Source organism: Shewanella sp. MF08487 (assembly GCF_050848685.1).
In the GTDB taxonomy this organism is placed as follows: Bacteria; Pseudomonadota; Gammaproteobacteria; order Enterobacterales; family Shewanellaceae; genus Shewanella; species Shewanella glacialipiscicola.
In genome coordinates, this window is record NZ_JBOZPB010000001.1 from 173,015 (window position 1) to 230,685 (window position 57,671).

The 57,671-nt window shown below is 44.3% G+C and carries 50 protein-coding genes and 1 tRNA gene (2 of these 51 running past the window's edge); 18 read left to right on the top strand and 33 right to left on the bottom strand.

Going from position 1 to position 57,671, the window contains the following annotated elements; genetic code table 11:
- A protein-coding gene (locus ACRN9H_RS00705) for a hypothetical protein (protein ID WP_432312030.1) crosses the window boundary here: on the bottom strand, window positions 1-1,963 show its 5' portion. 590 nt of this gene lie to the left of the window's left edge; the window shows 1,963 of its 2,553 coding nt (coding positions 1-1,963); it begins with the start codon at window positions 1,961-1,963; its stop codon lies off the left edge, out of view.
- 222 nt (window positions 1,964-2,185) lie between these two features.
- Between ACRN9H_RS00705 and ACRN9H_RS00710 the strand changes: the two genes are divergently transcribed.
- The 4 genes from ACRN9H_RS00710 to ACRN9H_RS00725 all read left to right on the top strand — a co-directional run bounded on the left by ACRN9H_RS00710 (window position 2,186) and on the right by ACRN9H_RS00725 (window position 6,220).
- A complete protein-coding gene (locus tag ACRN9H_RS00710) occupies window positions 2,186-3,484 on the top strand; it encodes a dicarboxylate/amino acid:cation symporter (protein ID WP_220774501.1) in 1,299 nt (432 codons plus the stop codon).
- Window positions 3,485-3,663: 179 nt separating this feature from the next.
- Complete coding sequence (locus ACRN9H_RS00715) at window positions 3,664-4,023, top strand: hypothetical protein (protein WP_432312031.1); 360 nt, start codon at window positions 3,664-3,666, stop codon at window positions 4,021-4,023.
- Between the two features lie 182 nt (window positions 4,024-4,205).
- The gene (locus tag ACRN9H_RS00720; protein ID WP_220775078.1) at window positions 4,206-4,880 is read left to right on the top strand and encodes a response regulator; all 675 of its coding nucleotides are present in this window, start codon (window positions 4,206-4,208) and stop codon (window positions 4,878-4,880) included.
- The gene (locus tag ACRN9H_RS00725) at window positions 4,871-6,220 is read left to right on the top strand and encodes an ATP-binding protein (protein WP_432312032.1); all 1,350 of its coding nucleotides are present in this window, start codon (window positions 4,871-4,873) and stop codon (window positions 6,218-6,220) included. Before ACRN9H_RS00720 ends, ACRN9H_RS00725 begins: the two co-directional genes overlap by 10 nt.
- 15 nt (window positions 6,221-6,235) lie before the next feature.
- Here the strand turns inward: ACRN9H_RS00725 and ACRN9H_RS00730 are convergent, their stop codons facing one another.
- The 5 genes from ACRN9H_RS00730 to cobB form a co-directional block, all read right to left on the bottom strand.
- Window positions 6,236-6,931 carry a 2OG-Fe(II) oxygenase family protein gene (locus ACRN9H_RS00730; RefSeq protein ID WP_432312033.1) on the bottom strand — a complete coding sequence of 232 codons (696 nt, stop codon included), beginning with the start codon at window positions 6,929-6,931 and terminating at the stop codon, window positions 6,236-6,238.
- Window positions 6,932-7,256: 325 nt separating this feature from the next.
- Window positions 7,257-8,204: a magnesium/cobalt transporter CorA gene (gene corA / locus ACRN9H_RS00735; protein ID WP_432312034.1), complete on the bottom strand. Its 948-nt coding sequence runs from the start codon at window positions 8,202-8,204 to the stop codon at window positions 7,257-7,259.
- A 126-nt stretch (window positions 8,205-8,330) separates the two neighbouring features.
- The gene (locus ACRN9H_RS00740) at window positions 8,331-8,702 is read right to left on the bottom strand and encodes a hypothetical protein (protein ID WP_432312035.1); all 372 of its coding nucleotides are present in this window, start codon (window positions 8,700-8,702) and stop codon (window positions 8,331-8,333) included.
- Between the two features lie 286 nt (window positions 8,703-8,988).
- Complete coding sequence (locus tag ACRN9H_RS00745; RefSeq protein WP_432312036.1) at window positions 8,989-9,438, bottom strand: ATP-binding protein; 450 nt, start codon at window positions 9,436-9,438, stop codon at window positions 8,989-8,991.
- Window positions 9,435-10,166, bottom strand: a complete 732-nt coding sequence (gene cobB, locus ACRN9H_RS00750) for a Sir2 family NAD+-dependent deacetylase (RefSeq protein WP_432312037.1) — start codon at window positions 10,164-10,166, stop codon at window positions 9,435-9,437. The genes ACRN9H_RS00745 and cobB overlap by 4 nt, the downstream gene beginning before the upstream one ends.
- A gap of 253 nt (window positions 10,167-10,419) precedes the next feature.
- Here cobB and fur point away from each other — a divergent pair, with 253 nt between their 5' ends.
- The gene (gene fur, locus ACRN9H_RS00755; RefSeq protein ID WP_263189048.1) at window positions 10,420-10,851 is read left to right on the top strand and encodes a ferric iron uptake transcriptional regulator; all 432 of its coding nucleotides are present in this window, start codon (window positions 10,420-10,422) and stop codon (window positions 10,849-10,851) included.
- 112 nt (window positions 10,852-10,963) lie between these two features.
- Here the strand turns inward: fur and ACRN9H_RS00760 are convergent, their stop codons facing one another.
- The 10 genes from ACRN9H_RS00760 to sdhC form a co-directional block, all read right to left on the bottom strand.
- Entirely contained in the window at window positions 10,964-11,476 is a 513-nt protein-coding gene (locus tag ACRN9H_RS00760; RefSeq protein WP_432312038.1) for a GNAT family N-acetyltransferase, read from the bottom strand.
- Between the two features lie 93 nt (window positions 11,477-11,569).
- Window positions 11,570-11,977, bottom strand: coding sequence for a nucleoside diphosphate kinase regulator (gene rnk, locus ACRN9H_RS00765; protein WP_432312039.1), 408 nt, complete (start codon window positions 11,975-11,977; stop codon window positions 11,570-11,572).
- Window positions 11,978-12,378: 401 nt separating this feature from the next.
- Window positions 12,379-13,251: a succinate--CoA ligase subunit alpha gene (sucD, locus tag ACRN9H_RS00770; RefSeq protein WP_432312040.1), complete on the bottom strand. Its 873-nt coding sequence runs from the start codon at window positions 13,249-13,251 to the stop codon at window positions 12,379-12,381.
- Window positions 13,251-14,417 (bottom strand): ADP-forming succinate--CoA ligase subunit beta, encoded by a 1,167-nt coding sequence (gene sucC, locus ACRN9H_RS00775; protein WP_220774199.1) that lies wholly within the window; start codon window positions 14,415-14,417, stop codon window positions 13,251-13,253. The genes sucD and sucC overlap by 1 nt, the downstream gene beginning before the upstream one ends.
- Window positions 14,418-14,522: 105 nt before the next feature.
- Window positions 14,523-15,713 (bottom strand): 2-oxoglutarate dehydrogenase complex dihydrolipoyllysine-residue succinyltransferase, encoded by a 1,191-nt coding sequence (gene odhB / locus ACRN9H_RS00780; RefSeq protein ID WP_432312041.1) that lies wholly within the window; start codon window positions 15,711-15,713, stop codon window positions 14,523-14,525.
- Between the two features lie 31 nt (window positions 15,714-15,744).
- Window positions 15,745-18,576 carry a 2-oxoglutarate dehydrogenase E1 component gene (gene sucA / locus ACRN9H_RS00785; RefSeq protein ID WP_432312042.1) on the bottom strand — a complete coding sequence of 944 codons (2,832 nt, stop codon included), beginning with the start codon at window positions 18,574-18,576 and terminating at the stop codon, window positions 15,745-15,747.
- A gap of 213 nt (window positions 18,577-18,789) precedes the next feature.
- Window positions 18,790-19,497: a succinate dehydrogenase iron-sulfur subunit gene (locus ACRN9H_RS00790; protein WP_220774202.1), complete on the bottom strand. Its 708-nt coding sequence runs from the start codon at window positions 19,495-19,497 to the stop codon at window positions 18,790-18,792.
- Between the two features lie 11 nt (window positions 19,498-19,508).
- Window positions 19,509-21,275 (bottom strand): succinate dehydrogenase flavoprotein subunit, encoded by a 1,767-nt coding sequence (gene sdhA, locus ACRN9H_RS00795; protein ID WP_220774203.1) that lies wholly within the window; start codon window positions 21,273-21,275, stop codon window positions 19,509-19,511.
- Window positions 21,276-21,623: a succinate dehydrogenase, hydrophobic membrane anchor protein gene (sdhD, locus tag ACRN9H_RS00800; RefSeq protein ID WP_432312043.1), complete on the bottom strand. Its 348-nt coding sequence runs from the start codon at window positions 21,621-21,623 to the stop codon at window positions 21,276-21,278.
- Entirely contained in the window at window positions 21,617-22,012 is a 396-nt protein-coding gene (gene sdhC, locus ACRN9H_RS00805; RefSeq protein ID WP_076499620.1) for a succinate dehydrogenase, cytochrome b556 subunit, read from the bottom strand. Before sdhC ends, sdhD begins: the two co-directional genes overlap by 7 nt.
- A gap of 416 nt (window positions 22,013-22,428) precedes the next feature.
- Between sdhC and ACRN9H_RS00810 the strand changes: the two genes are divergently transcribed.
- The 4 genes from ACRN9H_RS00810 to ACRN9H_RS00825 all read left to right on the top strand — a co-directional run bounded on the left by ACRN9H_RS00810 (window position 22,429) and on the right by ACRN9H_RS00825 (window position 31,393).
- Window positions 22,429-23,715, top strand: a complete 1,287-nt coding sequence (locus ACRN9H_RS00810; protein WP_432312044.1) for a citrate synthase — start codon at window positions 22,429-22,431, stop codon at window positions 23,713-23,715.
- A gap of 287 nt (window positions 23,716-24,002) precedes the next feature.
- Entirely contained in the window at window positions 24,003-25,067 is a 1,065-nt protein-coding gene (locus ACRN9H_RS00815) for an efflux RND transporter periplasmic adaptor subunit (RefSeq protein WP_432312045.1), read from the top strand.
- A gap of 12 nt (window positions 25,068-25,079) precedes the next feature.
- Window positions 25,080-28,337 (top strand): efflux RND transporter permease subunit, encoded by a 3,258-nt coding sequence (locus ACRN9H_RS00820; RefSeq protein WP_432312046.1) that lies wholly within the window; start codon window positions 25,080-25,082, stop codon window positions 28,335-28,337.
- The gene (locus tag ACRN9H_RS00825) at window positions 28,334-31,393 is read left to right on the top strand and encodes an efflux RND transporter permease subunit (protein ID WP_432312047.1); all 3,060 of its coding nucleotides are present in this window, start codon (window positions 28,334-28,336) and stop codon (window positions 31,391-31,393) included. The genes ACRN9H_RS00820 and ACRN9H_RS00825 overlap by 4 nt, the downstream gene beginning before the upstream one ends.
- Window positions 31,394-31,476: 83 nt before the next feature.
- On the opposite strand, the gene yqfB is transcribed toward ACRN9H_RS00825, so the two are convergent.
- Window positions 31,477-31,779: a N(4)-acetylcytidine aminohydrolase gene (gene yqfB / locus ACRN9H_RS00830; protein WP_432312124.1), complete on the bottom strand. Its 303-nt coding sequence runs from the start codon at window positions 31,777-31,779 to the stop codon at window positions 31,477-31,479.
- Between the two features lie 374 nt (window positions 31,780-32,153).
- On the opposite strand from yqfB, the gene ACRN9H_RS00835 reads away from it, so the two are divergent.
- The gene (locus tag ACRN9H_RS00835) at window positions 32,154-32,351 is read left to right on the top strand and encodes a DUF2986 domain-containing protein (RefSeq protein ID WP_432312048.1); all 198 of its coding nucleotides are present in this window, start codon (window positions 32,154-32,156) and stop codon (window positions 32,349-32,351) included.
- A gap of 133 nt (window positions 32,352-32,484) precedes the next feature.
- On the opposite strand, the gene ACRN9H_RS00840 is transcribed toward ACRN9H_RS00835, so the two are convergent.
- Together ACRN9H_RS00840 and ACRN9H_RS00845 are read right to left on the bottom strand one after the other, a co-directional pair.
- Window positions 32,485-34,044 (bottom strand): MATE family efflux transporter, encoded by a 1,560-nt coding sequence (locus ACRN9H_RS00840; RefSeq protein ID WP_432312049.1) that lies wholly within the window; start codon window positions 34,042-34,044, stop codon window positions 32,485-32,487.
- Between the two features lie 41 nt (window positions 34,045-34,085).
- Window positions 34,086-34,943 carry an ion transporter gene (locus ACRN9H_RS00845; RefSeq protein ID WP_220774118.1) on the bottom strand — a complete coding sequence of 286 codons (858 nt, stop codon included), beginning with the start codon at window positions 34,941-34,943 and terminating at the stop codon, window positions 34,086-34,088.
- A 187-nt stretch (window positions 34,944-35,130) separates the two neighbouring features.
- Here ACRN9H_RS00845 and ACRN9H_RS00850 point away from each other — a divergent pair, with 187 nt between their 5' ends.
- From ACRN9H_RS00850 to ACRN9H_RS00860, 3 genes are all read left to right on the top strand, one after another.
- Entirely contained in the window at window positions 35,131-35,652 is a 522-nt protein-coding gene (locus ACRN9H_RS00850) for a L,D-transpeptidase family protein (RefSeq protein WP_220774119.1), read from the top strand.
- Between the two features lie 173 nt (window positions 35,653-35,825).
- Window positions 35,826-36,458 (top strand): VOC family protein, encoded by a 633-nt coding sequence (locus tag ACRN9H_RS00855; RefSeq protein WP_432312050.1) that lies wholly within the window; start codon window positions 35,826-35,828, stop codon window positions 36,456-36,458.
- 125 nt (window positions 36,459-36,583) lie between these two features.
- On the top strand, window positions 36,584-36,844 hold the full coding sequence (locus ACRN9H_RS00860; RefSeq protein WP_220774121.1) for a DUF5062 family protein: 261 nt from the start codon (window positions 36,584-36,586) through the stop codon (window positions 36,842-36,844).
- A gap of 111 nt (window positions 36,845-36,955) precedes the next feature.
- Here ACRN9H_RS00860 and ACRN9H_RS00865 read toward each other — a convergent pair whose 3' ends face one another.
- Entirely contained in the window at window positions 36,956-37,762 is an 807-nt protein-coding gene (locus tag ACRN9H_RS00865) for a M23 family metallopeptidase (protein WP_432312125.1), read from the bottom strand.
- 233 nt (window positions 37,763-37,995) lie between these two features.
- Entirely contained in the window at window positions 37,996-38,868 is an 873-nt protein-coding gene (locus tag ACRN9H_RS00870) for a 6-carboxytetrahydropterin synthase (RefSeq protein WP_432312051.1), read from the bottom strand.
- A 468-nt stretch (window positions 38,869-39,336) separates the two neighbouring features.
- Between ACRN9H_RS00870 and ACRN9H_RS00875 the strand changes: the two genes are divergently transcribed.
- Complete coding sequence (locus ACRN9H_RS00875) at window positions 39,337-40,338, top strand: cytochrome-c peroxidase (protein ID WP_432312052.1); 1,002 nt, start codon at window positions 39,337-39,339, stop codon at window positions 40,336-40,338.
- Window positions 40,339-40,428: 90 nt separating this feature from the next.
- Here ACRN9H_RS00875 and yejK read toward each other — a convergent pair whose 3' ends face one another.
- Window positions 40,429-41,457 (bottom strand): nucleoid-associated protein YejK, encoded by a 1,029-nt coding sequence (yejK, locus tag ACRN9H_RS00880; RefSeq protein ID WP_220774890.1) that lies wholly within the window; start codon window positions 41,455-41,457, stop codon window positions 40,429-40,431.
- A 77-nt stretch (window positions 41,458-41,534) separates the two neighbouring features.
- Here yejK and ACRN9H_RS00885 point away from each other — a divergent pair, with 77 nt between their 5' ends.
- Both ACRN9H_RS00885 and ACRN9H_RS00890 read left to right on the top strand, forming a co-directional pair.
- The gene (locus ACRN9H_RS00885; RefSeq protein ID WP_220774889.1) at window positions 41,535-41,753 is read left to right on the top strand and encodes a YejL family protein; all 219 of its coding nucleotides are present in this window, start codon (window positions 41,535-41,537) and stop codon (window positions 41,751-41,753) included.
- A gap of 66 nt (window positions 41,754-41,819) precedes the next feature.
- Window positions 41,820-43,604: a DUF3413 domain-containing protein gene (locus ACRN9H_RS00890; RefSeq protein ID WP_432312053.1), complete on the top strand. Its 1,785-nt coding sequence runs from the start codon at window positions 41,820-41,822 to the stop codon at window positions 43,602-43,604.
- 167 nt (window positions 43,605-43,771) lie between these two features.
- On the opposite strand, the gene ACRN9H_RS00895 is transcribed toward ACRN9H_RS00890, so the two are convergent.
- Window positions 43,772-44,878 carry an NADH:flavin oxidoreductase/NADH oxidase gene (locus tag ACRN9H_RS00895; protein WP_432312054.1) on the bottom strand — a complete coding sequence of 369 codons (1,107 nt, stop codon included), beginning with the start codon at window positions 44,876-44,878 and terminating at the stop codon, window positions 43,772-43,774.
- A gap of 105 nt (window positions 44,879-44,983) precedes the next feature.
- On the opposite strand from ACRN9H_RS00895, the gene ACRN9H_RS00900 reads away from it, so the two are divergent.
- Window positions 44,984-45,850, top strand: a complete 867-nt coding sequence (locus ACRN9H_RS00900; protein ID WP_432312055.1) for a LysR family transcriptional regulator — start codon at window positions 44,984-44,986, stop codon at window positions 45,848-45,850.
- 205 nt (window positions 45,851-46,055) lie between these two features.
- On the opposite strand, the gene trmY is transcribed toward ACRN9H_RS00900, so the two are convergent.
- From trmY to ACRN9H_RS00915, 3 genes are all read right to left on the bottom strand, one after another.
- The gene (gene trmY / locus ACRN9H_RS00905; RefSeq protein ID WP_220775071.1) at window positions 46,056-46,652 is read right to left on the bottom strand and encodes a tRNA (pseudouridine(54)-N(1))-methyltransferase TrmY; all 597 of its coding nucleotides are present in this window, start codon (window positions 46,650-46,652) and stop codon (window positions 46,056-46,058) included.
- A gap of 187 nt (window positions 46,653-46,839) precedes the next feature.
- Window positions 46,840-46,916 (bottom strand) — tRNA-Pro (locus ACRN9H_RS00910).
- A 243-nt stretch (window positions 46,917-47,159) separates the two neighbouring features.
- Window positions 47,160-48,638: an alpha/beta hydrolase gene (locus ACRN9H_RS00915; protein WP_432312056.1), complete on the bottom strand. Its 1,479-nt coding sequence runs from the start codon at window positions 48,636-48,638 to the stop codon at window positions 47,160-47,162.
- Between the two features lie 171 nt (window positions 48,639-48,809).
- Here ACRN9H_RS00915 and ACRN9H_RS00920 point away from each other — a divergent pair, with 171 nt between their 5' ends.
- Complete coding sequence (locus ACRN9H_RS00920; protein ID WP_432312057.1) at window positions 48,810-49,298, top strand: DUF6942 family protein; 489 nt, start codon at window positions 48,810-48,812, stop codon at window positions 49,296-49,298.
- 95 nt (window positions 49,299-49,393) lie between these two features.
- Here ACRN9H_RS00920 and nadE read toward each other — a convergent pair whose 3' ends face one another.
- The 7 genes from nadE to ACRN9H_RS00955 all read right to left on the bottom strand — a co-directional run.
- Window positions 49,394-50,224 carry an ammonia-dependent NAD(+) synthetase gene (gene nadE, locus ACRN9H_RS00925; RefSeq protein ID WP_432312058.1) on the bottom strand — a complete coding sequence of 277 codons (831 nt, stop codon included), beginning with the start codon at window positions 50,222-50,224 and terminating at the stop codon, window positions 49,394-49,396.
- A gap of 187 nt (window positions 50,225-50,411) precedes the next feature.
- Window positions 50,412-51,716, bottom strand: a complete 1,305-nt coding sequence (locus ACRN9H_RS00930; RefSeq protein WP_220773984.1) for an inosine/guanosine kinase — start codon at window positions 51,714-51,716, stop codon at window positions 50,412-50,414.
- Window positions 51,717-51,878: 162 nt separating this feature from the next.
- Window positions 51,879-52,883, bottom strand: coding sequence for a ferrochelatase (gene hemH, locus ACRN9H_RS00935; RefSeq protein ID WP_432312059.1), 1,005 nt, complete (start codon window positions 52,881-52,883; stop codon window positions 51,879-51,881).
- A gap of 110 nt (window positions 52,884-52,993) precedes the next feature.
- Entirely contained in the window at window positions 52,994-53,638 is a 645-nt protein-coding gene (adk, locus tag ACRN9H_RS00940; protein WP_220773982.1) for an adenylate kinase, read from the bottom strand.
- Window positions 53,639-53,778: 140 nt separating this feature from the next.
- Window positions 53,779-54,642, bottom strand: a complete 864-nt coding sequence (locus tag ACRN9H_RS00945; RefSeq protein ID WP_432312060.1) for a co-chaperone YbbN — start codon at window positions 54,640-54,642, stop codon at window positions 53,779-53,781.
- Window positions 54,643-54,771: 129 nt separating this feature from the next.
- The gene (htpG, locus tag ACRN9H_RS00950) at window positions 54,772-56,685 is read right to left on the bottom strand and encodes a molecular chaperone HtpG (protein WP_432312061.1); all 1,914 of its coding nucleotides are present in this window, start codon (window positions 56,683-56,685) and stop codon (window positions 54,772-54,774) included.
- A gap of 186 nt (window positions 56,686-56,871) precedes the next feature.
- Window positions 56,872-57,671 carry the 3' portion of an efflux RND transporter permease subunit gene (locus tag ACRN9H_RS00955; RefSeq protein ID WP_263189011.1) on the bottom strand. It continues 2,296 nt past the right edge of the window, so 800 of the gene's 3,096 nt are visible here — the last part of the coding sequence; its start codon lies off the right edge, out of view — the gene reads right to left on this strand; its stop codon occupies window positions 56,872-56,874.

A 57,671-nucleotide genomic window follows, 5' to 3' on the forward strand; every position in this document is an offset into this window, starting at 1 on the left:
TGCCATTGGCGTTAAAATCAATTAACTCCTCTAACTCTCCACCAAGTTGCCCATCTTTTTGCTCTGGATTATCTGGATTAAATACGCCGTCCTCATTATGATCAACAAAGGCATCAGCAAGATCAAATGATTGACCACTCACGTCCTTATTAGTTTTGAACGCTTTAGCTTCTGATTCATCAAATCTGCCGTTACCGTTCAAATCAGGAAAAGACTCTTCACCGATAGCAGTGGCAATTATAGTCGCTCTACCACCATATTTTTGGCCATGAAAATTACCTAAGTTTGTTGCAAGTCTCGCCTCAGGATTGCGAGATTGAAGACCAGCATCATCAATTAACTTTTGTCCCTCAGGACGTGGGAACTGGCTAGTCCAGATAACAGTACAGGCCCCTTTTAACGTTTGACAGGCATCTTCAATCGCACCACCCTCGGTGGTAAAAGACACCGTAGTACCGTCAGGTGCAGGGTTATTAAAAGCATCCGCCAACCTTGCAGTGATTTTGACTTGAGTACCGTCGATATCCCAGCCCTCCGCATTTAATTCTTCAGCTGAGAGCGAAAAACTATCTTGGTCAGGAATACCCGTTGATACTATTAGCTGACTTGATTGACTCGAAATGGTTGCACCTACAACCTCCGCTTTTGCGGTTACACGTATAGATGTGGCAACGGTCCCCGTCTTTACTACGGTTTGCACTATCCCCTCATTATTAGTCGTGGCCGTTAAAGGATTACGCTCAATACTGCCGACGTTAGTATTTAGACTGAAACTAACGAGCTGATTACTTACTGGATTACCATTTGTGTCTAACACTTTAAATTTTATTTCTGAAGATTCAGCTCCTCCTGTACCTAAAATAGCAATATTTTGTGGAATAGCTGAGAGAAAAACGATACTGCCAACATTCGCAGGAAGAACCTTAATAGTACCAGTCGCAGATAAATTTAATCCGCCTGCATTAGCAGTTACATTTATAGGGTCATCACCAACACAGCCTTTAGCAAGGTAAGTCGTTGTTGCTACCCCATTGACGGAAGGAACAGGAGAACTAATCACAGCTTCAGGAGACGCTTTACGCGAACAAGCAGATGAGAAGTTAACATCGACTGGCTGGGTAAAGGGCTTACCTTGATCATCTTGTATCATGATAGAAATTGTCGCAGTACCACCCGCAGTCAACTCGTCTAAGCTCACATTTGCTTTACCTGCAACAAAAGGATCGCCACTGCCCATGATCACATTCGTTGCTCCGACAACTACAACCGCATTGCCTTTTTCACCGCTTGCTAAAGAAGCTACGATAGTTCCTGCACCTAATATATTACCAGCATAAATATCAACACTCGCCTTGCCTTGACTATTTGTTACTGCTGTTTTGATTGGAAGATCACCAATATCGTTATCGAAAGTCACTATCGAGGGTTTATTAATACCTGTAACGGTAGCAGTTAACTTACCTGGGTTTAGAGTTGTAATAGTCTGAATAGGTAATCCTGCAGAATCCGTTAATGCTAAGTTAACTTGTGCTCCACCGCCAGCTTCTCCACCGTCGCCTTTCATCACAAAACCAATTTTGCCAGACTCTCCAGTGTCAATAGTGCCTGTAACAGTTCCTGCGCCCGCAATCGTAGCCGTGTTTAAAGTGATCGTAGCAACTCCTTCACTATTGGTTAACGCCGTAGCTGTACTAGGGTCAAAAGACCCTATATTAGAATTACTCAGAGTAAATGTAATTAATTCACCGACCAGAACACCAGATTTAGAATTAACAACTTTAGCGGATACTAATGCTGGTGCCAAAGCAGATATATCCGTATTAGAAATACTAAGAGTAACTGTCACAACACTTGGTTTAGGCTCATTACCAGTGCCATCATCCGAGATGCTGCCTCCACCGCCACATGCGAATAAGAAAAGTGAACACATTCCTGCGAGAAAAACTTTATACGCTGACTTCATTGTCAGGCTCCCTGTTACTCTGATGATAATATCTAAGCAAAACGCTTATAACTTATAGGCTAACATTACACTTTTTTCACACAAAATAGCTATTTTAATATCATCCAAACTCAAAATTATGCCAATATTTTAACGTAAAATGGCATTTCATATTCAAGTATTTCTTGCTAGTCTTGTGAGCGCCAAAAAATAGAAAGTATAAAAAAACACACAGGACTTCCAATGGCAATTTCGATAAAAAATAAACTCGGCCTTACAAGTAAAATTCTGATCGGTATGGGAGCGGGTATTGCTTTAGGTCTCATACTTCGCAATGCCTTCCCAGAAAGCGATATTGTGAATGATTATATTACTGAAGGTTTTTTGCACGTTATTGGTACTATTTTCATCTCTAGCTTAAAAATGCTCGTTGTTCCTTTAGTCTTTATTTCATTAGTCTGCGGAACTTGTTCACTGAGTGAACCTTCAAAGCTGGGCCGCTTAGGTGGTAAAACCCTCGCCTTTTATTTATTCACCACCGCAATAGCGCTAGTTGTTGCTATTGTCAGCGCAGTTCTTATACATCCCGGAAACGCTTCTCTGGCTTCAGAGAAAATGGAGTATGTCGCCAAAGAGGCGCCAAGTCTTTCAAGTGTAATAATCAATATCGTCCCCACCAATCCGATGCATGCATTGAGCGAAGGTAATATGCTGCAAATTATTATTTTTGCGGTTATTTTTGGTTTTGCGATTGCCCATATTGGTGAAAGGGGTAAGCGCGTGGCGGCTTTGTTTGAAGATTTAAACGAAGTGATTATGCGCGTCGTGACATTGATCATGCAGCTTGCACCTTATGGTGTATTTGCACTGATGGCAAAGCTCGCATTAACACTCGGTTTAGAAACCTTTGGGAGTGTGGTTAAATATTTCTTCGTGGTACTAGGCGTATTACTGGTCCATGCATTTATTGTTTACCCTACACTTCTAAAACTATTCTCAGGCCTCAACCCCTTAATATTTATTCGGAAAATGCGTGATGTACAGCTGTTTGCCTTCTCAACAGCAAGTTCAAATGCCACTTTGCCGATTACCATAGAAGCCTCTGAACATAGGTTAGGTGTCGATAATAAGATTGCCGCATTTACGCTCCCCTTAGGTGCAACCATTAACATGGATGGCACAGCCATCATGCAAGGCGTTGCCACAGTGTTTATTGCACAGGTTTTTGGTATTGAACTCTCACTAACTGATTATGCTGCTGTAGTCGTTACCGCAACGTTAGCCTCTATTGGAACCGCAGGCGTACCTGGTGTGGGACTGATTATGTTGGCGATGGTGCTAAACCAAGTCGGTTTGCCTGTCGAAGGTATTGCTTTAATTATCGGTGTAGATCGCCTGTTAGATATGGTGCGCACGGCAGTCAACGTAACGGGTGATTGTGTGGCAACGGTGATTATTGCTAAGTCAGAAGGCGAGTTTAACGAAGAGGTATTTAATAATACTCAAGCGGGCAAGATTTCGAGTCATTTCGACGGTTCATAACCGCAATAAAATATCTTAATCTTGATATGTTTATCACGCCCACATTGTGTTGGGCGTTTTATTTTATAATCAATTCAATCAGTATTTTCAAATTAATAAAACGTGGACATGCCAATAGAATAGAATGCTATCTTTCGATACATTATCTTTCTGGTTTATACGTATAACGGAGTTAAAATATGTGGTGGAGAATGCTTTGGATCTTGATAGCATGTTGGTTATTGAGTGCACATTTCCTACGTTACGAACAAATTACTTTTGCTATTCCTTTTGCATTAGCGCCTCTAGCCTTACTCTTCAGATCATTATATTTACTCAGATTATTACAAATTGTACTCTTTATTAGTGTGTTTACTGTCTGGGGCGTTACTGCCTTCGAAACCGTTCAAATTCGCCTCGAACAAGCAACGCCTTGGCTAAGATTATCTTTTATTATGATAGCGGTAATGTTATTTACCTTAGGAGCAATTATGTGTGTAAATGGTATTTTACGTATTCGAAAACAGAAGTTCTCCTGGGGCCGATCTTCCCTACATTAACCTTCTTAATATAACACTCGTTATCGAGAAGTAGTTATTTTAATCATTGCTTCAGCTCGGTCAGCAGAGGTTAAGTTCTGCTGACATATGCTGACACTCTAATTTGGGTATTAATGTAATTTTACGTAGACTTATTGGCAAACTTGCAAAGATTTAACTCATCCACTTTAAGGCACGCATATATGAGAATTTTAGTTGTTGAAGATGATCTGATTTTATCCCATCACTTAAAGGTACAGTTAAGCGATCTTGGCAATCAGGTTCAAGTGGCGCTAACGGCTAAAGAAGGGTTTTATCAGGCAACTAATTATCCCATTGATGTTGCTATCGTCGATTTAGGCCTCCCCGATCAAGATGGTATTAGTTTAATTCAACAATTACGTGAAGCCGAACTTAAAGCGCCAATATTAATCCTTACAGCACGGGTGAACTGGCAAGATAAAGTCGAAGGTCTGAATGCGGGTGCTGATGACTACTTAGTAAAACCCTTTCAGAAAGAGGAACTTGTGGCGAGGCTTGATGCGCTTGTGCGCCGTAGTGCAGGTTTTGTCAAATCGGTTATTTGTAGTGGTGAATTAAAGCTCGACCTTGCAGCTAAGCAAGTCACACTTGGTGATGAGATGATGGAAATCACCGCCTTTGAATATTTAATCCTTGAATACCTAATGCGGCATTGCCATGAAGTGGTAGCGAAGCAACGTCTGCTCGATGTGATTTATGGCGACAAAGAAGGTGACCCAAATACGATTGAAGTGATGGTCAGCCGCCTACGTAAAAAACTCACCCACGACAGTATCGACAACCCGATATTAACCATTCGAGGCCAAGGATATAAATTTAATCTGCCATGCCATTAAGAGTAAAGTTTAAAAAACGTCTACTGACGCGCATGTTTATCACCTCACTCTCGATTATTGCCTTAGTCGGTTTTGGTCTAGCTTGGATGGTAAATATTTTGCACGCGCAAAATAGTTATAACGAAGAAACCGCGCAACTTATTGCCGAAATCCCCCAAGTGGCTGCAGAATTACGTGAACATGATCTGATCCCCGATACTAGCGCTTGGCTAGAAGAGAATAATAAACAAGAGCGGTATGTGATTGCCAGTTGTGATGAAAAGTTCAAACAAGTCTGGACCTCGTCATTAGCTGTCGATCGCGGCTTATTTGATACCTGCGAGCGTTTCAACGAAATTCGCAATGATTCCCCACCCTACTATCTCACTATGGCTGACGACAGAGGTTACTTTGTTTATCTACTCGCAGTAGATATTGCAGGCGAGCATTACAACCTTCTGGTGATGAAAGATGCGGCTAAACTAGAGCAAGAATACAGTAAATTTAGTAAACGTACCTATATCCGTTTAGCCATGGTTTTAGCCTTAGCACTCATTCTATTAATCAGTGCAGCCTATTGGGGAATGCGGCCGCTGGTGCGAATGAAAAATGAGTTGCAATCGATTAACCAAGGTAAAAGTAAATCACTTTCCGAAGGTTACCCTGTCGAGCTTGAGGGCGTAACCCAAGCACTTAACCAAATGTTACAACAATCCAGCGCCCAGCAAGAGCGTTATCAGAATGCGATGAACGACTTAGCACATAGCTTAAAGACTCGCTTAGCCGCGGTGCATGCCATTACTGACGACGCCAGTTTAAATAAGCAATCTGCGAGCGAAAAGATCATGGAACAAGTGAGCCAAATGGATCAGTTGGTAAAATATCAACTTAAACGGGCCATGCTCGGGCGCCAAGGTCTAAAACAAGAACAAACAGCCATTGCGCCATTAGTCGAACAGCTGGCACAAATGTTATTTAAAATTTACCGCGAAAAACAAGTACAGTTTAGTGCCAATATCAGCCCAAATTTAATGTTTCCGGGCAACAAAGGCGATTTAATGGAATTATGTGGCAACCTAATGGAAAACGCATTTCGGCTATGCATTAGCCAAGTTCATGTGAGTGCGCACATTAATCCACAAGGTGAATTTGAGCTGATTGTCGAAGATGACGGGCCAGGTGTTGAAGAAAAACTGAAACAAAAAATTATTCAGCGCGGTGTCCGCGCAGATACTCAATCGCCTGGGCAAGGTATCGGCCTAGCCGTATGTGACGAAATAGTCCACAGTTACGGGGGTAGCTTAAAAATAGAGGAAAGCCGTTTAGAAGGCGCACTCTTTAGGATCCGTATCCCGACCTAATAAATTGAAATATATTTAAGCAAGGATGGCATATAACTTTTCAGCACGGTTAAACATAAGCCAAGAGGTGGCAATATATTTATCACCGCTGACGGGCCTATTACCACGATGTGAGTGGGTAAATCCTGCGGGCGCGATAACCATAGTGCCTTTTTTAGGGGAAATTTTACGTTGTTGATAATAGAATTCAGTTTCGCCGCCCTCTTCAACATCATTTAAATAAAACATATATAATACAACACGGTGTAAAGCTTCGTTATGACCATTCTGTGGAAACTGCTCCGAATGCCAATGGGGATAGCCGCCCTTATTTTGCTGATACTTCTGAATATTAATACTACCACTACGGTATAAATATCTTACTAGCCCATCAATCCTAGGTACACCAAGCGTGGCAAAATTAGCTGGAGTCAATGTTATTGGCTGTCCTTGCTCATCATTTACCGACACGGCAACCGCGCCCATTAACGCCATCGAATACTGAGTAAAATAGTCCACCGCCCCTACTAAGGTATAACCTAAAAGCTCATTTTTTAATGACTGTAAGTCTGTAAAATTGTCTAAGGTTAAATCACGACTGATTTTCTTTTCCGGATCAATACCATTACCCGTTTGACCATCAACAACACCGCTATGTTGCTCAAAAGCCAATATAAGGCGATCGCACAATTCATCTGGCAGTGCATTTGGGTATACTTCAATAAAGTCCATACATACTCAACGGATTGATTAATTATAGGTTTATGCTGGCATGTTCGTTAACTCATTGTAAAGTAATACTCATGAGATAATGTTCATCTTAGATTGCTCGATATATAACACATATAAAGTATTAAAAGCCGCTATGCATTAATTACAATGGATAAATCGATTTATTTTTAACCAATTACATTATTGGCTGGAGCCAAATCTCTAGTGTAACTCTACCATCCAGCCATGCCAATTATTGAATAAAAAGGGGCGAATTATTAATTCGCCCCTTTTTATCTACATTCTAATGTTACTCAATAACAGCTAACTCATTTAACAATTTGATTTATAACCAATGCTTACGTTTAAAGAAAAAATACGTGCCTGCTGCACTGGCCACCATCATCACAATCGCCATAGGATAACCATATTGCCACGCAAGCTCAGGCATACTGGCAAAGTTCATCCCATAGCTACTGGCGATTAATGTCGGGGGCAAAAATACCACTGCGGCAACCGAGAATATTTTGATGATTTTATTCTGTTGTAGACCACTAAACCCCATAGCCGCATCAAGCAGAAAGTTTAATTTATCGAAAATAAACTGACTGTGGGGCATCAAAGATTCGATATCCGACAACATTTCCCGTAAATCTTTCAAGTGCTCATCAGATAACTGGCCACGATAATAACGTTGCATGTAACGCAGTGATCGCTGGGTATCGAGCAAACTTAAACGGATTTTGCCATTAGAATCTTCTTGTAACGTAATTAACTTAAATACATCGTCAAGCTTATCATTATCAAACACTTGCTCTCCGACGTTTTCAAGCACTGTGTAGACGTCTTCGATTAAGTCAGACAGATGCTCTACTTTCAGATTAAAAAGTTCGAGAAATAATTCCTGCGGCGTCGACACCTCTAACCGCCCCAGACGCAAATAGTTACGCAATAATCGGATCAGACCGACATCTTCTTCACGGATAGTCAGTAGAAAATTAGCCCTGAGATTAAAAGAGATGTTTACGCCGCGTACATCTTGGCCAACGCGTTGAGGGAATAATGAGTTAATATGCAAACCATCACTGTTTTGATAAAAACGTGCAGAGGCCTCAATTTCATTGATATCTTCTTCGTCTGGTACTTCTTCAACAGAAAAATGACTTAACCATGCACGCTCTGCATCATCAGGTTTATACAGATCTAACCAAATGGTCGATGAGGGAATAGTGTCCAGCACCCCAAGCTCAGTCACACTAAGATGACGATTTTCATAGACATAAGCAGTGATCATTTGTCCTCCTGAAAACAACTTAAGTTAAAGATTCGACTTAAGTGCAGGCTAAAAAATTGTCGCTAGTTTACCGTATAAGCTGGCAATGAAAAGGTGAGGAAGATTATTTAGTAAAATAAATGTGCTCTAATCCGTTTCAATAATGGCCAAGCGTTCTTGGGTCGAAAAGCGAATATGGATACCATCCAGCGTTACCATTTTAGAATCTGAAATATCTCCCTTGCGCACACGATACTCACCATTATTGTCCGCATTCGGTGACACTATTCTGACGGTAACAACCTGATGTTGATCGCGCCAATACCAGACACTGTAGCTCAATAAGCCCAGCCCGAGCACTACAAATATTCCAGTCAGAATATATCGGTGCAACAACGAGTTGTGCAAGGGCTTGTCAGTGATGTTAATTGCCTGAGGTTGCACGATACGAGTGCGCTTCACTAGCAAAAACCAAGCTCCCGTAATCACTAAGACTGTTAATAAAATTTTGGTTAGCACGACCCTTTCCTCTTACCTAATTGAGTTTACGCGCTATCGTGTATATAAATGCTTGTAGTTATTAAGCATTATTCACATAAGCTTGTATATTATACGCTGACTTAAGTGAATAAACTGCCTTTAGGATCAAGCTTAAGCTCCATCGGCAAAGAGATAAAACAAATATCACACTGATAGGTGTGCTTGGGATTATGCATAGGGTTAAGTATTGAAACGCGCTAACACGTAATACATGGGCGTAACATAGGGTAAAACATCGCAGCTTTGAACATAATAGCCGTTACGGTTAAAAGTCTTCAAACACCTTTGCCATACGCTGAATTTGCGCCAAGGGAACGTTATGCCGGTTTCGTTCAGCACACTCCACTTGATGCGCCACATTACTCGGTTCACCGACAAGCACAATTCTTACTTGATAACCTAAAGCCTTGGCTGCGGCTTCATAGGCCATGTATTCCCAGCGGCATAGATTAGTATTATCACAAATCACGATAGGTTCACTTGAAGAAAGTGCTTGAATAAAGCCGGTTAAGTTACATTGGTGATATTCGGGGAGCTTTTTCGCATCAAAACGATAAGTATCTTGGTGATAGAAAAAGCTATCGGTTGAAAATACGCCGCGCTGCCGCACACCTATGGCTCTATCTAAAGGCAGAGACAATATATAGCGCTCCACCCAATGTGACTTACCGCTGCCCGGTAAGCCGCGCATGATCATCACTAATTTCTCACTCATAAGCTCGACTCACTACCAATCACTTGTCCTGCCAAAATAGTATCAACCAGCTTAGGCACTAACTCCCCCGCTTTACCAGTAAGATGATATTGAAACTGACAATGTCTATCGGGCGTCATCATATTCACTTCCACCGTTTGCGCGCCGTGATGATTAGCCGCATCAACAAAACCTGCTGCTGGATAGACAGTACCCGAAGTGCCAATGGCGATAAATAAGTCACAGTTATCTAGCGCATCATGGATCCTATCCATCCCTAAGGGCATTTCACCAAACCATACCACATGGGGCCGTAAACGCTGGGCAGGAATACAGCAGGTACAACAATTACTTGCACCAAAAGGGTCACGTAAAATAAATGTCTGGCGCGAACGTGGACAGCGCCCTTTGGATAGTTCGCCATGCATGTGCAGTAAACGTCGTGACCCCGCACGCTCATGCAGATCATCAATATTCTGGGTAATAATGAGTAATTGGCCTGTAAACTCCGCCTCAAGCTTTGCCAAGGCCAAGTGCGCCGCATTAGGCACAACCGTTCCACTGTGTAATTGTTGCCAACGACTATTATAAAATCGCTCAACCAGTTCAGCATCACGCTCATAACCTTCAGGCGTGGCCACATCTTCAATATGATGTTCTTCCCATAGGCCATCTTGATCACGAAAGGTGCGTAATCCTGACTCAGCAGAGATCCCCGCACCAGTTAACACGACTATTTGCTGGTACATGCTGACTCCTTATTATTTTATTAGGATGATTCTCACTGATGTTAACCATAGTGAATATTATGCCTTGGTATAAACATACAAAAACTATGCTTGAATTACCGTAAAATATTGTGATTTAACGCCTGTTGACACAATTTATCTGCATATAAGACCATAAAGCCAGAACAAAGGTTTAAGTTTTCAACCCAAGCCCCTATAATGACAAACACTATACACGGATGAACCTATTGGTTCTGCAATCAAGAGATTAGCAATGACAGATGGAAATCAAGCGCTAAAAAAAGCGGGTTTGAAAATTACCCTGCCACGAGTTAAGATCCTAGAACTGATGCAAGGACCTGAAAACCAACATATCAGTGCAGAAGATTTGTACAAAAAACTATTGGATTTAGGTGAGGAGATTGGTTTAGCTACCGTTTATCGCGTATTAAATCAATTTGACGATGCAGGTATTGTCAGCCGTCACCATTTTGAAAGTGGTAAAGCCGTATTTGAACTCTCAACTCAACACCACCACGATCACTTAGTTTGCCTGACTTGCGGCAAAGTCATTGAGTTTTCAGATGATGTGATTGAACGTCGTCAAGACGATATTGCCAAGAGACATAACATTAAGTTATCCAATCACAGCTTGTATCTCTATGGTCACTGCACCAATGATACTTGTGAACACAACGACGAGTAGTCGGCCACAGTTTAATGTGAAAGTTGAATAACTGTTAAAAAAACCAGCTTCTGCTGGTTTTTTTGTACGCTTAGTTTTTTATGTATTCAATATAACACTGCAACCGCTATGATTATTTTTTAGCGTAACATAATGTTTTAGCGTAAATATTGACCTTATGTCCCATAAACTTATTTTGTTCACGCCAGTGCATACCCACACGCTTAGCCACGCCTTCGGAGCCGAAATTCCCTTCTAAGATAAGTGCAATCGTCTGCTCAATACCAAAGCGTTTAAACTCCGTTAAGACAGCAAACGCCGCCTCGGTACCAATTCCAACCCCCCAATACTCGGGGAAATAACGATAACCAAGCTCGACCTCATTAAATTCTGGCAAAAATTTAGGCCCGCAAAAGCCAATCACCTTGTTATCAGCCTTATGTTCTACCGCCCAACGGCCAAAACCATGTTGTTGGTAATCAGCTTGGATCACCTGATGAAATAACTCAACCGCCTGCTCGCGAGATGTAAAAGCGGCGGTAGGGATATATTTCAGCATCGCCGGATTGCTGTTCATCAAATACAGCGCATCACAATCTTGCTCAGTAAATGGTCGAATAATTAAGCGGTTAGTTTGAGTAATCATTGCTACACCTCTAAAATGATGTTTTAAAAATCTGCCAATGATTATCATGCACAAAAAATGGCGTAAGGTCAGGGACGCTACGCCAAGGCAAGCTTAGCGGTGAAAATCACCACTACGCTCAGGCTGATACAATATCTCTTCAATACGAACTTTAACAACAGACACCCCCGGTCCTGGCCATTCAATCTCATCTCCCTGAGATAGCCCTAATAATGCGCCGCCTACTGGGGCTAAGATTGAAATCGTCCCCGCACCATTAACATCTTTGGGATACACTAAACGCAAACAAAAAGTTTCATTACTGGATGAAACACTAAACTTAACTTCCGAATTCATAGTAACCACATTTGCAGGCACTTGGGCTGCGGGTACAATATCAGCTCGGTCTAATTCCGCTTCTAATGCCGTTTTACCCGGAAACGCATTTGCCGGGAGTGACTCTAATAATCGCTCTAGCCTTTCTAAATCGATTTCAGAAATAATAATTTTAGGTGTGTTCACAGTCTTTCCCTCATAAAAAGCGTGATGTTTAAGCCGGTTATTGGGCCAACATCAACTTCGTGGCTTACCTGCTTTAATGCAGTAAGCATCCATAAAACAAATACGCCCGCAGCCAATGGCTGCAAACGTGTGACATAATTGAATAAAAGATTTATTGATGAGACAGCACTGAAGCCATAATCATATAGATTACGGTTAAGGGTTCAACTGGAGATGGCCCTCGCTACAGATAAAAGCAATTGCCTCCCCGAGAAACATCAATCTAACCTTTATAAAGAAAAATATCTAGTCTTCAAAATGTTAGCTTGATCCTATTTCATTAAGCCTAAGTCACATAAATCAAATTCAGCCCAATAAAAAAGGCGCCTTAAGCGCCTTTTAGTATCGAACGGTTTAATAACTTACCAACCAGTGCGAATACGCAGCGCTTTACCGATATCAGCAAGCGAGCGGACAGTTGTCACACCCGCTGCTTCTAGTGCAGCAAATTTGTCTTCTGCAGTGCCTTTACCACCAGCGATAATCGCGCCAGCATGGCCCATACGCTTACCAGCAGGTGCAGTTACACCCGCAATGTAAGACACAACAGGCTTAGTCACGTGTGCTTTGATATAAGCAGCCGCTTCTTCTTCAGCATTACCACCGATTTCACCGATCATCACGATCGCTTCAGTCTGTGGATCGTTTTGGAACATTTCCAATACGTCGATGAAGTTAGTACCTGGAATTGGGTCACCACCGATACCTACGCAAGTAGATTGGCCGAAACCTTCATCAGTCGTTTGCTTAACCGCTTCATAGGTCAGAGTACCTGAACGAGAAACGATACCCACTTTGCCTTTTAAGTGGATGTGACCAGGCATGATGCCAATCTTACATTCACCTGGGGTGATAACACCTGGGCAGTTAGGGCCGATCATGCGAACGCCAGTTTCTTCAAGCTTCACTTTAACTTGCAGCATGTCCAGTGTAGGAATGCCTTCAGTGATACACACGATTAGCTCAATACCACCGTCGATAGCTTCAAGAATGGCATCTTTACAAAATGGTGCCGGTACATAGATCACAGAAGCAGTCGCGCCAGTCGCAGCCACAGCGTCTTTCACAGTGTTAAACACTGGCAGACCTAAATGCGTTTGCCCGCCTTTACCAGGAGACACACCGCCGACCATTTGCGTACCGTAATCGATAGCTTGTTGTGAGTGGAATGTACCTTGACCGCCAGTGAAACCTTGGCAAATTACCTTAGTATCTTTATTGATTAAGACAGACATTATTTGCCCTCCGCAGCTTTAACAACTTGCTCAGCCGCGTCAGTTAGACTGGTCGCTGCAATGATATCAAGACCTGATTTAGCTAATACTTCACGGCCAAGTTCAGCGTTAGTACCTTCTAAACGAACCACAACGGGTACTTTAACGCCTACTTCTTTAACGGCGCCAATGATACCTTCTGCGATCATGTCACAACGGACGATACCGCCGAAAATGTTAACCAGAACCGCTTTCACATTGCTATCAGACAGAATGATTTTGAAAGCTTCTGCTACACGTTCTTTCGTCGCGCCGCCGCCTACGTCTAGGAAGTTAGCTGGCTTGCCACCGTGTAAGTTAACGATATCCATAGTGCCCATTGCTAAGCCTGCACCATTAACCATACAGCCAACGTTACCGTCTAATGCGACATAGTTCAGTTCGAACTTAGCCGCATGAGCTTCACGAGCATCATCCTGTGATGGATCGTGCATGCCTTTGATTTTTGGTTGACGGTACAGAGCGTTACCATCAATACCAATTTTACCATCTAAGCAATGCAGATTGCCTTCGGTAGTAATAACCAGTGGGTTGATTTCTAAGAGTGCAAAATCATGATCAACGAACATGTTCGCCAGACCCATGAAAATCTTAGTGAACTGCTTCATTTGCGTTGGGTTTAAACCTAACTTGAAGCCAAGATCGCGAGCTTGGAAGCCTTGTGGGCCAGTCAGCGGATCGATGATTGCTGTGTGGATGAGTTCTGGCGTTTCTTCTGCCACTTTCTCAATTTCCACGCCGCCTTCAGTCGATGCCATGAACACAACGCGACGAGTCGCGCGGTCAACAACCGCACCTAAATACAGTTCATTGGCGATGTCAGTGCAGCTTTCTACTAAAATTTTAGCAACTGGCTGACCTTTCTCGTCAGTTTGGTAAGTAACCAGATTTTTGCCTAACCAGTGTTCGGCAAAGGCTCTAATTTCTTCTTTATCGCCAGTGACTTTAACGCCACCTGCTTTACCGCGGCCGCCTGCGTGTACTTGGCACTTAACAACCCATAAATTTCCGCCAATATGGCCTGCCGCTTCTACAGCTTCTTGGGCTGTATCACATGCAAAACCTTCTGACACTGGTAAACCATATTCGGCAAATAGGGATTTTGCCTGATACTCATGCAAATTCATGATGATCTATCCGTATACTTCTAATCAAATCCAACTGGCCCAATTGGGCCAGTCACGAGGGTATGTCTGGCTATTTCGTTAAGCGCAATCTCTTATCGAGTTGTCTTACAGATCAAGCAGCAGACGAGTTGGGTCTTCTAGGAAGTCTTTAATCGCCACCAAGAAACCAACAGACTCACGGCCATCAACAATGCGATGGTCATATGAGAGTGCTAGGTACATCATGGGCAGGATTTCAACCTGACCATTGACTGCCATTGGGCGATCTTTAATGGCATGCATGCCTAAAATCGCGCTTTGTGGCAGGTTAAGAATCGGCGTAGACATCAGTGAACCGAAAACACCACCGTTAGTCACAGTGAAGTTACCGCCAGTCATGTCTGCCACTGTCAGCTTACCGTCACGGCCTTTTAAGGCTAAGTCACGGACGGCTTTTTCGATTTCAGCTAAGTTCATGGTATCTGTGTCACGTAATACTGGTGTTACCAGACCGCGTGGCGTTGATACGGCAATGCTGATATCAAAATAGTTGTGGTAAATGATGTCATCGCCATCGATAGACGCGTTAACTTCTGGGAAGCGTTTTAGCGCTTCAGTCACGGCTTTGATGTAGAAAGACATAAAGCCTAAACGGATACCGTGGCGCTTTTCAAAGATATCTTGGTATTGCTTACGGATATCCATGATGGGCTTCATGTTCACTTCGTTAAACGTGGTGAGCATAGCGGTTGAGTTTTTCGCTTCTAATAAACGGTTAGCGATGGTTTTGCGTAAACGTGTCATAGGCACACGCTTCTCGCTACGACCAGCCGCTAATGGCGCAACCGCTGGCGCAGCTGATGGAGTAGCTTTGGGTGCTGTCTTAACAAACGCTTCAACGTCTTCTTTAGTAATACGACCACCCACACCGGTGCCTTTTACTTTGCTGGCATCAACATTGTGTTCAGCCAATAAACGGCGTACCGATGGGCTTAATGCATCACTGCTTTCATCGCTTGTTGCAGCAATAGGGGTTGCCGCTTCAGCCTGCGCTTTAGTGACTTCTTTACCCGATACGGCGCCAGCGATGAATTTAGCAATCACTTGTTCACCAAGAACAGTGGCGCCTTCTTCAAACAAAAACTCACCGATATAACCATCTTCTGGCGCAACCACTTCAAGAACTACTTTATCGGTTTCAATATCAACCAGGTTTTGATCACGAGAAACTTGCTCACCCACTTTGACATGCCAAGTGGCAATTGTGGCATCGGCAACAGATTCTGGTAGTACAGGTACCTTGATTTCGATACTCATGAAAAACTATCCTTTTATAAAATGTCTATTTCTACAGTGCAATGGTCAATTTTAGGGCACTGTTCACTAAAGATTCTTGCTGATGTGCGTGCAGCTCAGGGTAACCACATGCGGGTGCAGCTGACGCTTCACGACCGGCATAAGTTAACTGTGCACCAACAGGAACCGCGGCCCAGAAATGGTGTTGACTAGAGTACCAAGCGCCTTGGTTCTGTGGCTCTTCCTGACACCAAACAAAATCTTTCACATGTTGGTAATCCGCTAAAGCAGCCAGCATTTCATCATGTGGGAACGGATATAACTGTTCAACACGAATGAGCGCGACGTTAGTGATATTTTCTTTACGGCGTTTTTCCAGTAGTTCAAAGTAAACTTTACCACTACAGAATACGACGCGATCAACCTTGCTTGCTTCCAACGTATCGATTTCACCAATCACGTTTTGGAAACTACCGTTTGCCAATTCTTCTAAGCTAGAAACCGCTAATGGGTGACGTAGCAAAGACTTAGGAGACATAACGACTAAAGGTCGACGCATAGGACGCACAACTTGGCGGCGCAACATATGGTAAACCTGAGCAGGCGTTGAAGGCACACACACTTGCATATTGTGGTTAGCACACATCTGCAAGAAACGCTCTAAACGGGCGCTTGAATGCTCAGGGCCTTGACCTTCATATCCATGGGGTAACAGCATAGTCAGACCACATAAACGGCCCCACTTCTGTTCACCCGAGGATAAAAATTGGTCGATAACCACTTGGGCACAGTTAGCAAAGTCACCAAACTGTGCTTCCCAAATGGTTAAACCGCCAGGTTCAGTCGTGGCATAACCATATTCAAATGCTAATACAGACGCTTCAGATAATACTGAGTCAGTAATATCAATCGGGCCTTGTGTCTCGTTAACATTGCGCAATGGCATGTAAGTCGTGCCATCATTTTGATTGTGCACTACCGCATGACGATGGAAGAAAGTACCACGGCCAGAATCTTGACCTGTAATGCGCACGCGTTTGTTGTCTTCCACTATCGAGGCATAGGCCAATGTTTCTGCAAAGCCCCAATCGAGTAGCTTCTCGCCTTTGGCCATCGCCACTCGGTCACTATAAATCTTAGCAACGCGTGACTGTATTGGGTGATTCTCTGGTACATAACTTATTTTGTCAGCTAGATTTTGTAAACGCTCAGCCGACATAGAAGCTTGATACGTTTCATCCCACTCACGGCCGATAAACGGTGCCCAGTCAACAGAATGTTTCGTCATTGGACGCCATTCTTTAACCACACAGTCACCTTGGTCTAATGCATCACGGTAATTGTTGATTAAGCCAGTGACATCGTCGGCAGCAATCACATTTTCAGCGATTAACTTGTCGGCATAAATTTTACGTGGCGTCGCGTGCTTCTTGATTTTTGCATACATTAATGGCTGAGTTGCACTTGGCTCATCGGCTTCGTTATGGCCATGACGGCGATAACACACTAATTCAATCACCACATCACGTTTAAACTCGTTACGATAATCAACGGCTAACTGCGACACAAAAGCAACGGCTTCTGGATCATCAGAGTTAACGTGGAAAATCGGTGCCTGAACCATCTTAGCGATGTCAGTACAGTATTCAGTCGAACGAGTGTCCGCATGGTTAGAGGTCGTGAAGCCCACTTGGTTGTTCACTACGATGCGAATGCTACCGCCGACGGTAAAACCGCGAGTTTGAGACATGTTGAATGTCTCTTGTACTATCCCTTGACCCGCAATTGCAGAGTCTCCGTGAATAGTAATAGGCATGACTTGTAAGCCATCCTTACAACCGCGGCGGTCTTGACGGGCACGTACAGAACCAATGACCACAGGATTAACGATTTCAAGGTGCGATGGGTTAAAGGCCAATGCTAAATGCACATTGCCGCCCGGCGTTTCGAAATCAGAGGAGAAACCTTGATGATACTTAACGTCACCAGAACCGTGGGTATCAGCATGCTTACCGGCAAACTCGTCAAACAGTTCAGCAGGACGCTTACCTAGCACGTTCACTAATACGTTTAGACGACCACGATGCGCCATACCAATGACGATTTCTTTCGTGCCCGCTTCACCTGCACGATAAATAATTTCGCGCATCATAGGTACTAATGCATCGCCGCCCTCTAACGAGAAACGTTTCGCACCAGGGAATTTAGCGCCTAAGTATTTTTCAATACCTTCTGCAGCGTTTAAACCTTCAAGAATGCGAGTCTTAACACTTTTATCGTAATTGGCTTTACCTAGGGAAGGCTCGAGACGTTGCTGGATCCAGCGCTTCTCATCGGTATCGGTAATATGCATATATTCAGCACCGATAGAACCACAATAAGTAGCTTTGAGCGCTGTTACCAAATCCGCGAGCTTCATGGTTTCACCACCATGAGCAAAAGAACCTGTATTAAACTCGCTGGCCATATCTTCTTTAGTCAGGCCATGGAAGGCAGGATCTAAATCAGCAACAGGCTCGCGTTTCCACAGTTCAAGCGGGTCAAGATTAGCACCTTGGTGGCCACGAAAACGATGGGCGTTAATTAATTGCAGGACTTTAACTTGCTTAGCATCCATATCAGGATCGGTCACGCGAGCAGAGCTCTTATGGCGTCCTTCTAACGCTAAACTGCGAAAATAATCACGTACTTTTGAGTGAGCAGTTTCAGGCGCATCAACAGCAGCACCGTTCACAGGAGGGAGATTATCAAATACCGCACGCCAGTCGTCAGCAACTGACTGTGGGTCTTCTTGATAGGCTTCATACATCTCTTCTACGTAGGTCGAATTAGCGCCACTTAAGTGAGATGATTCGAGCCAGGCTTTCATGATGCCTTGGTGCATTTCTATTCCTTTCAAACTTTATACACGTGCTTAGCCATAGTATTAAATATGCAGTCAGTAGAGATTACCTTCGACGCATAATTCTGCCGCCCCTAGATATCCAGATATACGGCGCGTTGTCATCCATTACATACGCAAAAGAGTCACCTTCTGCTTCCAGAAAGTGACTCTTTGAGAGCTATATTATTATTGGTTTCAGCTCGGGTTCTCGCATTACACTGCTCGCTTCAACAGCATGGACTTAATATGACCAATTGCTTTAGTCGGATTAAGACCTTTTGGACACACGTCAACGCAGTTCATGATGCCGTGGCAACGGAACACGCTATAGGCGTCGTCCAGCTCAGATAAACGTTCTTCTGTTGCTGTGTCGCGACTGTCGATCAAGAAACGGTAAGCATGAAGCAGACCGCTTGGACCGATAAACTTATCAGGATTCCACCAGAATGATGGGCAAGCCGTAGAACAACAGGCACACATGATACATTCGTACAGACCATCTAAATGAGCACGCTCTTCAGGTGATTGTAAGTGTTCACGGGCTGGTGCTTTCTCATCATTGATGAGATAAGGCTTGATCTTCTCATACTGCTTATAGAACTGAGTTAAATCAACAACTAAGTCACGAACAACTGGCATCCCTGGTAATGGACGTATTTCTAACTTCTTACCTTTAAAGGTTGAAATTGGCGTAATACAAGCCAAACCATTCTTACCATTCATGTTCACGCCGTCACTACCACACACACCTTCACGGCATGAACGACGGAATGACAAAGTTGGATCTTGCTCTTTCAACTTGATCAGTGCATCAAGCACCATCATGTCTGAGCCTTCAGCCACTTCTAAACTGTAATCCTGCATATACGGTTTAGTATCTACATCAGGATTGTAGCGATAAACTGCAAATGTCAATTTCATCTTTGCAACTCCTAGTAGGTACGTTTCTTCGGCGGGAATGCTTCACGTAGCTTAGGTGCCATGTTGACTGCACGACGATCCATCGTTTCAGTCGCAGGATCAAATAAGCTGTGGCATAACCAGTTTTCATCATCACGTTCTAAATAATCTTCACGTGAGTGAGCACCGCGGCTTTCAGTACGGAAGTTAGCCGCATAAGCCGTAGCAATTGCCGTTGCCATTAAGTTATCTAACTCTAAGCATTCAATACGTTGAGTGTTGAACTCACGAGAGTTATCAGACAATTTAGCATTCGCAAGACGTTCGCGGATGACTTTCAACTGCGCTAAGCCTTCAGCCATAGCATCGCCACGACGGAATACCGAGAAGTTTAACTGCATACACAGTTGCAGATCCTTACGGATTTGCGCAGGATCTTCGCCATCTTTATTGTTTTCCCAACGATTTAGACGAGCTAGTGATGCTTGAACATCCGCATCGCTTGCGTCTTTTGGATCGTCAGTTTCATCTAACGCTTTACCTAAATGCTGACCCGCTGCGCGACCAAATACCACTAAGTCAAGCAATGAGTTACCACCTAAGCGGTTAGCGCCATGTACTGATACACAGGCAATCTCACCCACAGCAAACAGACCAATAATATCATGCTCAGTGCCGTCTTCATTCTTACGGATAACTTGACCACTGACCTTAGTTGGCAAGCCGCCCATCATATAGTGACACGTTGGCAATACAGGGATTGGACCATCGGCCGGATCAATATGAGCAAAAGTACGAGACAATTCACACACGCCTGGTAAACGTGCTTCAAGTGTTTCTTTGCCTAAATGATCGAGCTTGAGTAACAGATGTGGACCTAATGGACCGTCTAAACCACGACCTTCGCGGATTTCAGTCATCATTGAACGTGCAACCACGTCGCGTGATGCCAAATCTTTCGCGTTAGGGGCATAACGCTCCATGAAACGCTCGCCGTCTTTGTTCAGCAGATAACCGCCTTCACCACGACAACCTTCAGTCACAAGTACACCCGCACCGGCGATGCCCGTTGGGTGGAACTGCCACATTTCCATGTCTTGCATTTGTACGCCAGCACGCATCGCCATACCTACGCCGTCACCGGTGTTGATATGTGCGTTAGTGGTCGAAGCGTAGATACGCCCAGCTCCACCGGTCGCTAGAATTGTTGCTTTGGCTTTGAAATAAACGATATCACCCGTTTCAATTTCAATCGCAGTACAACCCACAACGGCGCCATCTTCGTTTTTAACGAGATCTAATGCATACCATTCTGAGAAGACTTGCGTCTTATGCTTAACGTTTTGCTGGTATAAACAGTGAAGCAAAGCATGGCCAGTACGGTCAGCCGCAGCGGCTGTACGTGCAGCTTGCTCGCCACCAAAGTTTCTAGATTGACCACCAAACGGACGTTGGTAAATCGTACCGTTATCAAAACGAGAAAAAGGTAAACCCATTTGCTCTAGTTCAATAACCGCTTCAGGACCGGTTTTACACATGAATTCAATCGCTTCTTGGTCGCCGATAAAATCGGAACCTTTCACGGTATCGTACATATGCTGTTCCCAATGATCTTCATGGGCGTTACCTAATGCAACGGTAATACCACCCTGCGCAGATACGGTATGAGAACGTGTTGGGAATACTTTTGATAAAAGCGCACAGCTTTTACCTTCTTTAGAAATTTGCAGCGCTGCACGCATACCAGCGCCGCCGGCACCGATCACTACAGCATCAAATTCGCGTACTGGAATACTCAATTAGACACCCCACACAATAACAATGCCGGCCGCTAAATAACAAAATACGGTAACGACAAAGGTGAACTGTAAAACACCACGTAACGACGTGCACTTAACGTAATCTGTCAGCACTTGCCATACACCAATCCAAGCGTGTACGAGCAATGCTACCAACGCAAGAAGTGTAAACACTTTCATGGGTAGAGTGCTAAATAGACTATGCCAGATGTCGTAAGTGAGAGGGGAACTACATGCAATAAAGCCTACTAAAAATATAGAATAACAGGCGAGGATCACTGCACTAGCGCGTATAAGAATAAAGTCATGAACACCACTGCGTCCAAAACTTGCTGCATTGGTTACCATACCCATATCCCCGCTACAATTGAAAAGGCTACCGTCAACACAAACACAGCTTTCGCTGATACGGTACCCGAAGCCAACTCTTCCCAACGTCCGGTATCCATTACTAAGTGGCGCAGGCCACCGAATAAATGAAAGGCTAATGCCGTCAAAATACCCCATATGATGAACTTCATGATGAAGTGATCAAATAGAGACTGAACGCCAGCAAAGCTTTCTGCGGATGCTAAAGATGAATTTAGCAACCAAATAAGAATGCCAACTGCGAACAGCATGATGACACCGGAAACACGATGAAGAATTGACACAATCGCTGTTGCAGGAAAGCGAATGGTCTGCAGATCTAAATGGACAGGTCTTTGCTTTTTCACGTTCTGCTCACTCAGCTCCATTGAGCATGTTTTTGTTATATGAACCGCTTTTGTACAAACTTTAAACCAATAGGTAAATTACGGCAAAAGTAAATATAAAAGCAAGGTTTAAACAAACACTTAACTATCTGAACACAACTTATTTAATTTCTAAACTAAGGGTGTTTTATAATCGTGGTTTGCAGCCCTTATTAGGCGGAGGCAAGTATACTCGCGGCAAATGTCAAATACAAACATCACAGAATGCAAATTATGTTTTTTTTGTGCAGTTATCCTCGTAAGTGCCAGTTGTAGCAAGGAAAGTAAAGAGTTTTATACCATGGTCTAACAAATTTAAACGCTTATTTAAATTGAAATGTGATCTAGAATAGCTGTACAGTAATGGCGTTTTGAAGTGCCGCACTCACAGAGTAAGAACTAAGTAAGGAGAACGGGGTATGGCTGATTTAAAAGCCAAATTAGAATTACCAGGGAACGACTCGATAGAATTGCCAGTAAAGCAAGGAACAGCTGGTTTTGACGTAATCGATATTAGCAAACTTGGCAGCAAAGGTTACTTTACTTTTGATCCAGGTTTTCTTGCGACTGCTTCTTGTGAATCTGCAATTACCTTTATTGATGGTGATCTGGGCATATTGCTACATCGTGGCTATCCAATCGATCAACTTGCCGTTGACTCCGATTACCTAGACCTATGTTATCTGCTGCTTTACGGTGAACTGCCGACAAAAGCACAATATACTGAGTTTGTACATACAGTAAAAAACCATACTATGGTGCACGAGCAGTTAGCCTTCTTCTTTAGAGGTTTCCGTCGTGATGCTCACCCTATGGCCATGTTATGTGGTGTGACGGGCGCGCTATCTGCATTTTATCAAGACTCTTTAGATGTTAACGATCCACATCACCGTGAAATCGCTGCTTATCGTTTAGTCTCAAAAATGCCAACAATTGCAGCCATGTGCTACAAGTATTCTTCAGGCCAGCCATTCGTTTATCCACGTAATGACTTAAGCTATGCCGGCAACTTCCTAAGCATGATGTTTGCTGTGCCGTGCGAAGAATACAAAGTGAATCCTATTGTTGAACGTGCTATGGACAGGATCTTCATTTTACATGCCGATCATGAACAAAACGCATCGACTTCAACTGTACGTTTGGCGGGTTCTTCCGGTGCCAATCCATTTGCGTGTATCGCAGCAGGTATCGCATCACTTTGGGGCCCTGCACACGGCGGAGCTAACGAAGCTTGTTTACAAATGTTAGAAGAAATCGGTTCAGTTGACCGTATTCCTGAATTCATTGAACGCGCTAAAGACAAGAACGATCCATTCCGTCTGATGGGCTTTGGACACCGTGTTTACAAAAACTTTGACCCACGTGCCAAAGTTATGCGTGAAACCTGTCACGAAGTGCTGAAAGAGCTAAAAGTAAAAGATCCGTTATTAGATGTCGCCATGGAGCTTGAGCGTATTGCGCTTGAAGACGAATATTTCATCTCTAAGAAGCTGTATCCAAACGTCGATTTTTACTCTGGCATTATCATGAAAGCCATTGGTATTCCAACTAGTATGTTCACTGTGCTGTTTGCACTGGCACGCACTGTAGGCTGGATTGCTCACTGGAAAGAAATGTTAGATCAACCAGGGCACAAAATCAGCCGTCCTCGTCAGCTTTATACTGGCGAAACAACGCGTGATTTCGTTGATTTAGATAAACGCTAAATCCCAGAATTTATGCATTAAAAAGCGCCTCAGGGCGCTTTTTTTATATCTCAACTTCCCTCAAATTCGTCCTTCCTCGTACAAAATATATTGTTATAAATACTCACATCATTAACTATGCATAGTTATTTTCATCATTTTTTAAACCTTTTGGCTACATTTGATATGGTTTACTAATGAGTTTTAAGTCAAAGCAAAGATAAGCCACTGAAAATAAATTAATTTAAATATTGGCATGTTTTCTGCTTTCACATGTCATCACAATAAATACAACTGGTAATACTCTTATGGAAAAGTCAAAAGCGGTTAAAGTCATTCTGCCATTATTTATGATTTCAATACTGGCAGCTTGTGGTGAGGAGCAAGTGGCAAAAAAAGATGAAAAATATGCCATTCCCGTTGAAACCACTACCGTGATGCAAGGAAACGTTTCATCTTTCTACAGCACAACTGCCACTTTAGAAGCACCGCAAGAAGCCAATGTCGTCAGCCGTATTTCTGGATTAATTGAATCACTTGCTGTTGAAGAAGGCGATCGTGTTCAAAAAGGTCAAGTGCTCGCTGTTATAGATGCAAAAAGACAACAATACGATTTAGACCGCTCAGAAGCAGAAGTCAAAATTATTGAGCAGGAATTAAACCGTCTCAAAAAAATGGGCAACAGAGAATTTATTAGCGCCGACTCAATGGCCAAGCTTGAATACAACTTACAAGCGGCCATGGCGAAAAAAGACCTTGCCAAGCTGCAAGTCACAGAAAGCCAAGTGGTGTCCCCCATCAGCGGCGTGGTCGCTAAACGTTATGTAAAAGCGGGCAACATGGCCAAGGAATACGGCGACCTCTTTTACATCGTTAACCAAGATGAGCTGCACGGCATTCTACATTTACCTGAACAACAACTGGCAAGTTTAAGACTTGGCCAAGAGGCTCAAGTGTTTAACAATCAACAAAGCAAGCTTGCTATCCATGCCAAAGTGCTGCGGATAAGCCCAATTGTTGACCCACAAAGCGGTACTTTTAAAGTGACACTCGCCGTACCTAACCAAGATTCACGCCTTAAAGCGGGCATGTTTACCCGCGTTGAACTTAAATATGATACTCACGAAAATGTTATCACAATCCCCTATAGCGCCTTGATTAACCAAGATAATAAACAAGCTCTGTATGTGATTGATGGTACAAACGCTAACCGCCGAGAAGTTGAAATTGGCTACCGTGAAGGGGATTTAGTAGAGGTTATTAGTGGTATTAAACCCGGGGATCAAGTCGTGACTCGCGGCCAACAAAACTTGAAAGATCAATCATTAGTCGAAGTGATCACTCCACTCAATCTTATTTCTGCTAAAAACTGATTGGAGTCATTCATGTCAATTATCAGCACTTCAGTTAAACGGCCCGTCACGGTATGGATGTTCATGCTGGCGGTGATGTTATTCGGTATGGTGGGTTTTTCACGCTTGGCGGTGAAGTTACTGCCAGATTTGAGCTATCCTACGTTGACCATTCGCACTATGTATGACGGTGCAGCGCCTGTAGAAGTCGAACAACTCGTCTCTAAACCGATTGAAGAAGCCGTTGGCGTGGTAAAAGGCTTACGTAAAATTAGCTCTATTTCGCGCTCAAGCATGTCAGATGTGGTTCTCGAGTTTGAATGGGGCACCACGATGGACATGGCGAGTTTAGATGTGCGCGAAAAACTCGACACCATTGCCCTGCCATTAGATGTTAAAAAACCCTTATTACTGCGTTTTAATCCCAACCTTGACCCGATAATGCGTCTGGCCTTGTCGGTGCCCAATGCCTCAGAGGCCAATCTTAAGCAAATGCGTACCTACGCAGAAGAAGAGCTTAAACGACGTCTAGAAGCCCTTTCTGGCGTGGCAGCCGTGCGTTTATCGGGTGGTTTAGAGCAAGAAGTGCATATTCTGCTCAATCAAGAAAAACTATCACAGCTCAATCTCAATGCCGATGACATTAAAGGTCGCATTAACGAAGAAAATATTAACCTCTCTGCGGGTAAAGTTATCCAAGGTGATCGTGAATATTTAGTCAGAACACTCAATCAATTCAATTCATTGGAAGAACTTGGCCAAGTTATTGTCTATCGCAATGAACAAACCTTAGTGCGTTTATTTGAAGTAGCCACCATCACCGATGCCTACAAAGAGCGTAGTGATATCACCCGCATCGGTAGCCAAGAATCTATTGAACTGGCCATTTATAAAGAAGGTGATGCCAATACGGTGGCTGTTGCCAAAAAACTGCGGGATGAACTGGCTAAAATCAATCAAGATCCTAAACAAAACAAACTCGAAGTGATTTACGATCAATCCGAGTTTATCGAAAGTGCGGTCAGTGAAGTGACCTCTTCAGCGCTGATGGGCAGTTTATTATCTATGCTGGTGATTTACCTGTTCCTGCGTAACATCATCCCAACGTTGATTATTTCTATCTCGATTCCTTTCTCAGTCATCGCCACCTTTAATATGATGTATTTTGCCGATATCAGCTTAAACATCATGTCACTAGGCGGTATTGCGTTGGCTATTGGTCTGTTGGTCGATAATGCCATTGTGGTATTAGAGAACATTGACCGTTGCCGTAGCGAAGGTATGAATAAGTTAGACGCCGCAGTAACAGGCACAAAGGAAGTAGCAGGGGCGATTTTTGCCTCAACCCTCACTACACTTGCGGTATTTGTGCCTCTGGTATTTGTCGATGGCATTGCTGGCGCCCTGTTCTCAGACCAAGCGCTGACGGTCACGTTTGCCCTGTTGGCCTCGCTGTTAGTCGCCTTAACCTCTATCCCTATGCTGGCATCACGCGAAGGCTTTAAAACCCTACCCGCACTGATAAAAAAACCATTTAATGATAAACCTACCACTAAAATGGGTAAGTTTAAGCACTACAGTAGGGCGGTATCTTCTTTCCCAATTCGACTCATTTTTAATTACTTACCCAGCGCACTATTAACCTTAATGTTGATTTTAGGCCGCTTCTTTTCTTGGCTTATTGGGCTAGTCATGCGTCCTTTAAGCTCAGGGTTTAACTTTATCTACCACAGTATTGAGAAGGTTTATCACCAACTATTGGCCTTAGCCCTGCGCCAACAAATCACTACACTGCTGCTCACCATTGCAATAACGGGCGCTTGTATTAGCTTGTTACCTCGCTTAGGTATGGAGCTTATTCCGCCGATGAATCAGGGTGAGTTTTATGTCGAAATTCTGCTGCCACCGGGTACGGCGGTGAGTGAAACCGACAAGGTATTGCAACAGCTCGCATTATCCATCCAGGACAGAGCCGAAGTTAACCATGCTTATAGCCAAGCCGGTAGTGGGGGTTTAATGACATCAGACACCGCTCGCGGAGGTGAAAACTGGGGCCGCTTGCAAGTGGTACTCACCGATCACAGTGCCTATAACGCCATCACTCAAGTACTGCGAGATACCGCGCGCCGCATTCCTGAACTTGAAGCTAAAATCGAACAACCTGAGCTATTTAGCTTTAAAACGCCATTAGAGATAGAACTCACGGGCTACGATTTAAACTTGCTCAAGCACAGCGCCGACAATCTAGTCAAAGCGTTATCCGCATCGGAGCGTTTTGCTGACGTTAATACCAGTCTGCGCGATGGTCAACCTGAGCTCAGTATCCGCTTTGACCATGCCCGATTAGCGGTGCTAGGAATGGATGCGCCAACAGTTGCTAATCGCATTGCCCAGCGCGTCGGCGGTACTATTGCCAGTCAATACACAGTGCGTGACCGTAAAATTGATATTCTGGTACGCAGCGAACTCGCGGAGCGCGATCAAATCAGCGATATCGATGCCTTAATCATTAATCCAAACAGCAGCCAGCCTATTGCGTTAAGTGCGGTTGCCGAAGTTTCACTGCAATTAGGCCCCTCGGCGATTAACCGTATCAGCCAACAACGCGTCGCGCTTGTATCGGCTAATATCGCCTACGGTGACTTAAGCGATGCAGTGACACAGGCTCAGCAAATACTATCGCAACAAGTGTTACCCGCATCGGTGCAAGCTCGTTTTGGTGGGCAGAATGAGGAAATGGAAAATTCATTCAAATCACTCAAAATTGCGCTTGTTTTAGCCATTTTCTTAGTCTATCTAGTGATGGCAAGTCAGTTTGAATCACTGCTGCATCCACTCCTAATTCTCTTTGCCGTGCCGATGGCGGTGGCCGGTAGCGTACTTGGACTTTATATCACCCAAACCCATTTGAGTGTGGTGGTATTTATCGGTCTTATCATGCTTGCGGGAATTGTAGTGAACAACGCGATTGTATTAGTTGATCGCATCAACCAACTGCGCCGCGAAGGCGCCCCAAAACTCGAGGCTATTCGCGCCGCTGCTAAATCACGGTTACGGCCCATAATGATGACCACACTCACTACCACCTTAGGTTTATTGCCGATGGCACTAGGATTAGGCGATGGCTCCGAGGTGCGTGCACCGATGGCGATTACAGTCATTTTTGGACTCAGTATATCAACGCTATTGACACTCATTGTGCTGCCAGTGCTTTATGCGCTTTTCGATCGCAAGGAATATACCGTAGAAAGTAGTCAGATTAAAAATGATGCACAGGAGGCTCGCCCATGAACCTCACTCGTTTAGCCATTAAGCGTCCCGTGACCACCAGCATGTTCTTCTTGGCTATTTTGCTATTTGGTCTGGCTTCAAGTCGCTTATTACCGTTGGAAATGTTCCCCGGTATCGATATACCGCAAATAGTGGTGCAAGTGCCTTACAAGGGCTCGACCCCGGCTGAAGTCGAGCGCGATATTACCCGAGTGCTGGAGGAATCCCTCGCGACGATGGGCGGCATCGATGAGCTTGAGTCAGAATCGTCTCAAGAAGGCGCTGAAATCGAAATCAACATGAAGTGGGGCGAAAACGTTGCCACTAAGAGCCTAGAAGCGCGGGAAAAAATCGATGCGGTGCGCCATTTACTGCCTAAAGATGTTGAGCGGGTGTTTATCCGCCAATTTTCTACCGCCGATATGCCCGTGCTCACCATACGCATTTCGAGCGACCGCGAGCTTTCGGGTGCATTCGACTTACTCGATAAACAGCTTAAACGTCCGCTTGAACGTGTTGAAGGCGTCTCTAAGGTTAGCCTCTACGGCGTTGAACAAAAACAGATTGAGCTACGGATTAATGCCGATAAACTTGCCGCCAGCGGCTTTTCAGCCACCGACTTGCAAGCACGCCTTGGCAAAGAGAACTTTGTCATTAGCGCTGGCACACTCAGAGCCAGTAACCTGGTTTACCAAGTCTCGCCTAAGGGTGAATTTAGAAACCTTGAAGAAATCAAAGCACTGGTGCTGATCCCAGGCTTGACCTTAGGCGACATTGCAGAAGTGCAATTTGCCCTGCCTGAACGCGTCGAAGGTCGCCATTTAGACCAGCACTATGCTGTCGGTTTAGATGTGTTTAAAGAATCAGGCGCTAACTTAGTCGAAGTGTCTGAACGCGTACTAAAAGTCATCGAACTAGCGAAACAAGATCAACAGTTCCAAGGTATTCGGCTGTTTATCATGGAAGATCAAGCCTCTGGGGTAAAATCATCCCTGATGGACTTACTGTTTTCGGGTTTAATCGGTGCCCTGCTGTCCTTTGTGGTGCTGTACTTATTTCTGCGTAATTTAAAAATGACCTTAGTGGTCGTGTCATCTGTGCCAATTTCAATCGGTATGACACTCGCCGCCATGTACTTACTCGGCTACAGCTTAAATATTCTGTCGATGATGGGACTTTTACTCGCCATCGGTATGTTAATTGATAACGCTGTGGTTGTGACCGAGAGCGTGCTGCAGGAAAAACAAGGTAAATTACCTAAGGATAATGAAGAGTCAGTCATGACGGGGGTCGATAAAGTGTCTCTCGCCGTATTAGCAGGAACAATGACAACCGCCATTGTATTTTTACCTAATATTTTTGGCGTAAAAGTGGAACTGACGATTTTCCTCGAGCATGTTGCCATCGCGATTTGTATTTCCCTTGCCGCATCGCTACTGGTGGCTAAAACCTTGATCCCATTGATGCTGACTAAGTTGCATTTTGAAATAACGGCTCCCAAAGGGCCCAGTAAGTTGCAGCAGTTTTACAACAACAGCCTCAATTGGGTATTACTTAGACCTTGGCGTTCAGGCTTTATTGCGGTGGCCATTCTCGCGTCCACCGCCCTGCCGCTATCTATGGTCAAACAGGATCAAGAAGACAGCCAGAGCAAGGAACGAATTTACATCAACTATCAAGTGGAAGGTCGACATAACCTCAATGTGACTGAGGCTATGGTTAATCAAATGGAAGAGTATCTTTATAATAATAAAGAGCAATTCCATATTGACTCTGTCTACAGCTATTACGCACCCGACGATGGTTCTTCAGTTATTCTGCTAAAAAAAGATTTACCTATACCACTGGATGAGTTGAAAAAGAACATCCGTAGTGGCTTCCCTAAGTATGCTATCGCAAAACCGCAATTTGGTTGGGGAGATGATAACTCTGGCGTGCGGGTCACACTGACAGGACGCTCAACCTCTGAACTTATCGCCTTAAGCGAGCAGGTGATGCCTTTACTGCAAAATATCAAAGGATTACAAGATGTTCGCTCTGAGGTAAACGGCGCGCAGCAGGAAGTCGTTATCCGCATCGACAGGCAAATGGCAGCACGGTTAGATTTAAAGCTCAATGAAATTGCCTCGAGTATTGCTATGGCACTGCGCGGTTCGCCGCTGCGATCCTTCCGTCATGATCCCAATGGCGAGCTGCGTATCGAAATGGCCTACGAGAAAAAATGGCAAAAATCCTTAGAAAAACTCAAACAGTTACCCATAGTGCGCATAGACCAAAGGGTATACACCTTAGATAACTTAGCGAAGATTGAAATCCAACCTCGCTTCGATACGATCAAGCACTTTAATCGCCAAACGGCTTTGTCGATTGGCGCAAATTTAGAAAACCTCACCACAGAAGAGGCACAAACCAAGATCAAGCAAGTGATGGAAAATATCCATTTCCCTACGGGTTACGATTATTCTCTGCGCGGTGGTTTTGAGCAACAAGATGAAGACCAAAGTGTTATGACGACTAATATGCTCTTGGCTATCGCGATGATTTATATTGTTATGGCGGCGTTGTTCGAATCTCTACTGTTACCGACGGCGATTATTACCTCGATCCTATTTTCTATCACAGGTGTATTCTGGGCGTTGTTTATCACAGGCACCCCTATTTCTGTGATGGCTATGATAGGCATTTTAATTTTAATGGGCATAGTGGTGAATAACGGCATAGTTCTGGTGGATCAGATTAATCAGATGACGCCAGATCTCGACAAATTATCCGACACCATTCGAGATGTGTGTATCACGCGTTTACGTCCAGTACTAATGACAGTAGGTACTACAGTTCTGGGATTAGTGCCGCTGGCAATGGGTGAGACCCAAATTGGTGGCGGCGGACCGCCCTATTCTCCCATGGCTATTGCGATTATCGGTGGCTTGTCGTTCTCGACTTTGACTAGCTTATATTTGGTGCCCTTGTGCTACCAAGCCTTATATAGAATGCGCCATCGCGCCGCAATTGGTTTAGGCCAAGCTGACCAACTCGCCCAAAAGCTGCTACCTTGGACGATATCATTGCGCCGCTAGGTATCCGATTGAAATAGTGAAAGCGTAAAAAGCGGCCGTGCTGCCTTTTACGCTTTTTTTATGCCCCATTAAGCTGACTATTTTTACTGCGGTAACACGTTAAAACGGATCATAAATAATTGCTCAAGACCAGGATAAATCTCGGCGATGACATTGCGTAATTGCGCTAATGTCATATTTTCTTGCTCGGCATGCACATCTGTCAGCTCGGCGAGTGTTACAGGCGTCACATCAACAATTTGGATGTCACAAAACCAGCGATCCGTTTCAAAAGTTGAAACCGGTAATATTTGTCCTGACTCAACATGGGACTCGGCTTCATCACGCAGCGTAATGGTTTTCGCGCCACTTAAGATGTCACGCTCAAAGCGTTCAAAAAAGGTCATTTTAGTTAACAACGTATATTCCTCAATTCAAGGTATGAACGCTACGGCTCACCTTAGTCAATTTCAACATCAATAATCCTTAAGCAATATAATGACTTTTGACCTGCACTAATAGTACGTATTGTCAGTACACATCGAAAAATACGCGCCTTCTATTGCATAACCCTAACTCAAAACGCTTATGCTTATTTCTTGTACCAAACGACTTGTACTAAATAAAGGGATAACGCCAAAGATTGAATGCACGGTTCTTTTTCGACAAAATACAGCAAAGCATGGTCAGTTAGCTCAGATTGAGTTAGAATCCGCCCTCAATTGAGCCCTTGGCCTCATATTCCTGCGCATAGCGGGTGCGAAACGAAATTAGAGACGTCATGAACAAGAAACAAAAGATCATCAAGAAAATTGCTAAACGCGCCAAGGCCAGACTAAATAAAGTCGACCCAGCCACAATTGGCGTGCCCGCTAAATCTGGTTATGTCTCTAAGGCTGAGCGTGCGAAGCTTGAATCCTTAGACACCACTCAGATTGATGAAACAAATACAGATAATACAGACGAAACGGCTCGCTAGGCTGAACCTGTCGCCAAGACGCTAAGTTTCGAATGCAAAAATGCCACTCAAGTCAGTGGCATTTTTTGTTTGTATTCACTGCAAATTAACCCTAAAAGCTTAATCAAACTCCACTCTAACTCGTGTTTACGGACTATTTATTGAGCTGCTGCGCTTTGGGCGTTAACCCATTGTGATCCGCAGTGGAGTCATCTTCACTCATCCCGCGCAAAGTAGCATCCGATTCTTGCTCTTCGGTTAATTGTGCCATCTGTGCCTGCGCTGATGAAAGAGGATTAACTGCGCTAGGCGAATGCTCTGCAACACAGTTTGCAATTTCATCTTGCATGCTTAATGTGTCACTCATTTGGTGTGAAGATAACGACTGTGCTTGTGCTGCTACTTTATCCACCAAACGATAGGCAACGAGCACACCTAAAGTGCCAAAGAGTACAGAGCCTATCACTTGGCCAATCAGCACACCATAAACCCCACCCCACTGCGCACCAAAATACACAAAAGGCACTGTGCCCAATGTGGCTTTGCCGACATTAAACAAGGTGGAATACTTGGCTTTTCCGAGGTTATTAAATGACGCATTTGCCACGAATAAGATCCCTGAAAAGATAAAAAATACCGCGATATAACTGCAAAAGAAGTTAATAACATCAGCACTGTCACCTTTCATATCAAACACATTGATCAAGTGCGACTTAAGCACAAATAACAACAGTGACATTACCAGCACATACACAGTGCAAAATTGGATAGCTCTGGTCAAACTCTCCCTTAGTCTATCAAACTGACCTGCACCAAAGTTTTGCCCAACAATTGGCCCAATCGCGCCCGAAAGGGCAAAAATCATCCCAAAAGCTACAGGGATCAAACGTCCTAAGACGGCCCACCCCGCCACATAAGCATCACCAAAATCGGCAATCGCGCGCGTAACAAAGGCATTACCAATCGGCGTCGCCACATTGGTTAACATCGCAGGACCTGCAATTGCAAAAATAGGCTTAAGATCGGCGACAAAATGCGCCTTATTGAAATTGCCCAGCAACTGATGCTTAACCACCACACCGCGAGCGGCAATTACAAACACTGCCACTCGTGCCAGTACTGATGCCAATGCCGCCCCTTCTATGCCCATCGCGAACATAAAGATAAAAATAGGGTCTAGCACGGCATTAACACCACCGCCCGCTAAGGTGGACATCATAGAGAGTTTTGCATCCCCTACAGCACGTAGAGCGCCGCCCAGCGCCATCGCCAAACAGATAAAGGGCAACGAGGGCACTAAGATATATAAATAACTGGCCGCGAGCACCGCTGTATGCCCACGGGCGCCCACTAACGCGACCAGTTCAGGGATAAAGCTAGTCACAACCACAGCCACCAGCACGCTAATTAAGGTGGTAACTATTGCGCTATTGAGTAATAGCCGTTTTGCCAGCACCACGTCTTTTGCACCAATAGAGCGAGACACTAGCGCCCCTAAAGCAATCGATAAGCCGATACCAATAGAGGTTGTGAAAAAGGAGATACTGCCCGCATAGCCTACCGCTGCGGCAAGTTCATGCTCACCTAATAAACTGAGAAAAAAGATATCCAGTAAATCCACCACAAATAAGGCTGAAATCCCCACTGCGGCGGTCGAACTCATGACTAAGATATGGCGTAAAATAGGCCCTTCAACAAACTTGGCTTGCGTCATACGGTTTTACCTACAAAAATAAAAAGAATCAGCCAAAGCCATTATTTATCACCTTTTTCAGCAGGGACATCTAATTTATCTAACTCGCAGCCACAGCGGCTACAATACATGGCATCAAGATCATGACCCGTTTTGTGACATTGATTACAAGAGCGTAAATCCCGATGACGCCTCACCTCATGGGAAATTTCAGCGGTTAAAATACCCGTGGGAATAGCAATAATGGAATAACCAATTAGCATTGTACAAGCCGCAATAGCCTGCCCTAAACCTGTTTTAGGCGTAATGTCACCGTAACCGACGGTGGTAATTGTCACAATCGTCCAGTAGACCGATTGGGGAATTGAACTGAAACCATTATCAGGCCCTTCAACCACATACATTACTGCGCTGAGTACCATAACGATCAAACTGACCGAGAAAAAGAACAAAAAAACCTTTCGGCTCGACTGCATCATAGCTTTAAGCAGGACATTACCTTCGCTTAAATAACGCAGTAACTTGAGCACTCTGAAGATCCTGAATAACCTCAGTATGCGGATAACTAAGGTAAAGTTAGCGCCGGGGACCAGTAGCGCTAAATAGGTTGGCAATATCGATAATAAATCTATTACCCCATAAAAACTGCGGGCATATAACACAGGATGGGTTGCGCAGTATAACCGTAGGCCATATTCAATCGTAAATATAACGGTAAAAATCCATTCTAATACACGAATAATTTGGCCATATTCACGGTGAAACATTTCAACCGTATCGAGAAAAACGAGGCCCACACTCAGCACAATACACAACATTAAGCCGATATCGAAATAACGACCAGCGGGAGTATCTGTACCAAAAATAATGAGGCGTAATTGACGCTTTAATGGACTTTCGGATTCAATATTCTCAGGCATACAGATACATACTTCCTTGCAACGAACGTATTAATAGAGGGGTTACAACATCAATATGTCACGAGTCTGCCATGCAATTGCGCTCAGCTCAAAATAATCTACTCACAGCGCGGTAAAATTACGGTATGATGCCAAAAAGTTAACAATCCATCTCATTCAACCCATGAGTTTATTTCCGAGGACTTTAATGCGCGCCACCCTACTTTCCACATTGACATATCTCACTGTGACTATCGCGGCACTTGTTTCACCCACATTACATGCCTCAGGCGCTTCTGGCATGGGTAAAGTGGATCTCGTGGTTATTACTAAATCTGAATCCCGCATGGCTTTACTACGCGATGGCAAAATACTAAAGCAATATCACATCGCTATGGGTGATTTACCCGCAGGACATAAATTAAAGGAAGGCGACCAACGCACACCGCAAGGGCGCTATACCCTCGACTATAAAAAGTCAGATAGTGCTTATTATAAATCGATTCATATTTCCTACCCCAATGAAGAAGATAAATTGCGCGCAAAAGCGTTAGGTATTAGACCTGGAGGTATGATTATGATCCACGGCCAAAATCCTAAATCGTCATTGTCGCCCCAGCAAGCCCAACAATACAATTGGACTGACGGCTGTATCGCAATTACCAACGCCGAAATGGATGAAGTGTGGAAAGTGGTCGATGAAGGCACGCCGATTGAGATTTGGCCTTAATCTTAGCCAACAGCTCGCAGCAAAATGCCGAGTTGTGCATTGATAGAATATCCAATACGCCCAGTTTAATGGGCGTTTTTATTTAACGTTAAATCATGTTGTTAGTTGAATTATCACTACTTATTTAGATTAAGGAATAGAAACTAACAGCAATAAAACACCTTGGAGTCTCTATGGCTAAATCCAACAAACCCACTGCACCGTTAACTGCCAGCATCAGCTATGAGCAATTAACGCAACACTGGTCAGTCTTTGAAACGCAAATTTTGGCTTTACTCGAAACCTTAGATTTAGCGGATAAAGCTCTGTTTTGCGATCACGTGGCACTGCGCGTTAATTCCATCGCCAGCGCCGATGCACTGCGAGAGGCTTTTAGTCGCGTGGGAAATATTATTTCAGATAATATCATTAACGGCCGCACGATCCTTATTATCGAATTAAATACACCACTCACACTAGGTCAATTTAGCATTGAATGCGTTGAACTGCCCTATCCCAGCGATAAAGCCTATCCGCAAGAAGGGTGGGAACACATTGAATTAGTTATTGAATCAACGGCTGAAGATTGCCAAACCCTTAGCCAAGATTTAATGACTCTGTGCCCCACATTAAAACCATTACTGCAACCAGCACCATCAACTCCAGAGTTTGAGCCCTACCAAGCCATCAAGGTTAAGATGAGCTCGCCAAAAAGCGATAAAGAACGTTTAGCCAACCCAACCATCGCTTTTAAACGCGATAATGTGTGTATTAAAGTGCATTCCCATGGCATAAAAGCCGTCATTGCGAGTGAGCAACTAACGTAACAAATAAAGAAAGATTGATATGCCGCGCGGTTCCCAAATGAACCCTAAGATAAGCGGCTAATCGCATCAAGCACCAATCATTAATGCCAGCATAGTAGGCTCGGTGTGCAACCAGAGGAACGCTAATGAAGCCACATAAAAATGAAGCGCAAATATTGAAATTCGCCATGGAGATTGGTGTTGGCTACGCCAAAAAACGCGGATATGCGGACTTCGACAAGGGCATCTCACCCAAAGACAAAGTCGAATGTATTTACCGTTTATTGGTCACGGATAACTTGATCCAACCGCTGGCCAAAGATAAAGAAGATGGGCCAAACATGAAACACAAACTGATTTTGTGGATCACCCGCCAGCTACCCGCCGATCATCCATTGCTACAATAATCATCTAGTATACTCGCCCCGAATGCACTGTTCTACAGAGTTTGAAAGGTAAGCTGCACACAAAAATGGCGCAACATTGCGCCATTTTTGTATGTCTAATTAGTGTTAAACTTAACCCTTTACAGCCGCTTTCTCATTTGCCAATACCGTTGCCATTGGCGGTACTATGGTTGTGGGGTCGAGGCGCATTTGATACCAATTCACCCGCCAATCTAAATGTGGACCATTAGCACGACCTGTCGCGCCGACCTCTGCCACAGCTTGGCCTTGCTTAACCACTTCACCTGTTTTGACGTAAAGCTGACTTAAATGTAAAAAACTCGAACTCACGCCATAACCATGGTCGATCACCATAGTCCCGCCAGAATAAAACATGTCTGGCACAGAAAGACTTATAACCCCATCAGCAGGCGCGACCACCACAGTGCCGGTTTTTGCCGCCACATCCACACCAAAGTGTGGATTACCCGGCACGTCATTATAAATACGTTGGCTACCATATACGCCTGAAATACGGCCCGTTAATGGCCAAATAAATTCCTGCATAAATGCGGTTTGATTGCTAAAGCTCGCCCGCGCGGCTTTTACCTGCGCGCTGTCTTTTGCCGCTCTTTGCTGCGCTACGGGATCGGGCTTCATAATTTTCGAGCTAATGCCTTTTACACTTTGAATATCATATTCACGCTTAATCAAAGTCAACAGTTTAACCTCAGTTAAGCCGCTCGGATAAACCAAAGTTAACTGCTGGCTCAGTTCACCATCACGATCAAAACCAAAGGCAAAATTCCCGTCAGGGGTTACCTTAATAGCTTCGCCATTTAAGGCTACCTGAGTCCCCGCAGCCACGTGACCCCGCATTAATGCGCCTTGCTCTAGCTTACCCTGTAAATTCACTTGTGCTTGCACCTGAGGCGCCATAACTACTGCACCTAAGATTAATAATGTCGATGAGTAACGTGCAGAGCGTAAACCGCTGATGAATACACGACGAAATAACCGTAGCGGTGTATGTGTTTCAAACATTTTCACAAAAAATCCTTATCCGTAATCAACTTATCTGTAGTCAACTAATACGTAATGAATAGCGCCGCTCATTAGGTCAGCCATGCATATATTTTACGTACAAGCCTAAACAACACCCATCTTAACGTTTATCCCTTAGTTACTATCGCGCCTTTACCTACGCCTTCAAATGCCACCACTTTAAACTGACTGGAGGGGACTTTTGCAACCAAGGTAGTCGCGATAAAGTCGGCTAACAACTCAACCGTGGTGTCGTGTGGGATTACATCACAGCATGTTTTTGGCATTGCCAATTGGAAATCCCCTTGGGGCGCTTGGTAATGGAAACCATAGTGAGTGTCGTCAGAGACGCGCGTTTGCGCCGATAGATTAAGGCTGTCAACGGACACTAAATCCTCCTCGCTCCCTAAATAAATATCGTGCCAACGCTTAGCCCAATATTGATCCCATTTGAGTGCCGGATGACCATTTTCAAAAATATGAATAGGACTACGATGTCCGTGGGCAATACGTTGGCAATTTCCATCGTGCTTACGTAGACCATGGCTGTAATGGTAATAGGGCGTATCGAGAATTTCGTGCCTCAATGTTAAGGTGATCCCCTCGATATTCTTCGGTAAAGCTTCACGTAACGCTTTTTGCAAAAAAGCATTGACGCTGAGTTGATTAATATTTTCACTTGATACTAACGCAAAGGCTTGCGATGGGCAGGCTAAATGAATTTGGCCCAACGAGCTTTCAAAATCCACCCATACCCGATCGCCCTGCTGCTGCCAACGCACATTGCTGCACGCTGTCGGCACTAATAAACGATGATCGGCCCCCGCATCAATCGTTTGTTTTATCGTGCGCTTCACTTTAGCAAAATCGAGCAGCATATTTTGCTCGTCTAATCCGCCTTCAAGCAGCACATCAACAATCCAACTTTCACCCACCATACCGCGCTTAGCACACAAGTAAGAAAAATCGATTACTGTTAAATCTTTTACAAATAGTTGCATTGATGCTCCTCGGCAGAAAAACAGTCCGCCTATTGATTTGATAGCAGCACTTAGCAAGTGCTAAGCGTACTCACTTGAGGCTCCAAAATTAAGCGCTCAATACTGAATAACGATTCTAATCAATTCTGCCTGTTGTCGCGACACATGAATCCATTTGAGGTCATATATGTGGGCACTGATAGCATAAATAGGATTGTTGAGGGGTGACTAATCGATAATATAATCGAACAGACAAATACGAGTAAGGGATATAAGGATTATGTATCGAGCCTGTCGATTGGTGGACAATATCTTAAATCAAACAGCAAACTTAACTGGATAACCAAATAAAAACAGTGTATTAGATCACAAATACTTAATCCGTAACAGCGATAGACCCAATCGAAAGAAAGCGTTACCCCTTGTCAACATTAGTCGCTAACCTCCCTATAAACCACAAAAAAATAAAGGTTATATAGGAGAAGCAACATGATCAAACTCACCGCTATTGCTATTATCATCACGGGCATTTTAGCTAATAGCCAAACTGTCGCTGCCGAGCCCATCGAAGTCATAAAGGCCGTGAAGATTACCGAACCAGAAAAAGTCGAACTCGGTAAAATGTTGTTTTTTGAACCCAGACTGTCTAAGTCTGGGTTTATCTCCTGTAACTCTTGCCATAATTTAGCGACGGGTGGTGTTGATGCTCTCCCCACATCTATTGGTCACCATTGGCAGCAAGGTCCAATTAATTCACCCACAGTACTTAATGCCGACTTTATGCTGGCACAATTTTGGGACGGACGCGCCAGTGATTTAAAAGAGCAAGCTGCAGGCCCTATTGCTAACCCAATGGAAATGGGATTTACCCATGATCTTGCTACTGAAACTATCAGTTCTATTCCCGCCTATCGGGCCCGTTTTGCTCAGGTTTATGGCGATGAAAAAGTCAATGTAGACCGTTTAACGGATGCCATTGCCGCCTTTGAAAAAACCTTAGTGACGCCAAATAGTCCTTTCGATCAATATTTATTGGGTAAGCAAGATGCAATCAGTGTGGATGCAAAAGCAGGCTATCAACTCTTTAAAGATAAGGGGTGTGTGAGTTGTCATAACGGTCCCGCTGTCGGTGGCACCATGTATATGAAAATGGGACTCATCAAACCGTTCCACACCAATAACCCTGCAGAAGGTCGTAAGGGGGTCACAGGTAAAGAAGCGGATAAATATGTGTTTAAAGTGCCGACACTACGCAATATTGAGTTGACCTATCCCTACTTCCATGACGGCAGTGTATGGACTTTGGAAGAAGCGGTGAATACCATGGCGGACATTCAACTCGGTCAGAAAATGTCAGATAAAGAAATAAAAGAAATGCTGGCCTTTCTTGTCAGCTTGACGGGCGATCAACCCCAAATCGTACTGCCTATATTGCCACCATCAAATAAGAATACTCCGCGTCCAGAGCCATTTAGCCAAACGAGTCACTAAATCTATACCACGTTAATCCCAACAAAAAGGCCAAGCGTAGCTACGCTCGGCCTTGCACTGTCTATATTAAAGCGATGATTTAATCAGTCGCTATTCGCCTTTAAGACGACGGTCGAGCTGATCTTTTAAGTTTGCTGGCACACCTTTAATTAAAATTGTGTCAGAAACGGGATCGTAAATCACCCGCTGGCCTAAATGCCCGCCATCAAAACTTAAGGTTAATCCTCCACCTGTACCTGAAAATTTCTTCAATTGGCGCAGGGTTGATTTGTCTGCCGGAAACTCTTCATCAAGATCATAGTTACCACCACGAGCAAAATCATAAAAAGAGTCCATGCCTTCATCAGCGAGTTCATCGGCCAAGTCTTTAATCTCAATGTCAGCACCTTCATCAAAGCGCTCACTGCAATATTCAAACACTTTATTACGACACTGCTGACGCTCGTCTTTAGTCAGCTCACTACTGGCAACAAAATCTTCAACCGCATTCATTAAGGTTTTGTTTTGCGCTTTGGTGTTTACACCTTCAACGCAGCCCATAAAATCAAGGAAGAAATCAGCGACCTTGCGTCCCGCACGGCCACGGATAAAGGAAATATATTTACGGGATTCTTTATCTGCTTGCCACTCGGTCAAATCAATACGCGCAGCCAGTTGGATATTGTTTAAATCCAAGTGGTTATTTTGCGACAATTCCATATCATCTAACACTGTCATCGACGACTTAGCACTTAACAAGGCCACGAACAGATAATCACTGGTGATGCTTGTGTAGCAAGACATCAGCAAAAATCCGCCTTGGCTAAAGTCATATTTCGACAACTCTTCTTGTAGTAATTTACTGGCTTGGCCTGAAAACTCCACAAAACCTAAGTCGTTACTACGGTACTGAGTTAAGGCATTGGCAAAAGCGGGGTTAGCCTCGCCGTCGTCACCCTGAATGCCAAAATAGCCAAAACCTTTACCGGCTTTGCCCGTATAAGTCTGGTGTAATTCGTCGAGCATCATCTCGACCGCCTGACCGTTCAGCAGAGGTTGAGGACGTAAACGGCAGCGTAATTGACCCTGACTGTCCTGGGAAATCTCGTGAATAATTGCGTGTTCGATGTTAATACTCATAAGCCCTGATAGTGATACTGGGATAAATCCGCTATTATATGCCGCTAATCCATTCCAAAGTGAAACATTTTTTGATTATGGCAATCCAATCGAAATACTCAAATATCCAAGTTGAATCATTAATCGCCGAAATATTGGCTGTGTTAGAAAAGCATAAAGCACCGACAGACCTGAGCCTAATGGCATTGGGCAACTGCGTGACCAACCTGCTAGAACGTAAAGTACCCAGCGAATCACGTAAAGCCGTGGCTGAGCAATTTGCGAAAGCACTCGCACAATCGGTTAAATCCCAGTAAGTTAACTGTGTGATAGTTATCAAAAGCATATAAGTTACAAGGTCTTTTAGGAATACACGGATCACTATGGTCGAGCGAAAAAAGCAAATGAGTCGAGACAGAGTTTCCCGGCTCATCAACTGGGGACATTGGTTCGCCTTCTTCAATGGCATATTAGCCATGATAATCGGAAGCCGATACATTGGTGGTGTGGGTTATCCTGAAACCTGGTACGGCTGGATTTATCTAAGCGTCAGCACTATTGGTCAGTTTAGCTTTCTCGCTTTTATTGCCTACTTAATCTGTCTGTTCCCACTGACCTTTATCTTACCCTACTCAAAAATATTGAGAGGGATTGCGGCGGTGATTGCGACGTTAAGTCTGTGTGTTTTATTGTATGACACCATTGTTTATGCCGATTATGGTATGCACTTAAGTCCTTTTGCCTTTGATTTAGCTTGGGCAGATCTTAATGCCTTGCTCCACGGCACTTCTTATATTGTCACGCCGTTAGCGATTATCGCCATAGAACTTACCGCGGCTAATTTTTTGTGGAAACGCATCGATAAAATTCAAAAGCTAAATTTAGGCAATAAAGTTATTACGTTAGTTGGCGTGTGCTTTATTAGTAGCCACTTGATCCACATATGGGCCGATGCGGCCGATGTCACCGAAATAACCCGTTTAGATGATATTTATCCACTATCTTACCCCGCTACAGCACGTTCCTTTATGGAAAGTCATGGTATAGACCGTTCATCTCAAGACGAAAACCACAACACCAGTGTATTAAATTATCCTGAGCAACCGCTCACCTGCCAAGCCGACACTAAGCCCAATGTGTTAATGATCACCATCGACAGTTTACGTGCAGATATGGTCGATGATAAAAATATGCCATTTTTACATCAATACACTGAAAGCAATCAATCTTTTACCCAGCATTTTAGTGGTGGCAACCAATTTAGAACCGGTATGTTCTCACTGCTTTATGGCTTACAAGGCAGCTATGGGGATGCTCGCATTTTTAATAGTACCAGCCCAGTATTAACCCGAACCTTGCAACAAGCAGGTTATCAACTAGGGCTTTTCCTCCCAGATACGAATCTTAGTTTACGCTCGTCACAGGCGATGTTTAATGACTTTACGCCCGTGGTTGCCAAAGAAACCGATGGCAGTGCCGCTGCCGACTTGCATACCGTAGCCAGCTTTAACCAGTGGCACGATGTTCAAGATAAGCCTTGGTTTGCACTTCTCAACTTAAAAGCGCCAGAAAATTTTGATACCCCAGTAGGATTCCTCGGCATAGAAACAGTAAAAGCCGATCCTGCATTAACGCCGGCGCAAAAGGTATTATTTAACCAATATCGCCAATCGCTATATTTTATTGATCAACAACTCAACGCAATTTTAGCGAATGTATCAAACGACACCTTAGTGATTATCACTGGCGTGAATGGCAAAATATTTACCAGTAATACTGATGAAGCTTACCGCAATCTATCACCACAGAGTGTCAAAGTGCCCTTAGTGATCCACTGGCCTAAAGCGGCGAGCCCAAGCAAAGTCAAATACCGTACCAGCCATTACGGCATTGTCCCCACGCTGATGACCCATGTTTTGGGTTGTACCAACCACACGACTGAGTACAGCGCCGGTCGCAGCCTATTGCAGCCGAGTAAAGAAACTTGGATCTATATTGGTGACAGCACTCTTTTTGCCATTTACCAACAGGCTGAAGTGACTGTGATTGACCGCCACGGAAAGTACCGTATTTATGATGAAAATTATCAACATAGACTCAATAAAAAAATGAGTGCGCCAGAGCTTATCGAAGTGATGCGTGAAGGCCGGCGTTTCTATAACCATTAATATTATCTATAGGCTTAGCAATGAGCTCAACTGAAAAGCCCCACTCTTCCAAGAACGGGGCTTTTTTGTATTTGGGTCTCAAGATCATATCTTTGCCGCTAACGCAAAAAGTCACTATCAATTGATAGTGACTTTAAAAATAAGCTCAAGCTTGAGTCTGTTATCGATTAATCGGCTTTGACTGTTGAGTAACGCTCTAACCAATGTGCATAAGGGGCCGGTAATACCCAAGATGGACGGGTAATTTTTAACGTTTGCGCCGCTTGATATGGCCAGTGCGGATTAGCTAAAAAGGCTTTGCCTATCATCACCAGATCCATTTGCTCATCTTCAATTGCACTATTGGCGTGCACTGGATTATCCATGCCCCACGATGTGGCAACGGGGAAACCCACTTCCTGTCGAACACGCGCGGCGATAGGCGCTAAGAATGCAGGACTCCAAGGAATATTGGCGGTCGGTGTTGAGAAACAAATACTAACATTAAGCATATCCAAACCGGCTTGTTTAAATTGCTTTACCAAGGCGATTGACTCACAAAGAGTTGCTTCATCTTTATGGTCAAACTCAATCACGCCAAATCGCGCAGTTAAAGGTAAATGCTGGGGCCAAACTGCCCGTACTGCTGCAACCGTTTCTAATAAAAAGCGGCCACGCCCTTCTGCGCTGCCGCCATATTCATCGGTACGTTGGTTAGCATAAGTTGAGAAAAAGCTCTGGGCTAAATAACCGTGGGCAAAATGCAATTCTAACCATTCAAAGCCAGCCGCTAAAGCGCGCTGCGCTGCCGCAACAAAATCCGCTTGAACACGCTCAATATCTTCAACCGTCATGGCCGTAGGTACAACCGGTAAATTAGCACCAAACGCCGTCGCTGAGGGCGAAATAGGCTGCCAACCTTGTGGATCATCATGTGCAATATGATCATCGCCTTCCCACGGAATATGGGCACTCGCCTTACGGCCGGCATGACCAATTTGAATCCCTGCCACAGCGCCCGCATTTTTAATCGCGCTAGCAATCTTAGCTAAACCTTGTGCTTGTTCATCATTCCATAATCCAAGACATTTTGGCGTAATGCGTCCTTCTGGGGATACCGCAGTGGCTTCAACCACCACAAGTCCAGCGCCGCCTCTGGCAAGGCTAGTGTAATGTACCTGATGCCACTCATTAGTAAGGCCATCAGTGGCTTGATATTGACACATAGGCGCTACGGCAATACGGTTTTTTAGGGTGATATCTTTAAGCTTAAAAGATGAAAATAAATCGGCCATGGGATTTCCTGTTTCTGTTGTCGCTACAATTCAATGGCGACAGACTAGCCCTATCGTGCCATAATTAAAAGCATGCATAGATTATATATTTGATAAAATTTACTTATGATTAATCCACAGTGGTTACAAACCTTTGCTGTTCTGGTCGATAAAGGTAACTTTACTCGCACTGCTGAAGCCATAGGTATCACTCAAGCGGCCGTGAGCCAGCATATCAGTCGCTTAGAAGATGAATATGGCACGTTATTTTTGCGCCGTACCCGCCAGCTTGAAATCACTCCCGTAGGGGAAAATCTGCTCACCTATGTAAAAGAAGTCGAGTGTGCCCAAAAACGCCTACAACAAAAGCTTATCCACGATGACGCAGAGGCTGGCGATGTAAGCCTTATTACACCTGGCAGTATTGGGCTAACCCTGTATCCGCTATTACTAGAGTTACAAGAGACATTTCCTACGCTTAATATCCGCCATCGTTTTGCGCCAGATAATGAGATAGTGGCTGCTATTTTAGCGAACGAACATGAACTGGGTATGGTGACATTAAAGCCCGCCGATCCGCGCATTACGAGCACCTATTTTACTGAAGAACCCTTGGAATTAGTGGTGCCTGCCAGTCAGAAAAATACCGAATGGCCTGATTTACAAAAACTCGGGTTTATATCTCACCCAGATGGTGAAGCGATGGCCACTCGCCTACTTAGCCGTAAATGCCCCGATAGCCCCAGTATTCAAGAAATTCCCTGCCATGGGTTTACAAACCAGATAAGTTTGATCCTCGAACCTGTCGCAAAGGGGCTTGGTTTTACCGTGATCCCACAATACGCCCGAAAAGCCTTTGAGCGCCAAGAGGATATTTACGTTGTGGAATGTGGTAGCCAAGTCGTAGACACCATTTGGCTTATCCATCGAGCGGAATGGCCTTTGTCACTGCGCGCACAAAAAGCCATTGAATTTTTAAAGGGTAAAATATAACGCCTCTTTAATGGCTATTTTAGTAAAAACTAGCGCCCTTATACTAAAACCCTTATTTATAGAATCGAAACCATAGTTAACAACAGTTGGTTAAGCCGTTTAACAGTAAGTCGTGATGAATCGTTTAAAAACAAAAAAACCCATTTAAAAATGGGGCTTACTGACTAAAGGTCAAAATTAGCGATAGCTTAATAAAATTAAGTGGTTATTGATTGATGTCCAATTCATTGTGAATGAGTACCACGCACTGCGAAGCAAACAACATTTTTGGTCCAAGGCTGATTTTTTGTGCCCCAAGTCGCTTTAAGGTATTAAAGCTTTTTTTCGGCATGGGAATATGGTCAGTTAGTAAGAAGCAGGGGTTTCCCACAAATTCTTGCTCACGGATTGAGGTGCCCTTTTTATCCATCATAAACAATTGATAATCGACCGCGAGTTCTTGCACTAATTTTTCAAAACTAATGGTGCTTACACTAATTCCTTCATCAACAATACGCGTTTGCTCTTTGGTCATACCCCTTGAAATATCTAACGCTTTGGCTATTTTAGCGAGCAAGGCTTGCTCGTGAAAACCACCAATATGGCAAATATTTCGAGTATCGAAACAGATTGTACGGGAGAAATCGTTAGTACTTTCTAATACCAGATAAACAACAACATCGTTACGATGTGACTGAGCCACAAAAATCGTATTCATCAAAGTGTGCGCTAAAATTTCGGTGTGCGCTTCTTGGCCAACGGATGCCAAAAGCAACTGACTGTCAGTCGGTGCAGATCTTGCTCGTAAAACAAAAGCGCGCATAAATAAATGTCCACTCAATGAAGTTTTTAATACTGGGCTCGTAAGGTATGTTTATGTGGGTGTTTCTACCCATAAACAATACATAAAACAAAACCCCGTTTTAGCAATGCTAACACGGGGTTTTGTTTTAACTTAACAGTGGTCTTACTTTAAATTTTAAAATAACGTCACAATCAAGTCTAGAATTTGGTCGGTATGAGAGGATTCGAACCTCCGACCCCTGACACCCCATGACAGTGCGCTACCGGGCTGCGCTACATACCGAAATTGTTAAGTGCATTGAAATAGCAGCTAATATTTAACTTGCTGTAACTTAGCATGTTTTATCGCTAAATTAATCTCAATCACTTGTCACTTAAGATACTGTTTGTGGGGTTAACCTTAAGTGAGCCAGAACTGTAGCAATTGCCTTGCAACTGCGCAAGAGATTCATGACATCTCTTTGATTAACTGCTTAGTTTCTGGCCTGTGTGATAAATATTTATTCAATATGGGGAGTAAAATAAGCTACTGCATCTGAGCGAGCCGATATTCATCAACCCGTTCTAGCAAATAGGGAAAGAAAGGGTTCCATTTTTGTCGCAGCATTTCTGCTGCTGGTACGCTATATAACCCTCGCTCTCCACGCGAAGCGGCGGCGCCGATTTGAATTCGACGACGATCAGACTCAATAACAGCACCATAGAGACCATCTTCTATACCAAACGGCAGTGCAACATGGGATAAAGAGTACACACCTGCAGGCCAAAATAAATCAAGTACGCGCACTTGTTGATTATCTTGGGTGAGCCATTTCCCCTCTCTATTTAAACCAAAGCTGCGTGCTTGTACTTGTGTGGCGTCACGGCTGACATTCTCCACCAGTGTGCCACGGTAATGTAATTGCTCGCTGTTGATACTGTGCTGTAAAAAGGTCAGAGGATCAGTGCTGACCATTTTGACATTAATATCGAGTCGATTCATATCAAACAGCACGAGTTCATGGCCCTTATCTGGCAGCAGCTGATAAAGATTATCAACCACTGCCAAGGAGGATACCGTGGCATCGACGACAGATTGAAACGTCAGTATTGATGGGATTTGCGCACGTTGCGCCGCCGTTAATCCTGCCAATATACCTTGATTTCGCAGCGCCAATTGATACACCACATCCCCAGCATTAACCGCAAAGGAGGTATATTTGAAGGGATCGTATTCCACTTGAAGACTGTTCCATTGTAATTTATCCAGCTCCAGCAATCGGCCTATCCAGCTTTGCCAGCGGGCAACCGCGGCTATCGGTGCGAGGCCTATCGCAGGAGAGATAAAAATCATCCCGGTATAATCTGCGGCTTTATCTTGGCGGACACGTTCTAATTCATGATTAAGCGCTACAGCAGCGCCCGTCGAAAAGCCGACAACAAATAGCGGTTTACCTTTAAGTGCTTGGCGCATATGCGCTGTGGCTAAATCCACCGCGGCGGCAAGATCCTGCCAATACAGTTCAGTTAATCCGCTAGGAATAGTGCCATGCCCTGGTAATCTTAGCCCTAGTACGTGAGCTTTACCCTTAAAATGCGCAGCCACATTGGATAAGGCATAAGGCGAATCGGACATACCGTGGAGCAGTAATACCCCAAATTCCGCATTTGCCACTGGCCATTCAAAACTACGGTTCCAATTTTGTGACCAAAGAGCGGGGTCTGACAAACTATGTTTTATGTAGCGATTCACCGGAGAAAATTCACTAACCGGAATTTTTTGTATCACTTTGCGCTCAACTTCAGCGAATAATTGCTCTTCTAATGCTAAATACTCACTAAAGTGGGTCAGTTGAGTATCATAATGAAACTCATTTTTTAGCTCAACGGTGTGCCAAAGAGACAGTTCAGGGCGCGCATTAAGAAAATAAACGCCTGTTATGAGTAACGCCAGCACTATGCCAATACTTGCGTACACCGCAGCGAAGAATAAGTGTTTTGTCGAACCTATGATGATGGCTTTCATAGTGGTCCTTGCATTCAAATCAAATGAGTCATTCAATAAAACGGTTAAATAAAGACAACTTTCAAGATTTTTACCACGATATAAAAAACGACTGTCAACAGACTCAACATCTTGTCGAAAATAAGGTTAGCATACGCTCCCGCTTAATTTAGATTAGATAGCCCAAACAATATGATTATCGGTCATCCTCAGAGCCCATTCGTCTACTATTTGCCTACCCCACCACAGATACCTGACGGTTGGCATTACAGTCAAGTAGAAGCTATCGCGGCGCTAATCGCCCTCAACGGTAATCATTGGCGAAAAATTCTCACTATTATGGCAAAAATAAGCCTAAATGACGGTGATTGGCGCCATTACCGCGACCAAACATTACTAAAACATAATGAGATGATCTGCATCGGCGGCACAAAGTTGATTGCAAGCGCTAAGATTCATATTGTTGCGGGACAAATGGCCGCCCATCGTTTGGGGATCTCTTTAGCGACAAACGATTACACCAACGCTGCACAGCTGCTATCAATACAAAATAAATCGATTACCTTCATTAAGCTCCCGACACACAAAGCACAGTATTGCCTACTCACGCCCTATCTTGATTATCGCCAATATCCAAATCAGCTCATTGAGCTCACTCGCCAGCAAATAATGACGCTGTAATCGACTCTGCTAGCGCATCCACAGCATGAAATTTCAGTCAATAAAAAGCACTCGCGAAAAATTCAAACGAGTGCTGATTGAGTGACAGCAAAATATTAATCGTAAATGGTGGGGATAGGTCGGCGTTTATGCTGTGTTGCCTTATAAATACCGATTAACTTCTCTTCGACCGCTTTACCAACATCTTTGCCTTCAAGGAAATCATCGATTTGTGCATAGGTTAAACCTAATGCGACCTCATCCTCAAGTAACGGCTTATTGTCTTCTAAATCTGCGGTTGGCGCTTTATTCACTAAGATGTCATCCGCTCCAAGATAGGCAGCAAGCTTGCGCACTTGGCGTTTATTCAAGCCAAATAAAGGAGCTAAATCACAAGCGCCATCCCCCCACTTCGTATAAAAGCCGGTAATATTTTCTGCACTGTGATCAGTACCCACCACCAGTCCACCAACCAGCCCCGCAAGTTCATACTGGGCAATCATTCGCATACGTGCTTTAACGTTACCTTTAACAAAATCAACTTTGGCCGTATCTGGCTGTGGCAAACCAGCCTCAGCTAACGCTGCAATCGTTTCGCTATGTATACCATCAACGCCTTGCTGTACATTAACAGTCACTAACTTAGAGGGTTGAATAAACTGGCAAGCAAGTTGCGCTTCATGCTCATCTTGCTGAATTTGATAGGGTAAGCGCACCGCTATAAATTGGTAATCCCCTTGGCTATTTTCGTGGTTTAAGCTATCTACCGCCAACTGGCACAGACGCCCAGCCGCAGAAGAATCAACACCACCACTGATCCCTAATACTAACGTCTTGCTGCGTGCTTCTTTTAGTTTGGTTTTAATAAACGCGACACGACGTTGTACTTCAAACTCTGGCTCTATGGCCGAGAGTACTTTCATTTCTCTTAAGATTTGCGCTTTCACCGAAAATTCCACCTTAAATAATCGCTGTATCAGGACTCACTTACGTTAACATTTATTCTTAACAGCCTGTAGCTAAACTTATCGATTAACCGCTTGATTACCACTTCATCGATAAAAATAAGGGCAACAACGTTTACCGTTATTGCCCTTATTTAACAGTCAATTAATGACTAAAGCAGATAAATTCTTACCTACCCCAGTAGGATTCTTCTAGGCTGTCTTCGCGCTCAGGTAAGCCACGGGATAAACGTGGACTATGCTGGGCTAGCACTTCATAAGCCACACGGTTGGCGTATTTACACACTTGGGAGAACGACGAGTAACACAGGCCATCACGCTTATGTTTACTCGAGCCAGGTACGTTAGTTTTATGGAAGGTATTTGCGGCAAGGTCATGTAATAAGGCCGATAATGCGCCATCACCAGCCCCATTCGTGTTACCAATCTTTTCAGGGCCGCCCATGTAAGGTGAAATGTGTGCAAACACTTTAATCGGTGTTTCACAGTCAACCTTCAATTTAGGCCGAGAAAATTCATAACGATTAAATTCGGGGATAGCACCAGGTAATAAGGTATGGGTGGTTTCGCGCTTCTCGGAGTCTTCGGTATAACCTGCGGTATAAAGTCCGATAGGACCTGCTGTAGTTAATACCATGTCGCACCATTCTAAGGCTTTTTCACTGGCAAGCAGAGGGTCGCGTGAACCGGTTAATGCTTCACCTTCATCTTCATTCATCGCCAAAATAGTGACATGTTCTTTAATAAAGTTTTGCCACCATTGTGGGTCTTCTTCAATCAAAAATCGGGTGCCTAAGGTTAGCACTACTGGCACTTCCGCAGCTTTAGCATATTCAATAGCGCACATGGCTGCATCGGTAATACGATCACCACCGCTGGCGCGCATCAAGTACGCGGTCAACACTAAGGCTGAACTGCCTTGTATTACGTCTTTATCGATAAATTCTGGCGTCAGTTTATCCATCGCGCCTTTGCTAATAGCAAACGTGCGCTCACCACAATCAGAAATCAGCGTAAAACAGCGGCCGATAGGGCCATCGACAGGCTGTAAATAGTTAAGATCAACTTTAGAAGAGGTATTGCATAAATAGCGGTAAGCATAGCTGCCTACTTCGATATTCTGGCTCATCACCCCGAACAATACAGAACGGTCATCGGCCAAAATAGAATAATTGTGTACTGTGTTACCGATAGTGCCGCCAGCAAATTCATCGCTAATTAAGCCATGGATTTTTAACTCAGTGTAAAGTCTGTGGGCTTGTTCATCATTGATCAGGGTCGAGTTACCTTTGGGCAAGCCATAACGGCTGAGCAACTCATCTTCGACTTTCGCTTCGATATCCACTAAGGTTTGATCAATACCGCTAATATAGGTCGCAAACGGCTGAGGCTGTTGAGTCAGCTGTTCAAGCAGCGGATCTCTGGTTTTAACCGGGAAATAATGTTTTGATTTACGCTGACCGGGAAATTTCATAGTGGTTCTCTTTTCCTGGCATCCATGCTAATTGGCGTCTGGCGCGGCGATAAGACCACCCAGCATCCTAAAAATATTGAGTCTAGGCTAGCGAGACAAAAAACCACCCCTTAGCCGGAAGGGCGCAAATTCTACCACAAAATCAGCTTGAAACCAGTGCCATTATACCCAAGAGAGTGCTTGTTCTTGGATTAATTGCCGTAATAATTCAATGTGTAACTCATCGTCGTTCAAACAAGGGATAAACCGATACTCGCGGCCACCCGCTTCTAAAAAGGTTTCTTTAGCGCCAATGGAAATTTCTTCTAAGGTTTCGAGGCAATCGGTCGCAAACGCAGGACAAATCACATCGACACTTTTTACTCCTTGCGCGGGTAACTCGGCCAATAATTTATCGGCGTAGGGCGTTAACCATTCTTCGCGGCCAAAGCGCGACTGAAAACACACTTGCCATTGCGACTCGCTAAGCGCCAATTTTTGCGCTAACAGTTTCGCCGTAACAAAACACTGCTCGCGGTAAGGATCGCCCTCTTTAACATATCGCTGTGGAATACCATGAAACGACAACAATAACTTATCGGCTTGACCATGGGTTTTCCAGTGACGTGTCACGCTGTGAGCCAGTGCCGTGATATAAGCGCTGTGGTCAAAATAATCTTTATTAAAGCGAACCTGCGGTATATCACGTACGGTTTTAAGATAACTTGCGACGGCATCAAACACGCTGGCCACCGTCGAGCAGGAATATTGGGGATACAAAGGCAGCACAATAATGCGCTCTGCCCCTTGGTCTTTCAGGCGTTCAAATCCCGCATCGATGGAGGGATTACCGTAACTCATACCCAGTTCAACAGGAATGGTCTGGTTAAACGTTGCGCTTAAGTCCACCGCCAGCTTTTGTGCTTGGCTCACACTTATCACCATCAAGGGCGAGCCTTCTGGCGTCCACACACTTTGATAGAGTTTGGCAACTTTCGCGGGGCGAGTGTTAAGGATAATGCCGTTCAGCAGCGGTTGCCAAATCCACGGTGATAAATCAACGACACGCGGATCACTTAAAAACTGCCTTAAAAATCGTTTTACGGCCTTAGGGCTAGGTTTATCAGGCGTGCCGAGGTTAACCAATAACACACCAAAAGCAGGGGAAGGATTCAACGTTAGGCTCATGGTTAATGAAGTTCACTTGGAGGCTAACATTGCGATGCCCATAAAAAAAGCCTGCATTGGCAGGCTTTTTTTAATATGAGAACTGGTTCTCGTAAATTAACCTTTTTAGGTTATTTCAATACACTAGCAAGCTGTTTACTCACGGTCGCAACCGATTGAGTACCGTCAAACTTGTGGTATTGCGTCTTACCTGCTGCAGCCACTTTACCGTAGTATTCGACCAGCGGCTTAGTTTGCTCGTGGTAAATTGCCAGACGTTTGCGTACTGTGCTTTCTTCGTCATCTGGACGAATGGCTAAATCGTCGCCCGTCACGTCGTCTTTACCTTCCACTTTAGGTGGATTAAAGACCACATGGTACACACGGCCTGAACCTGGATGCACACGACGGCCGCTCATACGCTTAACGATTTCTTCGTCTGGCACATCAATTTCAATCACGTGATCAATGCTAATACCGTTTGCCGTCATCGCATCCGCTTGCGGAATAGTACGTGGGAAACCGTCTAACAAGAAACCTTTAACACAGTCTTCCTGTGCGATACGCTCTTTAACCAGACCGATGATAAGATCATCAGAAACCAGTTGACCAGCATCCATCACTTTCTTTGCTTCCAAACCCAGTGGTGTACCAGCTTTTACCGCGGCACGTAACATATCACCCGTTGAAATTTGTGGGATACCGTACTGTTCCATAATGAACTGGGCCTGGGTACCTTTACCGGCGCCTGGGGCACCCAATAGGATAATGCGCATCTGAAAAGTCCTCTTTTCGCATTGATATTCTTCTTAGGGCGGCGATCTTCGCACATCTAGCCGCCATTGAGAAGGGTTTTAGCTTCGACTTTAGCCTCAGAAAACGCAAATAAATAAGGATTTCTTGGCTATTTCTATCATTAATAGAGCAAGGTATAAAGCTTACGGCGGTATTGACTTGCAATAGGATTACCTTGCCCTAGTGCGGTTAATATTTCCATAAACGTTTGTTTTACAGCGCCATTTTCAGCCGACAAATCTTGACGAAGTACCTCAAATAACAAGGCTAATGCTTCATCATCACGGTGGGCAGCATGCAATGCTTTGCTTAATTCGAGTAATAGCACTAAATTGCTTGGATTTTGCTCAAACTTTTGCTGCAAATCACGAATTTCAGGAGTATCAGCCGCATCTAAGGCAAGCATCAACTTAGCTTTTAAACTCTGATAATAACCGTCTTGGTCGGCAAGACCTACCTTATCAAGCATAGCTTGTGCTAGGGTCAATTCACCTAACATGAGATAGACATCGGCAAGCACTAAACTCACCTCACCCGCTTGATTAGAGCCCAACTGAGCTTCTTTTAACAATACGGTAGCGGTGGCAAGATCCTCTGCGCTCACTTGGCTCAAGGCGAGTAATTCTTTGGCCTGAGCTAACTGTAACTGCCACATAGGCGGCAAATATTTATCAAGCATTGCCATCACTTGCGCGCTATCTTGCACACCCGCAAAGCCATCGACAGGCTGACCCTTATCCAATACTAAAGTGGTGGGTAAGCTCTGAATACGAAAGTAATTGGCAATTTCTAATTCAGCTTCACAGTCGACTTTTGCCAGCACAAATCGACCGGTATTTTGCGTGGCAATTTGTTCTAAGGTGCGCAGCATAGCCACACTTTCTTCCTGTGGCTGAGCCCAAAATGCTAACACCACGATCTGTTGCATAGAAGTGTCAACCACCTGCTGAATGTTGTCTTTTGTCAGGCTGAGAATATGTTCCATAGTCTTCCCTTAGCAATTAAGGCTTTTATCACACACTAACGAATACTGTGACAGGCTAGGCTCAAGTCACCTCTTGCTGCCACTAAAACTATATCGGGGCCATTCTGCAAGAAGGGCCCCGATATTTATTTACTTCATGTTAGCCAGTAACATTCGATTCATCAGCTTAATAAAGGCCGATGGATCCACAAGGCTACCTTTTTCAGACAGTTGGGCCTGTTGCAACAACAGATTTGACCAATCGGTAAAGGCCGCTTCATCTTGAATATCATTTAAGCGCGACACTAATGGATGCGCTGGGTTAATCTCAAATGTCGGCTTCACTTCTGGTACGCTCTGACCTGCAGCTTGCATCAGCTTGATCATTTGCGTCGACATTTCGCCGTCACCCGCCACCACACAAGCAGGAGTATCCGTTAAGCGTGACGTCACTTTCACATCAGCAACTGTCGAGCCTAACGCCGCTTTAATGCGTTCAATTAAGGCTACTGATTCTTGCTCAAGCTTTTCTTGCGCTTCTTTCTCAGATGCATCTTCCAGCTCACCTAGCTCTAAATCACCACGGGTTACTGAGTGCAGTTGTTTATCTTTGTACTCAGCTAAGTGATTAATTAGCCACTCGTCGATACGTTCTGACATCAGTAAAACTTCGATATCTTTTTTGCGTAGCAACTCTAAATGTGGGCTGTTTGCCGCAGCTTCATGGCTGTCGGCCACAATGTAATAAATCTTAGTTTGCCCTTCTTTCATGCGGCTGATGTAGTCATCAAGTGACACTGTCGGTGCAGCGCTGCCAGTATGAGTCGAAGCAAAACGTAATAAGCCAGCAATACGTTCACGGTTGGCGAAATCTTCAGCAGGTCCTTCTTTCAGCACTTGACCAAATTCAGCCCAGAACTGTTGATATTTTTCCGCATCATCTTTTGCCAATTTTTCCAGCATACCAAGCACACGTTTAGTGATACCAGTACGCATCGCTTTGGTCACGTGGTTATCCTGCAAAATTTCGCGGGATACGTTTAGCGGCAAATCATTTGAGTCAATTAAGCCCTGCACAAAACGCAGATACGATGGCATAAATTGTTCAGCGTCATCCATGATAAACACGCGCTGTACAAACAGTTTTAAGCCGTGTTTACGATCGCGATTCCACATATCCCAAGGCGCTTTGGCAGGAATATACAATAAGCTAGTGTATTCTTGCTTACCTTCTACACGATTATGGCTCCACATTAGCGCATCGGTGTAATCGTGGGAAATGTGTTTGTAAAACTCTTGATACTCTTCATCACTGATGTCGGCTTTATTACGCATCCACAAAGCCGTGGCTTTGTTCATGACTTTCCAAGAACCTTCAGTTGCTGGAATTTTTTCGCCATCAGGACCATCACTCTCTGGCGTGCCTTCTTGCCACATTTCGACTGGCACAGAGATATGATCTGAGTATTTAGTAATGATTGAACGCAGGCGCCAATCATCGGCAAATTCTTTTTCTTCATCACGCAGGTGCAAGGTGATTTCAGTACCGCGGCTCGCCTTAGTGATGGTCTCAACGGTGAAGTTACCCTCGCCTTCTGATTCCCACAATACCGCTTCATCGGCCTTATGACCGGCAGCGCGAGTGCGAACGGTGACTTTTTTCGCCACGATAAATGCTGAATAGAAACCGACACCAAACTGGCCAATTAACTGTGAATCCTTTGAAGATTCGCCAGATAAATTTTTAAAGAAATCAGCAGTACCTGATTTTGCAATTGTGCCTAAATGTTCAATAACGCCGTCACGGGTCATGCCCACGCCGTTATCTTCGATAGTCACAGTGCCTTTTTCTTTATCTGCACTGATACGAACTCGTAGTTCGCCATCGCCTTCATATAGAGCGTCATTGGTCAGCGCAAGATAACGCAGCTTATCCACTGCATCGGCGGCGTTGGAGACCAATTCACGCAAGAAAATTTCTTTGTTGGAATACAAAGAATGGATCATCAGATGCAACAGCTGTTTGACTTCTGTTTGAAAACCATGAGTTTCTTGTTGTGACATGAAAGTTTCCCTCATTTATTACGCAATTGGGTAAAGTAACGCTTAGTGGTTACTTAAATGGGGCTCCAAATTGACATTTCAAGGGTAAGGGTTAAAACGAGGTTCAAATGGCGAAAAATAAGGCGCTTGATGAGTATCAAGCGCCTTATTTTATTACTTTACATCAGCCTTTATTGGGATGAAGCATTAATTCTCAGCTAATTCCTTTTCTAACTGCTGGGCGATAGCTTCTGGCGATCCGCTGTTACGGGCAAAGAGACCGTAGGCGGCTGGGATCACAAAAATGGTAAATAGCGTTGCCAATAAAATGCCCGACAACACCACCACACCAATCACAAAGCGGGTTTCAGCACCCGCGCCAGCGGCCATAACCAAAGGCACGGCACCTGCAGCGGTAGTGATACCCGTCATGAGAATGGGTCGTAAGCGCTGCGCTGAGGCTTGAATGATAGCTTTATCAAAATCAACGCCCTTATCGCGCAATTGGTTGGCAAACTCGACAATCAAGATGCCGTTTTTCGCGGCTAACCCGACGAGCATAATAATGCCTATCTGACTGTAAATATTAAGGCTCTGCCCCGTAAGCCACAAACCCGCCAAGGCGCCGACGGTTGCCAGTGGCACAGTCAGCATGATCACCATAGGGTGAATGTAACTCTCAAACTGCGCCGCTAATACCAAGAATACAATCCCCAGCGCCAGCAAGAACACAAAGTACATAGAGCTACCTGACTCTTGATAATCCAGAGATTGACCCTTGTAGCTTATCACCGCTTCGGCGGGCAAATAGGCGCGCGCCAATTGGTTCATATGATCAAGGGCTTCACCAAGGCTATAACCGTCTTCTAAACTGGCTTCAATGGTAATAGCCCGCATACGGTTGTAACGATTGAGCGAACTGGCATCGGCAAACTCTTCTACCGTCACTAGGTTTGATAGCGGGATAAGTTCTTGACTGCGCTCAGAACGCACATAAATATTTTGCA

Bases quoted from the DNA above. Each gene is read 5' to 3' on its own strand.
- corA (WP_432312034.1), bottom strand. From the start codon at position 8,204: ATGATCACTGCTTATGTCTATGAAAATCGTCATCTTAGTGTGACTGAG.
- ACRN9H_RS00890 (WP_432312053.1), top strand. From the start codon at position 41,820: ATGGTCGAGCGAAAAAAGCAAATGAGTCGAGACAGAGTTTCCCGGCTC.
- ACRN9H_RS00885 (WP_220774889.1), top strand. From the start codon at position 41,535: ATGGCAATCCAATCGAAATACTCAAATATCCAAGTTGAATCATTAATC.
- ACRN9H_RS00730 (WP_432312033.1), bottom strand. From the start codon at position 6,931: ATGGACTTTATTGAAGTATACCCAAATGCACTGCCAGATGAATTGTGC.
- ACRN9H_RS00850 (WP_220774119.1), top strand. From the start codon at position 35,131: ATGCGCGCCACCCTACTTTCCACATTGACATATCTCACTGTGACTATC.
- ACRN9H_RS00810 (WP_432312044.1), top strand. From the start codon at position 22,429: ATGGCTGATTTAAAAGCCAAATTAGAATTACCAGGGAACGACTCGATA.
- ACRN9H_RS00720 (WP_220775078.1), top strand. From the start codon at position 4,206: ATGAGAATTTTAGTTGTTGAAGATGATCTGATTTTATCCCATCACTTA.
- ACRN9H_RS00760 (WP_432312038.1), bottom strand. From the start codon at position 11,476: ATGATTACTCAAACTAACCGCTTAATTATTCGACCATTTACTGAGCAA.
- ACRN9H_RS00855 (WP_432312050.1), top strand. From the start codon at position 35,826: ATGGCTAAATCCAACAAACCCACTGCACCGTTAACTGCCAGCATCAGC.
- htpG (WP_432312061.1), bottom strand. From the start codon at position 56,685: ATGTCACAACAAGAAACTCATGGTTTTCAAACAGAAGTCAAACAGCTG.
- ACRN9H_RS00725 (WP_432312032.1), top strand. From the start codon at position 4,871: ATGCCATTAAGAGTAAAGTTTAAAAAACGTCTACTGACGCGCATGTTT.
- ACRN9H_RS00915 (WP_432312056.1), bottom strand. From the start codon at position 48,638: ATGAAAGCCATCATCATAGGTTCGACAAAACACTTATTCTTCGCTGCG.
- ACRN9H_RS00825 (WP_432312047.1), top strand. From the start codon at position 28,334: ATGAACCTCACTCGTTTAGCCATTAAGCGTCCCGTGACCACCAGCATG.
- fur (WP_263189048.1), top strand. From the start codon at position 10,420: ATGACAGATGGAAATCAAGCGCTAAAAAAAGCGGGTTTGAAAATTACC.
- odhB (WP_432312041.1), bottom strand. From the start codon at position 15,713: ATGAGTATCGAAATCAAGGTACCTGTACTACCAGAATCTGTTGCCGAT.
- sucC (WP_220774199.1), bottom strand. From the start codon at position 14,417: ATGAATTTGCATGAGTATCAGGCAAAATCCCTATTTGCCGAATATGGT.
- ACRN9H_RS00835 (WP_432312048.1), top strand. From the start codon at position 32,154: ATGAACAAGAAACAAAAGATCATCAAGAAAATTGCTAAACGCGCCAAG.
- sucD (WP_432312040.1), bottom strand. From the start codon at position 13,251: ATGTCTGTCTTAATCAATAAAGATACTAAGGTAATTTGCCAAGGTTTC.
- ACRN9H_RS00815 (WP_432312045.1), top strand. From the start codon at position 24,003: ATGGAAAAGTCAAAAGCGGTTAAAGTCATTCTGCCATTATTTATGATT.
- ACRN9H_RS00745 (WP_432312036.1), bottom strand. From the start codon at position 9,438: ATGAGTGAGAAATTAGTGATGATCATGCGCGGCTTACCGGGCAGCGGT.
- trmY (WP_220775071.1), bottom strand. From the start codon at position 46,652: ATGCGCGCTTTTGTTTTACGAGCAAGATCTGCACCGACTGACAGTCAG.
- ACRN9H_RS00845 (WP_220774118.1), bottom strand. From the start codon at position 34,943: ATGCCTGAGAATATTGAATCCGAAAGTCCATTAAAGCGTCAATTACGC.
- yqfB (WP_432312124.1), bottom strand. From the start codon at position 31,779: ATGACCTTTTTTGAACGCTTTGAGCGTGACATCTTAAGTGGCGCGAAA.
- ACRN9H_RS00865 (WP_432312125.1), bottom strand. From the start codon at position 37,762: ATGGCGCCTCAGGTGCAAGCACAAGTGAATTTACAGGGTAAGCTAGAG.
- ACRN9H_RS00840 (WP_432312049.1), bottom strand. From the start codon at position 34,044: ATGACGCAAGCCAAGTTTGTTGAAGGGCCTATTTTACGCCATATCTTA.
- adk (WP_220773982.1), bottom strand. From the start codon at position 53,638: ATGCGCATTATCCTATTGGGTGCCCCAGGCGCCGGTAAAGGTACCCAG.
- ACRN9H_RS00900 (WP_432312055.1), top strand. From the start codon at position 44,984: ATGATTAATCCACAGTGGTTACAAACCTTTGCTGTTCTGGTCGATAAA.
- cobB (WP_432312037.1), bottom strand. From the start codon at position 10,166: ATGTACCAGCAAATAGTCGTGTTAACTGGTGCGGGGATCTCTGCTGAG.
- ACRN9H_RS00875 (WP_432312052.1), top strand. From the start codon at position 39,337: ATGATCAAACTCACCGCTATTGCTATTATCATCACGGGCATTTTAGCT.
- sdhC (WP_076499620.1), bottom strand. From the start codon at position 22,012: ATGGAGCTGAGTGAGCAGAACGTGAAAAAGCAAAGACCTGTCCATTTA.
- ACRN9H_RS00710 (WP_220774501.1), top strand. From the start codon at position 2,186: ATGGCAATTTCGATAAAAAATAAACTCGGCCTTACAAGTAAAATTCTG.
- hemH (WP_432312059.1), bottom strand. From the start codon at position 52,883: ATGAGCCTAACGTTGAATCCTTCCCCTGCTTTTGGTGTGTTATTGGTT.
- sucA (WP_432312042.1), bottom strand. From the start codon at position 18,576: ATGCACCAAGGCATCATGAAAGCCTGGCTCGAATCATCTCACTTAAGT.
- ACRN9H_RS00715 (WP_432312031.1), top strand. From the start codon at position 3,664: ATGTGGTGGAGAATGCTTTGGATCTTGATAGCATGTTGGTTATTGAGT.
- ACRN9H_RS00920 (WP_432312057.1), top strand. From the start codon at position 48,810: ATGATTATCGGTCATCCTCAGAGCCCATTCGTCTACTATTTGCCTACC.
- ACRN9H_RS00945 (WP_432312060.1), bottom strand. From the start codon at position 54,642: ATGGAACATATTCTCAGCCTGACAAAAGACAACATTCAGCAGGTGGTT.
- ACRN9H_RS00895 (WP_432312054.1), bottom strand. From the start codon at position 44,878: ATGGCCGATTTATTTTCATCTTTTAAGCTTAAAGATATCACCCTAAAA.
- yejK (WP_220774890.1), bottom strand. From the start codon at position 41,457: ATGAGTATTAACATCGAACACGCAATTATTCACGAGATTTCCCAGGAC.
- ACRN9H_RS00820 (WP_432312046.1), top strand. From the start codon at position 25,080: ATGTCAATTATCAGCACTTCAGTTAAACGGCCCGTCACGGTATGGATG.
- ACRN9H_RS00930 (WP_220773984.1), bottom strand. From the start codon at position 51,716: ATGAAATTTCCCGGTCAGCGTAAATCAAAACATTATTTCCCGGTTAAA.
- ACRN9H_RS00870 (WP_432312051.1), bottom strand. From the start codon at position 38,868: ATGCAACTATTTGTAAAAGATTTAACAGTAATCGATTTTTCTTACTTG.
- sdhD (WP_432312043.1), bottom strand. From the start codon at position 21,623: ATGGTAACCAATGCAGCAAGTTTTGGACGCAGTGGTGTTCATGACTTT.
- ACRN9H_RS00860 (WP_220774121.1), top strand. From the start codon at position 36,584: ATGAAGCCACATAAAAATGAAGCGCAAATATTGAAATTCGCCATGGAG.
- ACRN9H_RS00790 (WP_220774202.1), bottom strand. From the start codon at position 19,497: ATGAAATTGACATTTGCAGTTTATCGCTACAATCCTGATGTAGATACT.